This is a genomic window from Burkholderia sp. Ac-20384 (assembly GCF_017104605.1).
Classification (GTDB): domain Bacteria; phylum Pseudomonadota; class Gammaproteobacteria; order Burkholderiales; family Burkholderiaceae; genus Burkholderia; species Burkholderia lata.
The window spans coordinates 56,529-97,457 of record NZ_JAAGPE010000002.1; the positions used below are offsets into that span (position 1 = coordinate 56,529).

31 protein-coding genes and 1 pseudogene (1 of these 32 cut by a window edge) are annotated in these 40,929 nt (G+C 66.1%); 10 read left to right on the forward strand and 22 right to left on the reverse strand.

The window, feature by feature from the left end:
* The 4 genes and pseudogenes from G3O00_RS00855 to G3O00_RS00870 all read right to left on the reverse strand — a co-directional run.
* Window positions 1–524, reverse strand: the 5' portion of a protein-coding gene (locus G3O00_RS00855) for a zinc-binding dehydrogenase (protein ID WP_206141707.1). 547 nt of this gene lie to the left of the window's left edge; 524 of the gene's 1,071 nt are visible here — the first part of the coding sequence; its start codon is at window positions 522–524; its stop codon lies off the left edge, out of view.
* Window positions 525–575: 51 nt separating this feature from the next.
* The gene (locus G3O00_RS00860; protein ID WP_241024874.1) at window positions 576–2,132 is read right to left on the reverse strand and encodes an aldehyde dehydrogenase family protein; all 1,557 of its coding nucleotides are present in this window, start codon (window positions 2,130–2,132) and stop codon (window positions 576–578) included.
* Window positions 2,092–3,582, reverse strand: a complete 1,491-nt coding sequence (locus tag G3O00_RS00865) for an aldehyde dehydrogenase family protein (protein ID WP_206141709.1) — start codon at window positions 3,580–3,582, stop codon at window positions 2,092–2,094. The genes G3O00_RS00860 and G3O00_RS00865 overlap by 41 nt, the downstream gene beginning before the upstream one ends.
* Window positions 3,583–3,760: 178 nt before the next feature.
* A pseudogene (locus G3O00_RS00870) lies at window positions 3,761–4,501 on the reverse strand (SMP-30/gluconolactonase/LRE family protein); the annotation flags it as partial.
* A 412-nt stretch (window positions 4,502–4,913) separates the two neighbouring features.
* Here G3O00_RS00870 and G3O00_RS00875 point away from each other — a divergent pair.
* The 3 genes from G3O00_RS00875 to G3O00_RS00885 all read left to right on the forward strand — a co-directional run bounded on the left by G3O00_RS00875 (window position 4,914) and on the right by G3O00_RS00885 (window position 9,258).
* The gene (locus tag G3O00_RS00875; protein WP_206141710.1) at window positions 4,914–6,368 is read left to right on the forward strand and encodes an MmgE/PrpD family protein; all 1,455 of its coding nucleotides are present in this window, start codon (window positions 4,914–4,916) and stop codon (window positions 6,366–6,368) included.
* A 735-nt stretch (window positions 6,369–7,103) separates the two neighbouring features.
* A complete protein-coding gene (locus tag G3O00_RS00880) occupies window positions 7,104–8,213 on the forward strand; it encodes a porin (RefSeq protein WP_174929234.1) in 1,110 nt (369 codons plus the stop codon).
* Window positions 8,214–8,346: 133 nt separating this feature from the next.
* Window positions 8,347–9,258 carry an alpha/beta fold hydrolase gene (locus tag G3O00_RS00885; RefSeq protein ID WP_174929233.1) on the forward strand — a complete coding sequence of 304 codons (912 nt, stop codon included), beginning with the start codon at window positions 8,347–8,349 and terminating at the stop codon, window positions 9,256–9,258.
* Window positions 9,259–9,308: 50 nt separating this feature from the next.
* Here G3O00_RS00885 and G3O00_RS00890 read toward each other — a convergent pair whose 3' ends face one another.
* Together G3O00_RS00890 and G3O00_RS00895 are read right to left on the reverse strand one after the other, a co-directional pair.
* Window positions 9,309–9,926, reverse strand: a complete 618-nt coding sequence (locus tag G3O00_RS00890; RefSeq protein ID WP_174929232.1) for a TetR/AcrR family transcriptional regulator — start codon at window positions 9,924–9,926, stop codon at window positions 9,309–9,311.
* 190 nt (window positions 9,927–10,116) lie between these two features.
* A complete protein-coding gene (locus tag G3O00_RS00895; protein WP_206141711.1) occupies window positions 10,117–10,332 on the reverse strand; it encodes a hypothetical protein in 216 nt (71 codons plus the stop codon).
* A 92-nt stretch (window positions 10,333–10,424) separates the two neighbouring features.
* On the opposite strand from G3O00_RS00895, the gene G3O00_RS00900 reads away from it, so the two are divergent.
* On the forward strand, window positions 10,425–11,336 hold the full coding sequence (locus G3O00_RS00900) for an alpha/beta hydrolase (protein WP_174929230.1): 912 nt from the start codon (window positions 10,425–10,427) through the stop codon (window positions 11,334–11,336).
* A 40-nt stretch (window positions 11,337–11,376) separates the two neighbouring features.
* On the opposite strand, the gene G3O00_RS00905 is transcribed toward G3O00_RS00900, so the two are convergent.
* The 16 genes from G3O00_RS00905 to G3O00_RS00980 all read right to left on the reverse strand — a co-directional run bounded on the left by G3O00_RS00905 (window position 11,377) and on the right by G3O00_RS00980 (window position 32,411).
* Entirely contained in the window at window positions 11,377–11,790 is a 414-nt protein-coding gene (locus tag G3O00_RS00905) for an SgcJ/EcaC family oxidoreductase (protein WP_011350001.1), read from the reverse strand.
* 118 nt (window positions 11,791–11,908) lie between these two features.
* Entirely contained in the window at window positions 11,909–12,697 is a 789-nt protein-coding gene (locus G3O00_RS00910; protein ID WP_174929228.1) for an IclR family transcriptional regulator, read from the reverse strand.
* A 7-nt stretch (window positions 12,698–12,704) separates the two neighbouring features.
* Window positions 12,705–13,541, reverse strand: a complete 837-nt coding sequence (locus G3O00_RS00915; protein ID WP_241024875.1) for a helix-turn-helix domain-containing protein — start codon at window positions 13,539–13,541, stop codon at window positions 12,705–12,707.
* Between the two features lie 341 nt (window positions 13,542–13,882).
* On the reverse strand, window positions 13,883–16,603 hold the full coding sequence (locus tag G3O00_RS00920; protein ID WP_206141713.1) for a TonB-dependent receptor: 2,721 nt from the start codon (window positions 16,601–16,603) through the stop codon (window positions 13,883–13,885).
* Window positions 16,604–16,967: 364 nt separating this feature from the next.
* Window positions 16,968–18,326 (reverse strand): MFS transporter, encoded by a 1,359-nt coding sequence (locus G3O00_RS00925; RefSeq protein WP_206141714.1) that lies wholly within the window; start codon window positions 18,324–18,326, stop codon window positions 16,968–16,970.
* The gene (locus tag G3O00_RS00930) at window positions 18,319–19,029 is read right to left on the reverse strand and encodes a hypothetical protein (protein ID WP_011350007.1); all 711 of its coding nucleotides are present in this window, start codon (window positions 19,027–19,029) and stop codon (window positions 18,319–18,321) included. The genes G3O00_RS00925 and G3O00_RS00930 overlap by 8 nt, the downstream gene beginning before the upstream one ends.
* A 2-nt stretch (window positions 19,030–19,031) precedes the next feature.
* The gene (locus tag G3O00_RS00935; protein WP_346778946.1) at window positions 19,032–19,805 is read right to left on the reverse strand and encodes a 2OG-Fe(II) oxygenase; all 774 of its coding nucleotides are present in this window, start codon (window positions 19,803–19,805) and stop codon (window positions 19,032–19,034) included.
* Between the two features lie 67 nt (window positions 19,806–19,872).
* Window positions 19,873–22,257, reverse strand: a complete 2,385-nt coding sequence (locus tag G3O00_RS00940) for a TonB-dependent receptor (RefSeq protein WP_346778947.1) — start codon at window positions 22,255–22,257, stop codon at window positions 19,873–19,875.
* 679 nt (window positions 22,258–22,936) lie between these two features.
* Window positions 22,937–23,368 (reverse strand): biopolymer transporter ExbD, encoded by a 432-nt coding sequence (locus tag G3O00_RS00945; RefSeq protein ID WP_174929223.1) that lies wholly within the window; start codon window positions 23,366–23,368, stop codon window positions 22,937–22,939.
* Window positions 23,369–23,380: 12 nt separating this feature from the next.
* Window positions 23,381–23,803 carry a biopolymer transporter ExbD gene (locus G3O00_RS00950; protein ID WP_206141717.1) on the reverse strand — a complete coding sequence of 141 codons (423 nt, stop codon included), beginning with the start codon at window positions 23,801–23,803 and terminating at the stop codon, window positions 23,381–23,383.
* 12 nt (window positions 23,804–23,815) lie between these two features.
* Window positions 23,816–24,751 carry a MotA/TolQ/ExbB proton channel family protein gene (locus G3O00_RS00955; RefSeq protein ID WP_206141718.1) on the reverse strand — a complete coding sequence of 312 codons (936 nt, stop codon included), beginning with the start codon at window positions 24,749–24,751 and terminating at the stop codon, window positions 23,816–23,818.
* Between the two features lie 68 nt (window positions 24,752–24,819).
* Window positions 24,820–25,512, reverse strand: coding sequence for an energy transducer TonB (locus G3O00_RS00960; protein ID WP_206141719.1), 693 nt, complete (start codon window positions 25,510–25,512; stop codon window positions 24,820–24,822).
* Window positions 25,513–25,586: 74 nt separating this feature from the next.
* Window positions 25,587–26,627, reverse strand: coding sequence for an LLM class flavin-dependent oxidoreductase (locus G3O00_RS00965; protein WP_206141720.1), 1,041 nt, complete (start codon window positions 26,625–26,627; stop codon window positions 25,587–25,589).
* Between the two features lie 575 nt (window positions 26,628–27,202).
* On the reverse strand, window positions 27,203–30,721 hold the full coding sequence (locus G3O00_RS00970) for a pyruvate carboxylase (RefSeq protein WP_206141721.1): 3,519 nt from the start codon (window positions 30,719–30,721) through the stop codon (window positions 27,203–27,205).
* Window positions 30,722–31,035: 314 nt separating this feature from the next.
* Complete coding sequence (locus G3O00_RS00975) at window positions 31,036–31,239, reverse strand: hypothetical protein (protein ID WP_206141722.1); 204 nt, start codon at window positions 31,237–31,239, stop codon at window positions 31,036–31,038.
* A 20-nt stretch (window positions 31,240–31,259) separates the two neighbouring features.
* Window positions 31,260–32,411, reverse strand: coding sequence for an acyl-CoA dehydrogenase family protein (locus tag G3O00_RS00980; RefSeq protein ID WP_206141723.1), 1,152 nt, complete (start codon window positions 32,409–32,411; stop codon window positions 31,260–31,262).
* A gap of 241 nt (window positions 32,412–32,652) precedes the next feature.
* On the opposite strand from G3O00_RS00980, the gene G3O00_RS00985 reads away from it, so the two are divergent.
* The 6 genes from G3O00_RS00985 (at window position 32,653) to G3O00_RS01010 (ending at window position 40,413) form a co-directional block, all read left to right on the forward strand.
* Window positions 32,653–33,528, forward strand: a complete 876-nt coding sequence (locus tag G3O00_RS00985; RefSeq protein WP_174929218.1) for a MaoC/PaaZ C-terminal domain-containing protein — start codon at window positions 32,653–32,655, stop codon at window positions 33,526–33,528.
* 24 nt (window positions 33,529–33,552) lie between these two features.
* Window positions 33,553–34,302 (forward strand): 3-oxoacyl-ACP reductase FabG, encoded by a 750-nt coding sequence (gene fabG, locus G3O00_RS00990; RefSeq protein ID WP_059599745.1) that lies wholly within the window; start codon window positions 33,553–33,555, stop codon window positions 34,300–34,302.
* Between the two features lie 92 nt (window positions 34,303–34,394).
* Entirely contained in the window at window positions 34,395–35,600 is a 1,206-nt protein-coding gene (locus G3O00_RS00995) for an acetyl-CoA C-acetyltransferase (protein WP_011350019.1), read from the forward strand.
* 15 nt (window positions 35,601–35,615) lie between these two features.
* Complete coding sequence (locus tag G3O00_RS01000; RefSeq protein WP_206141724.1) at window positions 35,616–37,568, forward strand: AMP-binding protein; 1,953 nt, start codon at window positions 35,616–35,618, stop codon at window positions 37,566–37,568.
* A 137-nt stretch (window positions 37,569–37,705) separates the two neighbouring features.
* Entirely contained in the window at window positions 37,706–38,887 is a 1,182-nt protein-coding gene (locus G3O00_RS01005) for a CoA transferase (protein ID WP_011350021.1), read from the forward strand.
* Between the two features lie 542 nt (window positions 38,888–39,429).
* Complete coding sequence (locus tag G3O00_RS01010; RefSeq protein ID WP_206141725.1) at window positions 39,430–40,413, forward strand: LysR family transcriptional regulator; 984 nt, start codon at window positions 39,430–39,432, stop codon at window positions 40,411–40,413.
* Window positions 40,414–40,929: the final 516 nt, after the last annotated feature.

Below are 40,929 nucleotides of genomic sequence, written 5' to 3' on the forward strand. Positions count from 1 at the left end.
CGCAGCAATGCGCCCCAGGCCGTCCCCGTGCCGCACGAAATGGCCGCGCCGGCGGCGAACGACACTTCGTCGGGCAGGTGGACCAGCGACGTTGCCGGCACCTTCATGTAGTGCGCGTGGCCGCCGTGCTTGATCACGCCGTGAATGTCCGCGCCGTGGCTGCACATTTGCGTCCAGCCGGTGCGGCAGTGGTCGCAATGCAGGCAGCCTTCGTAGTGGAACACCGCGACGCGATCGCCCACCTTGAACGCTCGCGGATCGACGCCCGCGCCCACCGCGACGATCTGGCCGCAAGGCTCGTGGCCGCCGATGACCGGCGTGTCTTCCGACATGCCGCGCGACGCGAGATCCTTGAAGCCCAGCGAGCGGATCACGTCGGCCGGCTTGTTGCGATAGAAATGCAGGTCGCTGCCGCACATGCCGGAGGCCTTCATCTCGATCACCGCTTCGCCGGGGCCGGGCACCGGATCCTCGAAATCCAGAATCTCCAGCTTCCGTTCGCCTCTGAACACGACGCCTTTCATGTCCTTGTCTCCTGATTGTTGTGCAACGGGGTCGAGCGCATGCGTGCCGGCTCAGCCCAGGTTGAAGTAGGTCGCCTTCGGGTACAGGAAGCTCTCGACGTGCTCCTTCCCGCCCTTCCATCCGTAGCCGCTCATCTTCGTGCCGCCGAAGCCCACGGCCGGATCGATCACGCCGTAGCAATTGACCCAGACCGTGCCCGAGCGAATGCCTTGCGAGACCTTGTGCGCGGTCGACAGGTTGCTCGTCCACACGCCGCCGGCCAGGCCGTACGGCGTGTCGTTTGCCAGCTGCAGCGCCTCGTCCATCGTGTCGAACGGGATCACCGACGCCACCGGCCCGAAGATTTCCTCCCGCGCGATGGTCATGTCGTTGCGCACGTTGGCGAACACCGTCGGCTCGACGAAATAGCCGCGCGCCAGCTCGCCGCCCGGGCGCTGGCCGCCGTGCACGAGCGTCGCTTCCTTGCCGCCGATGTCGACGTAGTGCATCACGCGCTCGAGCTGGCGCTGCGAAATCAGCGGGCCGATCTGCGTATCGGGCGACAGGCCGTCGCCGATCCGGATCGTCTTCGCGAACGCGGCAATGCGCTGCACGAATTCGTCGTGGATCGCGCGCTGCACGAAGATCCGCGTGCCGGCCACGCATACCTGGCCGGTATTGGTGAACACGCCCATCGCCGCGCCCGGCACGGCCTTGTCGAGATCGGCATCGGCGAACACGATGTCGGGCGACTTGCCGCCGAGTTCGAGCTGCAGGCGCTTCAGGTTGCCGGCCGACGCGCGCACGATCGCCTGCGCGGTGCCCACCGAGCCCGTGAAGGCCACCCGGTCGACGTCCGGATGCTCGGCCAGCGCCTGGCCGACGTCCTTGCCGTAGCCCGTCACCACGTTGATCACGCCGTCGGGCACGCCGGCTTCCATCATCAGTTCGGACACGCGCAGCGACGACAGCGACGCATCCTCGGCCGGCTTGAGCACGGCCGTGCAACCGGTGGCCAGCGCGGGGCCGTAGATCCACCACAGCCCCATCAGCGGGCCGTTCCACGGGATGATCCCGCCGACCACGCCCACCGGCATCAGGTGCTTGAGCGCGGTGAAGCCGGGCGCGATCGACATCGGCGCGGCCTGCACCGTGCCGGCGCCGGTTTGCGACGCGTAGAACTGCAGCAGTTGCGACAGCCATTCCTTGTAGCCGCGCGTGCGCGCCAGCGGTGCGCCCATGTCGAGCGTCTCGATCAGCGCGAGCTCGTCGAAGTGGTCGAGAATGACGTCGTGCACGCGCAGCAGCAGCTTGCGCCGCTCATGGGGCGTGAAGCGGCTCCACGGCCCCTCGAACGCGCGACGCGCAGCCGCGACGGCCCGCTCCACGTCCTGCGTGCCGCCCTTCGCGATGTGGCACAGCACCTCGCCGGTGGCCGGATTGATCGCCTCGATATGCTCGCCGCCGGCCGGTTCGACCCATTGGCCGCCGATCAGCAGTTTCTTGTTGCCCTCGATGAAGCCTGGAATGTTTACGCTCACTGGCGTCTCCTTCGATTTCGTTCTGTTCTGAATGGATGGGTGAAAATCACATGCGCAGCATGATCGACTTGGTCTGCGTGTACGCATCGATCGATTCCTGACCGAACTCGCGCCCCCAGCCCGACTGCTTGTATCCGCCGAAGGCCATCGCCGGATCGGATTCGCCGAACGTGTTGATCCACAGGCGCCCGGCCTTCAGTGCGCGCACCACCTTGTGCGCCCGCGCGACGTCGCGCGTCCACACCGCGGCCGACAGCCCGTAGGTCGTGTCGTTGGCCTGCAGCACCGCGTCGTCCTCGTCCTTGAACGGGATGATCGACAGCACCGGGCCGAAGATCTCTTCCTGCGCGATCCGCATGCCGTTGCGCACGTTGTCGAACACCGTCGGCTCGACGAAGTAGCCGGCGCCGCGCCACGGGTCGCCGCCCAGCCGCAGCGTCGCGCCGCCCTCCTGGCCCAAGCCGATGTACGACCACACGCGATCGCGCTGCTTCGCCGAAATGAGCGGGCCGAGCTTCGTATCGGATGCGAACGGATCGCCCGCCTTCCACGTCGCAGCGATTTGCGCGACGCGCTCGGCCACCTGCTCGTGAATGCCCTCCTGCACGAACAGGCGCGTGCCGGCCGAGCACACCTGGCCGGAGTTGCCGCAGAAGGTCTTCACGGCGGCCTGCACGGCCTTCTCGATGTCGGCGTCGGCAAATATGACGTTGGGCGCCTTTCCGCCGAGCTCCAGCGTCACTTTCTTGAGGTTCAGCGTCGCGTCGCGCGTGATCTGCTTGCCGACCGGCGTCGAGCCCGTGAACGCGATCTTGTCGACGCCCGGGTGCTGCGCCAGCGCGGCGCCCGCGGTCGGACCGTAGCCCGGCAGCACGTTGATGACGCCCGGCGGCAGGTCGGTTTCCTGGATCAGCTCGGCGAGACGGATCGACGTGAGGCAGGCCAGCTCGGCCGGCTTGAGGATGACCGTGTTGCCGCAGCACAGCGCGTTCGCGAACTTGATCGCGGCCATCAGGATCGGCACGTTCCACGGGATGATCTGGCCGCATACGCCGAGCGGTTCGCGCAGCGTGTAGATCAGCGTGCTGCCGTCCGACGGGATCGTCGTGCCGAGCACCTTCGAACACCAGCCCGCGTAGTAGCGGACGATGTCGATGGTCGCCGTCACCGCGGCCTGCGCGAACCACAGCGGCATGCCGTTGTCGAGCGATTCGATCGCAGCCAGTTCGTCGACATGCTGCTCGATCGCATCGGCGATCTTCAGCAGCGCGCGGGTACGCGCATGCGGCGACAACCCGCCCCACGACGGCGCGTCGAATGCGCGGCGCGCGGCGATCACGGCGGCATCCACATCGGCGCTGTCGGCCTCGGCCACGCGGCACAGCACCTGTTCGGTCGCCGGGTTGATCGTCTCGAACGTGTTGCCCGACGCGGCATCGACCCAGCGCCCGCCGATGAGCAGGCGCTTCGGGCCACGGTTGATCCACGCAAGCGCTTGTGTGCGCGCGGCTTGCGCGGCCTCGGTGACTGTCGTCATGAATGCTCCGGATGAGTGAGGTCGCATGTGAGGCCAGCGGCACGTCGACCCGCGTCGACAGCACCGCGCTCAGCGGCTTGGCACGACGCACTTGCGGATCGAAATCGGCGGGCGTGACGCACATGAACAACGTGCGGCCGTCTTCACCGCCCAGCGAGCAGGCGTAGCAGTTGCGGTCGCCGGTCTGGATCTCGTCGAGAATCCTGCCGCCCGGCGCCACGCGCAGCGCGCGCGTCTTCGTGAAATCCGCGATCCAGATCGCGCCCTCCGCATCAGCCGGCGAGATGCCGTCCGGCGCCACGACGATTTCCGCCATCGACCGGATCACGTCCTCGTCCTGCGGCACCGGGCCGAACGTCGCCCAGTCGCGCCGCGCGGACAGCGCGCCGTCGGCCCGGATGTCGAACGCCGACATGCGGTTGCCCCACGACTCGGCCACCACCAGCGTGCGGCCGTCGACGATCGTCGCGCCATTCGCGAAATGGAGCGGCTCGCTCACCATCGTGACCGTGCCGTCCGGATCGACGCGCGCGAGCCGCCCCGGCCGGCGCGGCGCACGCTTCATCACGTCGAAGCCCAGGTTTCCGACCCACGCGCGGCCCTGCGCATCCACGACCATGTCGTTGGGTTCGAACTCGAGGTGCGGGGCAAGGTCGGCGTGACGCACGACCGAACCGTCGTGCTCACGTCGCAGCAATGCGCGGTCGTGCATCGACACGACGAGCAGGCGCCCGTCCGGCAGCCAGCCGATACCCGACGGGCATTCCGGCACGTGCATTTCCTCGCACACGTTGCTGCCGTCCTCCCGCATCGAGTACACGCACTCGGTGTAGAGGTCGCTGAACCAGAAACGGCCGTCGTGCCAGCGCGCGGCTTCGGTATGCGTCATGCCGTCGAGAAGCAGGGTGAGTTGTCTCATTTACCGTTTGTTAGTTAGATTGAGAAAGCGGCCGGATCGATATCGGTGGGTGCAGCCGCTTGCGACTACAAAAGCCGGGCCAACGGGACATCGACGGCGCTCATGGCTCGCGCCTCGCGCCCGTCGGAGGAAGTCATCCGTGTTGAAGCACAACGCGCGGAGCAATGCGAGCACGCGTCGCCGTATTGCGTTACCTAACAAACAGTAGTTATTCTATTTTCCCGGACCGGATTTCACATCAGGGAATCCCCGTAGCCCGCACGTTGCACTGCACGAAATTTTCGAAGGATGGAACGCTTCGAACACGGGCATTGCGAACGGCGACGCACGCGCGACTAAATGATCTGGGCAAACGCACGACGCCCTGCGATCGCATCGCGCCTCACCGCTTCTCCCACTGGACTACCGCACCATGCCTGACACCCTCATCCAGCAGCTCGCGGACTTCACCGCCGGCACCCGTTACGATCAGCTCCCTGCTCCCGTCGTCGATGCGTGCAAGCGCATCCTGCTCGACTCGATCGGCTGCGCGGTCGCCGCCGTCGACGAACCGAAGGGGCGCATCGGCATCGACTATGCGCGACTGACGGGCGGCCACGGCGACGCGACCATCATCGGCACCGGCGAGCGCGTGTCGATGTTCGGCGCGGCCTTCGCGAACGGCGAACTCATCAACGCGCTCGACATGGATGCCGTGGTGCCGCCCGGCCACGTCACGCCGTACGTGCTGCCCGGCGCGCTCGCGGTTGCCGAGACGTCGCATGCGAGCGGCCAGGCGCTGATCGAGGCGATCGCGCTGTCGCACGAAATGTCGTACCGCATCGGCAAGGCGATGGATTACCTGCGCGATACGCGGGACGGCAAGGTCGCGCCGCCGCCCGTGTACGGCTACAGCAGCACCGTGTTCGGGGCGACCGCCGCGATCGTCAGGCTGAAGGCGCTACCGCCCGGCGTGCTGCCAAACGCGCTCGGCATCGCCGGCAGCATTGCGCCGGTGAATTCGCAGGTCGCGTGGTTTCAGCACGCACCGAGCTCGACGATCAAGTACCTGCTTGCGGGCGCGCTCACGCAGGCGGCGATGACGGCCGCGCACATGGCCGAACTCGGCCATCGCGGCGACACGCAGATCCTCGACGATCGCGAATATGGCTTCCCGCGCTTCATCGGCACACAACGCTGGGAGCCGCAGCACATCACCGACGCGCTGGGTACTGACTGGCGCTTTCCGTCCGAACAGGCGTTCAAGCCCTACCCGCATTGCCGCATTCTTCACGCGCTGCTCGACGGCCTCACTGAAATCGTCGAAACGAACGACATCGCGCCGCACGAAATCACCGGCATCAAGGCCTGGGTCGAAGGTTTCGTCGAGCAGCCCGTGTGGCTCAACCGGAACATCGAACACGTGCACGACGCGCAGTTCAGCATCGCGCACGGCCTCGCGCTCGGCGCGCATCGCCCGCCGCCCGGCAAGGCCTGGCAGGACCCGTCGCTCGTCTTCGGGCCGTCCGTGATGGCGCTGATGGACAAGGTCACGCACGAAGTGCATCCGAACTACGTCGAATTGCTGTCCGGCCACGCCGCCAGCCGGCCGGCGAAGCTCGAAGTGTCCGCGCGCGGCCAGACGTTCGTCGACGAGCGGCGTTACCCGAAGGGCAGCCCGTCGCCGGACCCGGCAAGCCGGATGACCGACGACGAACTGATCGCGAAATTCCGTCGCAATGTCGAGGACGTATTGCCTGCCGGCCGGATCGACGACGTAATCGAGGCGGTCTTTACGCTCGAGCGCGCGGACGACGTCGCGTCGATCATGCGCCTGCTCGGCCCCGATCCCGCCCGTGCCGGCTCGCGGGCACGAACGGCCGGCTGAGCATGCCGACTTTGCCGTTTCGGCACGGCTGAACATCACGCATCGTGTCGCGGCGACGTACCGCGGCACGAACACACATTCATCAAGGAGACAATTCGCAGAAGCATCGAATCCGGACTCGAAACTCGCAGTGTGCCCTTCGCATCGGACGCTTCGATGCAGGCATCGCCTCGTCCGGATTGATCGATGTTTTTCGCTCGTCGCTGACGCAACACGCCGCCTCCTCCTTCATCAACACCGCACACACGGTGCGGTCGTGCCCGAACTCGTCCGTACGATCCGCGCATGAAATATCCGGCAACACATTTCCCGCCCGGATTCACGTCGCTGGTCCGATCACAAAAAAAATCCGTCAGAACGTGCCGTTCCGTTCGACGAAATGTGACAACTCGCCATCTCCGCCGGCTGCAGGCGAACGACATCGATCAAATCCCCGCCACCATCATCGATGCCGGAGAAAATTACTACGCATGCCGAATGATCGTCCATATTTTTCCGTCCCGATCGTACATTGAAGTACGGAACGTACCGATTCACGCAGTCGGGCAGGCGCGAATCCGATGCGGGTTAGACCCAATGGAGATTCAATCCTCCGACATTCACTCTACCGAACGTTAGATTGAACGTGACGTGATCCCGGCCACCGCCGCCGGAGGATTTCGACACGATTCGCTGCCGCACCGAGTTCACCATCAGCGATTCCTTTCAAGACCATTATTAGATTCGGATAACGAAATGAATGTTCGCCCCCTGCCCGGCTGTATCAAGAAGAAAACGATCCTCGTACTCGGCATCGCGATGCTGCCGGCCTGGACCTGGGCGCAAAGCAGCGTCACGCTCTACGGCACGCTGGATACGGGCTTCCTGTACACCAGCAAGACGCGCAATGCGGCGACCGGCGGCAACAGCGGCAAGCAATTCGGGCTGATCAACGGCGGGCTGGAACCGTCCAATTTCGGCCTGCTCGGGCAGGAAGACCTCGGTGGCGGGATGAAGGTGACCTTCAAGCTGGAAAACGGCTTCAGCGTGGCCAACGGCGGCAACGACAACAGCAACGGCAACTTCTTCGGGCGGCAGGCGTGGCTCGCGCTCAGCGGCCGCTACGGCGAACTGAAGGCCGGCGTGCAGTATTCGCCGTTCGTGCTCGCGATCTACGAATCCGATCCGCGCAACGCCGGGCAGTTCGGCACCGCGTTCTCGGTCTATGCCGACCAGACGTTCGTAGGCACGTTCAATCCCAACGCGATCACCTATACGAGCCCGCAGATCGCCGGCTTTTCCGCGCGCGCGATGTACGCGCCAGGCGGCGTCGCCGGCGACATTCGCGCGGGGCAGCAGTATTCGGTCGCCCTGCGCTACGCGTATCGCGGCCTCTTCATCAACGCGGCGATGTACGACTCGAGCTCGGGGAACAGCACGGCGACGCTCACCGCGTTCCAGCAGCCGTTCTTCGGGCGCATGATCGGCGCGGGCTACACCTTCGGCCCGGTCACCGTGAAGGGGTCGTTCACCAGCTTCAAGGTGCCCACGACGATCGCCGGCGGCGCCGTGAACGGCGGCACCAACAACATATGGAATCTCGGCTTCGATTACTACCCGGTTCCGCAGCTCGATATCAACTCGGGCGTGTGGTACATCCGCGACCCGCACAACTCGGACAACCGCTCGATCATGGGCGCACTGACGACCCGCTATTTCCTGTCGAAAGCGACGTCGCTGTACTGGGAGATCGGCGCGGCCAACAACCGCGGCACCGAGAAAACCGGGCTGTCGATCGACAACGCGCTGTACGGCACGCGGGGCACGACCATCGGCACCATCGTCGGGATCAACAAGAAGTTCTGATCAGGCGCAATTCGACCGGAGTACGGAACGTTTCATCGATCCCGATTGACCCGGCTGCATGCCGACGCGACCTTATGCCCATACGGGTCGATTTCAGCGCGGCGCGGCAGCGCGACGCGGGAAACAACGGATCATGAATACTTCGATGAAGACGGGAACACGCGCGGCTTGCCTGACCGGCACGCCACGGACGTGGCAGACCAGGGACGGGATTCAACTGGCGGGCAGTGCATGGGGCGACCCCACCGGCACGCCCGTCATCCTGCTTCACGGCAGCGGGCAGACGCGCCACGCGTGGGCGGGCATGGCTCGTTCACTCGGTGAGGCGGGCTTTCATGCGATCGCGTTCGATGCGCGGGGCCACGGGGATTCGAGCTGGTCGCCGACCGCCAACTATAGCCAGGGCGCGATGATCCGCGATCTCGAGCGCGTGGTCGCCACGCTCGACGGCCGGCGGCCGATCCTGGTCGGCGCCGGGCTGGGCGGCGGCACGGCCCTGCTCGCCGTCGGCGAAGGGTATCTCGACGCGCAGGCACTCGTGCTCGTCAACATCACACCGCACATCGAGCCCGACGGCGCGTCACGCCTGCATTCGTTCATGCGACAGCCCGCGGAAGGGTTCGGTTCGCCCGACGAAGCGGCCGACGCGATCCGCCGCTATCGTTCGTTGCCGGCGCATGCGCTGTCGCACGAAAGCGTAACCCGCAGCCTGCGCTACGACGACGGCAAATACCGGTGGCATTGGGATCCGCTCTTTCTCGCGTGGCCGCGCGACCTGACGCGCCGCCATGCACGCTTTTCGGCGAGCGCCCGCCGCCTGAAGCTGCCGACCCTGCTCGTGCGCGGCGAAGCGTCGGAGATCGTCAGCCAGAACGGCGCGCGCGAATTCCTGAAGCTGTGCCCGCACGCCGACTATGCGGATGTGCAGGATGCCGGCCATACAGTTGCCGGCGAACACTACGACCTGTTCGCCCATGCCGTGCTGCGCTTTCTCGCCCGCCAGGCGACGCACAATCCGGCGATGCCGCTGCACGCGGCCGCCTGACGCGGCGGCCGCACGGTGGCGCAGAGCCGGCCGCCAGCGGTAGTGCGAGGTCAGGAGGCGGCGAGTTCCGTCTTGCGGCTGCCGCGCCGCGTTTTCGCGGCAGGGGCCTTCGCGGCCGGCCGGACGCCTTCGAAGAACATCGTGACGAGCTGATCCGCGACGTGGTCGAGCGACCCTTTCTTCGGATCGAACCAGGTCTGGACCGAGTTGATGCAGCCGAGCACGAAGACACGGCACAGCGCGTCGTCGACGTCTTCGCGCAGCCACCCTTCGGCGCGCAGGTCGTCGAACACCGCGGTCCAGAGCTGCTGATGCCGCTCGCGCCGCTTGACCTGGCGCTCCCGCACCTTGTCCGGAAGCTGGGTCAGGAGCCGGCTGTGCGCCAGCGCATAGTCACCGAACTTGATCAGCGCGCTCATCTGCCCGATCAGCGCCGCCTTGAAGCGCGCGTCGGCCGTCGCACCGGGCGGCAGTGCCGCGAAGTGCTCGTTGATGTGCTGCACGATGCTCTCCGCACCGTGCTCCATCACGACGTCGACCAGCTCTTCCTTCGACGAGAAGTGATAGTAGATGCTGGCCGCCTCGATCCCCGCCTGATCCGCGATGAAACGCATCGTCGTCGCCGCATAGCCCTGCGTCGCAAAGGAACGCGCGGCGAGCCGCAACAAGGTTTCCCGCGTATCCGCGCTGGGATTTACATTTTTCTTACGCACGTTCGTGTATCAGCCGTCTGTTATCAAGCATCAAGATGAATGAGGAAGCCGGGTGCCGCATCTGCGGAGCCGGGCCCGGCGGCAGCACGCGCCATGTCCTCGCGATACTGCCTGATCCTCTTGCCCACCGCCATCCGGTACAAAACTAATGTTCGAGAGGGTAGCCCAATTTCACCAGGCGGGCCAGCGCATCGGGTTGCCGTCGGCAGGCGTGCCGGGCGCGCGTCATCATCGTCACGATTGCCTGAATCTCCTGGTTGAAGCGAAACCGCTCGACGTCGCGCGCACCGTCACCCTCGACACGCGCGCCGAGCGGCGTGCCGCGCGCGGCGTCACTGTACGGAACGGCGCGCGTGCGCACGTTGACACTCGCGTCCGCACCGGCGAAGTTTGAAGCATCGTCGGGCTGCCCGATCCGCCCGCCCTTCCCCTTCAGCCGACCTCGTCACGCCCATGCATCCATCGACCACCCCGTTTACCCCCGCCCCGACGAATTCCGGCAGCCGGCTTCCCGGCACGCCCGACCCGATGCACCGGTGGGAAGGTGCGGACGGCGTGCGGCTCGCCGGCGATACGTGGGGGCACCCGGACGCGCCGCCGGTCGTGCTGCTGCACGGCGGCGGCCAGACGCGTCATGCATGGGGCGGCACCGGCGAACGGCTGGCCGACGCCGGCTACTTCGCGCTCGCCTACGACGCGCGCGGACACGGAGACTCCGACTGGAGCGCCGACGGCGACTACGACCAGGATGCATTCGTCCGCGATCTGCGCCAGATCGTCGCCACGCTCGGCGGGCGCCGCCCCGCGCTGATCGGCGCATCGCTGGGCGGTGGCACGAGCCTCGTCGCGATCGGCGAGCATCAGGTCGACGCGCGCGCGCTGATCCTCGTCGACATCGTGCCGTACACCGAGCCGACCGGCGTCGCACGCATCCGCACTTTCATGGCGCAGAACGCCGACGGGTTCGGCTCGCTCGACGAAGTCGCCGATGCGATCGGCCGCTACCGCTCGAACCGCACGCGCCCGGGCAATCCGGCCGGCCTGTCGAAGAACGTCCGGCTCGGCGACGACGGCCGCTATCACTGGCATTGGGACCCGCAGTTCCTGGCCCGCACGATCGACCTGCCGTCGCGTCACGCCCGCTTCTCGGCCTGCGCACGCAACCTGACGCTGCCCACGCTGCTGGTGCGCGGCGGCAGTTCGGACGTGGTCAGCGAAACAGGCGTGCGCGAATTTCTCGAACTCTGCCCGCACGCGGAATACGTGAACGTCGCCGCCGCGGGCCACATGGTCGCCGGCGATCGCAACGACGTGTTCGGCGAGGCCGCCGAGGCGTTCCTGATGCATCACGTCAACGCCGCGTAAGCCCCGGCCGATGCGGCACGCGCCACATCGGCCATGCGCGTCAGATCGGCGGCGTCTCCGGCGATGCCGAAAAATGATGCTGGCGGATCTTCCATTCGCCCGCCTGCGACGCGATCACGAGCGTCGTGCGCAGCCGCGAGCGCGACGTATTGCCGTCGCCGAGCACGAACGCGAATTCGCCGTAGCCTTGCGCGAGAAAACAGTCGTCGCCGAACCGGATGAAGTGCTGCTCGACCAAGTCCAGCGTCGCCGACCGGATCACGCCGACGTACGACGCGAAATACGCGTGAATCGCGTCAGGCCCGGTCGAGTGCCCGGGCCGGCCGCCGAAGAACAATGCGTCGGCCGTATAGACGCCGGCCAGCGCGTCCGGATTCCAGTCTTGCGCAGCCGCGTTCCACGCAGCCTGCACGATCGCCAGCGCGGGGCCGGGAACGTCGTTCACTCCAACCATCGTCCACTTCTCCTTGTTTCGGAACCGCCGAATACGTCAAAGTAACTATCATTAGTTAGATGATTGCGTGCCATCGCGCATGCCGCCGGTGCGCGACCTCATCCTCATGACATGCGCATCAAGGCTCGCAGTCGATATCGCTCAGGATCACGGACAGCGTTTCCGCCGCCGTCTTCAGTTCGGGCGCGACGCGCTGGCGGATCGCCGCCATGTCCGGCTCCAGTTCCACCGCGCCGCAATTCAGCGCCATCAACGTGCGGGTCCGGCCGACCACGATCGGCACCGCGACGCCATACGCGTTGCGCTGATATTCGCCCACCGACATGCAGACACCCGTCTGCCGCAGATCGTCGAACGCCGCCTCGAGGTTCTCGCGCACCGTGCTTGCATCGTCGCCGGCCGCTTCGAGCAGCGCGGCGATCAGCGGCTCGCGCATCGCGTCCGGCAGCGCGTACAGATACGCGCGCCCGACCGCGGTCGACGCCATCGGCAACAGCGACCCGACGCCCAGGCGCAGCGTGGCGATCCGGGCGCTCGCGCGCCACGCGATGTAGACCATGTCGAGCCGATGCGGGACGGCCAGCGCAACCGACAGGTTCAGCTTGTCGGCAAGCTTCTGCATGACCGGCGTGACCAGACGCGTGACGGGATTCGCTTCGAGATACGCGTGGCCGATGCTCAATGCACCGGCGCTGAGTTCGAACTGGCGCCCGCCGCCCACCCGGCGCAGATAGCCGATCGAGATCAGCGTCGTCGTCAGGCGGGACACTGTGGCTTTCGGCAGCCCGGTGCGCCGCACCAGTTCCGCATTGGACAACGGCGCGCGGGCCGCGCGGAACGCGTGGAGCACTTCGAGCCCGCGTTCGACGGTCAGCGTGACGCCCTGTTGCTTGTCGGTGGTATTCATGTTCGATTCAGTCGATCACGACTGCCTGCTCCTGCAAGTGCTGCGCGGCGGCGACCAGCCGCGGCCCGAGTTCCCGCTCGACCCGCGCGCGCCCCAGCCGCGCGCTGCGGCCGATACAGGCCAGCACGAGCGGCGTGTGATCCTGGACGACCAGCGGCACGGCGAGAATCGTGAGATCCGGCTCCCATTCGCCGAGCGACATGCAATAGCCGACGTTGTGCACCTGCGAAATACCTTCGCTGATGCGGCGGCGCAGATTGGGCCAGTCGCGCCCCGTCTTGCGTTCGATGTTGCCGAGCAGGTAGAAGCGCTCGAGCTCCGGCAACGCCGCGAGCAACGCCCAGCCCATCGGCGACGACGCGATGCGCAGCCGCGTGCCTGCGTGCAGCTTGAGATCGACCGAGGCGGGCTTGCCCGCGCAGGTTTCGAGCACGATCACGTCGAGACGGTCGCGCGTGCCGAGCATCACGTAGGTTTCGTTCGCGTTCGCGAACGCCTGCATTTCGAGGCGGGCCAGCAGTTGAACGTTGGAATGCGCGATCGCCGCGTAGCCGAGCGACAGCACGGGGGCCGCCAGCCGGTACTTGCGGCGTTGCGGCGAATAGTGAAGGTAGCCGAGCGCGACGAGCGAGCGCACCATCCGCGACACCGTCGGCGCCGGAATGCCCGTTTCGCTCACGAGCTCCTGGTTGCCGAGCCACGGCGCGTGCGGCGAAAACGCGGCCAGGATCGCGAGGCTGCGCGCGAGCGGCACGACCATCGCGCGGGACGCGTGCCCGCCGTCCTGGCTCTCACCGTCTCCGATCGACGCGTCGCGCCAATTCGCATCTTCCTGCGCTGACATGCGCGGCGCTGCCCGGGTTGCCTGCGGCGACATCGATTGCTCCGTTTGTCTCGATTCGGCTCTGAAAGCGGCCATGAACTGCGTGGACCGGTGGCTCGCAACGTGCGGCTATCCGATGTCATGCATTACACGAGTCAACGGGAATCGAGTCAAAGTGTAGCGACGATATGTTCCGTACTTTGGAATAACGGCCCGATACGTGAACGATCGGGCTGGTCGAATACCGGACGGTACGTGCCCGACCATTGCGAGACCCAATGCACGCCCCGGATCAATCAAAGTACGGAACATCAAGCCGCACGACGACATTTGAACGGGGGCGCGACCGTCGTCGGTAGCGCTCAGAACCGATACGTCGCGCCCACCTGCGCGAATCGCCCGACGTACGTATAGAGCGAGGCATCGTAGCCGGTTGGCCCTGCCATCCATACCGGATCGAACGGCGGCTTTCGATTGAAGAGGTTGTCGATCCCCGCGTACAGCGTCCAATGCTTGAATCCCGTATAGCCGACCATCAGGTTGAACTGGCTGTACGACGCCACGCCATCCGCCATGCCGGGGTACGTGCCCGGCGCAAGAATCGACTGCGCGTACGGGCCGACATAGAGCCAGCTCAGGGTCGCGTTCCACCGGTGATAATTCCAGCTCAGATCGGTGTTCCCTTTCCAGCGCGGGGAACTGCCGCCGAACGGCTGGTGAAGCGCGCCGTTGTTGCCGGCGAAATCCCTTTCCACGCCGCCAACCGGCATCTTGAAGTGCCACACATAGGCCCAGTCGCCGGACAGCGTAAAGGTGCCGATCGTCGTCGCGACCGTCTGGCGGAATGTGGCTTCGAAGCCGTCGGTGTCGAGCGACGACAGGTTGCGATAGGGCAGCGTGACATACGCGATGCTGCCGTTGGCGTTGCGGACCACCTGCGACGGATCGTTCTGGTTGACCACGACCTGCACGTCGTCCGTGCCGATCACGTTGTCGATGTGAATCTTGTACCAGTCGAACCCGATATCGGTCGTGCGCGTCGGCGAAAACTGGAAGCCGATGTTGGTGTTTTTCGTGCGCTCCGGCTGCAGGCTGCGATTGCCCGCGCGAATTTCCTCGACGATGTTGTACGAACCCGGATTGTTCGGGTCCCGCGCATCCACCACGCCCTGCGAGCCGAAGGTTCGCGACGACGTGTTCTCGATCAGTGTGGGGGCCCGGAAGCCGCGATTGTACGAACCGTACACCGTGAATTCCCGCACCGGCTGAAAGCGCAGCGCGAACCGCGGCGAAAATGCCCCGCCGAAGTCGCTGTAGTGATCGTAGCGGCCCGACTGGCTGAACGTCAGCGTCTTCAGCAGCGGAACGTCGATCTGGTAATAGACCGCCGAGATGTTGCGCTCGCCATTGACGGACTGGATCGACGGCGACGTCAACTGGCCGCTCGCCCAGCCCGCCCCCGTGCCGATGTACTGGCTCTGATGCATGAACTGTGCGCCCAGCCCCAAGCCCACATTGGCCGTCGGCAGCGCGAACAGGTTCGGGCTCGACAGCGTCGCATCCAGCACATCGAGCTTCGTGATCGCCTGATTCGACGTGCTCTGGTAAAGGCCGTTCAGTCCGTTCGGCGTTGCGGACGGATTGGAGAAATCGAATCCGCCGTTCTGAATGATGTTCGTCAGCGCGCTGGCGCTCATCTGGTTCGAATAGTTCTGCGAGACCGTGTCCTGCGAATGGGCATACGACGCGCTCCAGTCCCAGTCGCCGGCAGACGGCAACGCGAACGTGCCTTTCACGCCCGTCGCGGCGCGCCAGTAATTCGAACTGACATGCACGGATTGCGACGCCGGAAACGCATAGCGCAACTGCGTCGGCACGCCGAACGGGTTGAATGGATTGCCGGCCGGCACGACGTTCGAGACCAGCGAAACGCTGCCCGTCGCCGGATCGTAGGTCTGCGTACTGGTCGTCAGGCGGCCGACGCCCCGGTTCGCGACCGTCGTATTGTTGCTCTCCCACAGATCGGCGAACGCCTGCGTCGCATCGTCGATCCTGAACTCGCCATGCAGCTTTGCGCTCAGGCGCTCGGTCCACGGCACGAGCGACGACGCGCCCGCCGTGTTGCGCTGGCAGATCGTGCCGCCCGCACCGAACGACTGCGAATTCGCGTTACCGGGTACGACATGGCCGCCATACGCACACGGATCGAGCGGCACGTTGCCGTTCGCCCTCGCCCAGTACGAAGTCGACTGGTTGGCCAGGCCGCCCGGGTAGTTCGAGAAATTCTGGTTCTCCGTCATGTCCCGGTCGGACGCGAGCACGCCGTTGTTCTTGTAGTAGCTGAGCGCCGCCGTCACGTTGAAGCGATCCGCGTGGAGGTCGCCGAAGCCGCCCAGCAGGCCGAACCGGGTCGTGCCCGCGCCTCCGCCGCCGTTCGTCGCGCCGCCATAGGCGCCGGAAAGCTCCAGCCCTTGGTAGTTCTTCTTCGTAATGATGTTCACGACACCGGCGACGGCGTCCGAGCCGTACTGCGACACCGCGCCCGTCTTGACGATCTCGATCCTGTCGATGATGTTGAGCGGCAGCGTGTTCAGGTCGAAGAACTGATCGGTGCCGTTGGCCGCGTAAGCGTAGGGTGCGACGCGCTGGCCATCGACGAGCACCAGCGTGTATTTTTCGCTCAGCCCGCGCAACGCGATGCCGGCTCCGCCGACCGCGAAGTTGGACGTCGCCGCCGAGCCGTCCCCCCAGCTACTCGATGAATTGGCCGTCACGCTGCGCAGATAGTCGGCGACCGTCGTCTGGCCGCTGTTCACGATATCCTTCGCCGTGATCGTCTGGACCTGGTTGAAACCGACCTTGTCGGCGCTGCGGATCAACGATCCCGTCACTTCGAAACGCTTGACCGTCAGCGCGTCGTGCGCGCCCGATGCCGGCAACGCCGGTGCGGCCGGCACGGCCACCGCCGACGCCGGTGCGTCGGGCGCCGGCAGGTTCTGCGCCCAGGCGGGCGCTTCAGGTATCGCAATGGAGGCGCACCACGCCCCTGCGGCAGTCAGCAGCATCACCACGCTTCGCTTCATCTTCTTGTTCTCGCGCTCATTCGCCGGCAGTGCCGGTAGGTATTGTGGAACGGACTCTATTTAGATATCCGAATTGATAAGAACGATGCGAATCGTCCTGACTCGAGATTCCGCCGGCCACGTTGCGGGCGCCTTGCCCAATGCCAGGCAATGCGGGTGACATGGGCGCTGCATCCGCAGCGCCGGTCGCATCAGGTCGAAGCCGTTCGGAAAGCCCGCATGCGCAGGCATGCGTGATCGCTCGATCCGGGTCGCGCACCTGTCGAGCAACGGGACGGGTGTCCGGCAACCGCCCGGACACCCGCCCGCATTGGATCCGGGCCTGCTCGCGTGGTCACTCGCGAGCCGCGTGCCCGACGGCCGGTCAGTCGATGACTACCGCGACCGACTCGCGCGACAGGAGGTGGTACAGCGCACCGGCAGCGAGGATGATGGCCGCGAGCGCCAGCATCAGCGTCTGGTAGCCCTGCCGGAAATCGTCGACGTGCCGCATCAGGAAAATGGCGAACGCAATGCCGCTCGCGCCACCCACGTTGTGCACCGTCCACGACGTCCCCATCGCCACGGCTGCCTTTTCGCGAGGGAGCGCGCCCAGCGCCACCAGGGTCGAGGGCCCGAGTATCGCGCCCCATCCGATACCGAACAGCAGCAGCGGAACGATGAACCAGCTTGCATCGGGCTGTCGCGCGGCGACCGACAGCAGGATCGACGCGACGACGAACAGCGCCAGGCCGGTCACGATCACCCGCGACGGGCCGAGCCGTTCGCTGCGGCCACCGATCCAGGACGACGCGATGGAGAACGTGATGGTCGCCGGCAGCAGGAACAGCCCGATGGTGATGTCGCTCTTGTGGAGCTGGGTCGAAAAGAAGATCGGCAGCGTGAGCAGCACGATGCAGTAGAAGAACGCGAGAAAGAACGTCGCGAGCAGCGCGGACAGGAACCTCGGTTCGCGGAAGAAATGAAACTCGACGATCGGATCGCGTGTGCGCAACTCGTGCCAGACGAACAGCGCCAGGGCCACGAGCGACACCGGCAGCAGCCCGAGCGTGAACCGGCCACCGTCGATCGACAGATAGCTGACGAGCGTGGTCAGGCCGACGACCAGCAACAGGCATCCCGTCACGTCGATGCGCTTGCGCGCCTGCGCCTTGAACTCCGGTATCGCCCATGCACAGAGTGCCAGGCTGATCACGATGAACGGAATGTTGATCAGGAACGCGTCGTGCCAGTCGAGTGCGCCGGCGAACAGGCCGCCGATGATCGGGCCGAGCGCGAGCCCGACGCCGTTGGCGCCGAACAGGATCCCCAGCGCCTTGCCCTGCTCGCTCTCGTCGAACGTATAGCTGACGATCGCCCCCGATACCGTGTAGAGGATCGCGCAACCGATGCCCTGCAGGAAGCGGAACGCCACCAGCAGCCAGAACTGATGCGCGAGGCCCGCGAACAACGACGCCGCGCCGAAGATCACGAGGCCGATGATCAGCAGCTTCTTGCGGCCCAGGTTGTCTGCGAGTGTCGCCACCGGCACCATGAATGCGGATAGCGCGACCATGAAGATGGACGTGATCCATTGCGTCGTCTGGATCGGGATCGAAAAATCGCGGCCGATCGCCGGAAGGATCGTGTTGACGACCGTGAGATCGATACATCCCAGGAAGCTCGCGATACAGATGCCGGTCAGCCCGACGTATTTCCGTACCTTGCTCGATGAATTACTCATGCGCCAGTGCCTCGGTGTCTTCTTCTGAATTCGACTGCGACTTTTTCTTGAACTTGACCGCCAGCCAGTTGGCGCGGGTATCGCTTCCCTGCTGCACGAAAATCTCGCGGGTCTTGCTCATCGCGGCGGTCATCTGCTTCGGGTAGATGATGAAATCGACGCCGTCCTGCGCCCACATCGGCATGATGATCGGGCATTCCTCGAGAATGTAGAAGAGCGAGCGATAGAATGCGGCCTCGTGTTCAGGCGTGCCTTGCACGAGCCCGTTTCTCTCGGCAAACACGCCGATGGTGTCATTGATCGCGTGCCGGTATTCGTGATTCGAGTAGTACTCGTTCGTGATCAGATGGTAATACTGCGAGTAGTCGTCGCGGCGCAGCAGGTCATCCCATCGCAGGATCTCGCGCCGCATCGACAGTTTCGCGAGGGTGTCGCTGTGGTCCCGGAGCCACGCGTCGCCGCGGTCGCGGCTTTTCTGATAGTTGCTGTGCGCGGAGCCGGTCACGTAGTTGTGGCGCTGCAACGTATCGGCCACGCCGATCACGCATTGCCCGAATCCCGCCACGTTGATCTTGTCGACCGTCGCCGCCAGTTTTTCGCCTTCGTGATATTCCTTGCCGACACTGATCAGCAGCAGTGCCGTTTTGCCGACGTACTCGTGCGCCTGAAATTTTCCTTGTGCCTGCAATGAAACCTTGTACATGGTCAGCTCCAGTAAACTAAGGGTTCGGTTACGGATCGGATGCCGACGAAGGCACTCAACGTGACTCGGTCGGTGCCCCGGACAGGGCGAACCGCGTGAATGAAACGCGGATTCAGGAAGATCAGGTCGCCCGCCTCCGGCTTGATCACGAGGTCGGGCGCACCCACCTGCTCGCGGCCGATCCCGTAGTGGCGATCGCCCTTGAGCGTGTCGTATTCGCGAGAATCGGGCGCGATGCGCCAGAGTTCCAGCTCGCCGCCGTGCGGAGGCACCTGCAGATAGAGGTTGGCCGACAGTTGATACTGCAGCGTCCAACCGGTGCCGGCCGGCAGCGTCCATTCCAGGTTGTCGATGTGCGGCTCGAGATCCACGCCGGGTGTCAGGTAACGGCACACGCCGACGAAGCACTTGCGCCCGTCGACGCTCAGCAGCCTCGCCCCTTCGGGCCACGCGTCGTCGAGCAAGGTGCGGAACCGGTCGACCGGCGACGCCAGCTCGCCGAACAGCGTGCGAACGCGCTCGATATTGGCGCGTGCATGCCGGTGGTAGGCCTGCCTGACCTCGTCGGATCGCACCTCCGCGTACGCGATGCCGAGCCGGGTAAATTCGACGGCATGGCCAAGCGCCCCCCGTTCGGGATGGGAAAACAGTCCCGCCTCCGCTCGCCGGATGACCGCCGGCGGCGTGAACGCACGAATGCGTATCGCGAGCGCAGTGCCTTTGCACAAATCGAGAATGTGATCGGCGGACAGCGACGCTTCGTCGACGTCGATCACTGCATGGTCAACCTCTGCCGGTCGGTTCATGGCGTGATGGTTTGAAGGAGTGAAGGAGCCGCGCGCATCAGAGCAGGTAACGGGCGCGCAGGTAATAGAACCCGCCGTTGATGCCGATCGGCGATGACACGATGTCGTACTGCGTGCCGAGGAACTGGTTCTCCGCCGGCAGCTTGCTCGGGTACACGTTGAACAGGTTGTTCGCGCCCACCGCGATTTCGAACTTGCGCGTCATCGCATAACGGAGCTCGACGTCGGTGACGTACCTCGCCGCGTTCGTGAAATGGGCGAAGCGCGTCGTCGAATAGGCATTCGGGCCGCTCCAGTAGCTCTCTTCGCCGGAGGTCGTGCCGTAACGCGTTTCATGCAGGCTGAGTGCCCATTTGTCACGGTGCCAGGTGCCGCCGACGATGATCTTGTTCTTCGGCGTCGACGACGTGATGTAGCCGACCTGCTGCGCGTTGAGCAGCGTGTTGCCGTTGGTGTCGCGGCCCACGCTCGTCACGCTCGTCGTGTTGAAGTTGATGCCGAGATCCCAGTCGACGGAACCCCACCTCGCGAAGTTGCTGTGATACGTGGCCAGGATGTCGACGCCGCGCGTGCGCGTGTTCACGCCGTTCGTGAAATAGTTCGCCGTCACGGACGGCAAGCCCGCCGGCAACGTGATGCCGGCCTGCGTCAGTGCATCGATCGCGGACTGTCCGCTATAGGTGCCGCCCTGCACGATCCGGTCGCGGATGTTGATCTGGTACGCATCGATCGTCACGTTCAGGTTCGGCAGCGGGTTGAGCACGAGCCCGATATCGAAGTTGGTCGACTTCTCCGGTTTGAGCGGCGTCGCGCCGAGGTTGCGTGCGGCCTGCGAGTTCGGTGCCAGCTGCCCGTATGCGGAAAGCGGCGAGATGTTCAGGTTCGTGAAGTATTGCTGCGCGAGCGACGGCGCACGAAAGCCGGTGCCGACGCTGCCGCGCACCGCGATGCGCGGCGTGATGTCGTAGCGCGTCGAGACCTTGCCGTTGGCGGTACTGCCGACATCGTTGTAATGCTCGAAGCGCCCCGCGAGATCCACCTGCCAGTTCGGCGCAGGCCGGGTCGCGAGATCGATGTAGGTGCCGAGCACCTCGCGCGATTTCGACAGCGCACTGAGCGGCGACAGGCCCGGCAATGCCTGGCTACCCGCGCCATAGGTCGATGCCGGATCGCCCTCGCCGACCGTATAGCTTTCGTGGCGATGCTCGACGCCGACCGACACGTTGAGCGGCGCGGGCAGCAACGGCAGGTGGAATGCGCGCGTCAGGTCCAGGTTGTTGGTCCACTGCGTGCTCGTGAAGGTCGACAGGCGAAAGCCGGTCGGCGTCGATCCGGTCGCGGTGAACAGGCTCGTGTTCGCCGAATTGACCATCCCGATGCCGATGTTGTCGCGGCCGTAGGTCGAGCTGATATCCCATGCCCAGCCGAGCAGCCGGTCGCCCTTCACGCCCGCGGTCAACGAGAAGTCGTTTTCGTTGAGCGTTTCCTGCGGGGTGAAGCCGTTCGGATAGAGGGTCGGCAGCACCGACGGCAACCGGTAGTTCTGGTAGCTGCTGCCGTTCCGGTGCGCATACGTGCCGAAGCCGTACAGCTTCGCGCCGCCTTCGAGCAGGTAGCCTGCGTTGAATGCGACCGACTCCCGCGTGCTGGCCGGCGACCCGAGAATCAGGTTGTCGTTCTGGCCGGTTCGCGGATCGGCGCCGGTTCGCACCGTATGATTCTGCCGGTTGTATTCAGCGCTCAGGTCGAGATAACCCGCATCGCCGAGCCGCAGCCCGATGTTGGCCGCATTGTTCTGCGCGAGACCGTCGCCTTGATAGGTCTGGCCGGTGGTGTTTGACAGCTCACCGCCCTTGTAGTCCGACTTGAGGATGACGTTGATCACGCCGGCAATCGCATCCGAGCCGTATTGCGCGGATGCGCCGTCGCGGAGAATCTCGACGTGATCGATCGCCGCGACCGGAATCAGGTCGACGTCGACCCCGGTCGAGCCTTGCTGCGGCCCGCGGTTCAGCGACACATTCGCGGTCGAATGGCGGCGCTTGCCGTTCACGAGCACGAGCACGTAATCGGGGCTCAGCCCGTGCAATGTCAGCGCGCTGGTCAGGTTGCCCGCATCGCCGCGCATCGCCTGGCGCGCGATCGATGGCGAGAGCTGGACGAGCGCGTCGCGCAGGTTGCCCTGCCCGGTGCGCCGCAGCGCGTCGCCGCCGATCACTTCCACCGGGGCAGCGGCATCGCGCACTTTCCGTGCGCTTTCACGCGTACCGGTCGTGACGACGACGTCCTGGACGGTCACGACGACGTCCTGGGCACCGCCGGCGGGCGTCGGGTTTGGCGTACTGCCCTGCGCCCACGCGGCGCCGCCGGCGGTAATCCAATAGGCGGCCAGCGCCAGCGAGCGGCGACGGGGATACGTCACGCGCGCATTGTCGTTTCTCTGATAAACCACTGCAAGGCCCTCATTTCAGCGAGCCGCAAGGTGTCATTTCATTCTCGCGTCACGCTTCTCGTTTGTTTTGATTTCAGTGCGTGACGCATCATCCTCCCGGTGAAACATTTTGTTAAATAACAAATGCATATTTTCATTTACCAATTTAAATGCCCGACACCGGCCTTGCATGTGATTACGCAATGGCTTCGATAATGTCGCGATTGTGTGCCGAAGAGAAATGACGTCAGTCAGACCGACGCTCGTATGAAATGGCTGAATTGAATAATTGAAGCGAATATGCGCATATTTGTGAAATGTCGATTTCGCTCGACGTGCTGCGCATTGCCTGTCTGAATCACTGCGGCGGAAACGATCGCGGCAATACCGACATCATTGCGATGGCGGAATGGTTGCAGGCTCGAGGCCTTGGGCGGCGTCGAGTCGTTTCTGTCGATGGGGCGCGCGCCGGGTGTTCAATCGGGAGCGATGGCGAGACCGCTGCCGCATCGAGATCCCCTCCTCCGGATCTCGATGAGCGAGCATCTCGATCGCCTCGCGATCACGATTCCGCTATCCCGCGTGGAAGCCAGCGTGTCCGGCTGAAACGGCAGTCTCGTGCGACCCGGCGGGATACGATTCCATCCGTCGAGTTTTTATTTCGGATCGTTCACTGCATGTATTGCTCGTTGCCGATCAGGCCGATCTTCGTCGCGCCTTCGCGCTGTGCCGACGCCAGCACCTCGGCCACCGCGCGGTAAGGCGCCGCCTGGTCCGGCCGCAGCCGGATCTCGTCCTGGTCGGCTTCGGCCGCGATTTCGCGGAACTTCGCCCCCAGCCCGGCCGGCCCGTTCACGCGCGAACCGTTCCAGTTGACCGATCCGTCCGCGCCGATGTCGATCTGCACCACCTGGGGCGGATGCGGCGGGGGCGGCGGGTTCCCCACCGGCAGGTTCATCTTCACCGAGTGCATCTGGATCGGGATCGTGATGATCAACATGATCAGCAGCACCAGCATGACGTCGATCAACGGCGTGGTGTTGATGTCCACCATCACGTCCGGATCGTCGTTGCTCCGTCCGGCGCCCACGTTCATACCCATCGTTCGAACTCCCTAGCCCCCGCGTGCGGGCGGCTCCGTGATGAAGGCGATCTTGACGACCCCGGCCCGCTCGCATGCGGTGACGACCTGGCCGATGTACCGATACGGCGTCGCCTGATCGCCGCGTACGTGCACGTCCGGTTGCGGCGTCTGTGCCGAAATCTCCTTCAGGCGCGACACCAGCGCCTGAAGGTTCACATGCTCGGTTCCCCAGAAGAGATCGCCCTGCCGGTTCACGGCGATCTCGATGCTTTTCGGTTGGGTCTGCAGCGGCTGTATCCGCTCCGCCGGCAACTGCACCTGGATCGTGTGCGTCACCACCGGGATCGTGATCAGGAAGATGATCAGCAACACCAGCATCACGTCCACGAGCGGCGTCGTGTTGATCGCCGAGATCACCTCGTCGTTATCGTCACCGCCAACGCTGATGGCCATGGCCGACTCCGCTCAGGATTGAACGGCCAGCGCCTGCGGCGACGGTGCCGCCGCCGGCGCGATGCGGCCCGCGGCCCGTCTGCCGCCCGCGAGCAATACCGTATGCAGTTGCGCGCCGAAGTTGCGCACACGTTCCATCACGGACTTGTTGCGGCGCACGAGGAAGTTGTAGCCGAGCACGGCCGGCACGGCCACCGCCAGACCGATCGCGGTCATGATCAGCGCTTCGCCCACCGGCCCCGCGACCTTGTCGATCGACGCCTGGCCCGCGATGCCGATCGCCGTCAGCGCGTGATAGATGCCCCACACCGTCCCGAACAGCCCGACGAACGGCGCGGTGGACCCCACCGTGCCCAGAAACGCGAGGCCGTCTTGCAAGCGGTTCGAGACGTTGGTGATCGAACGCTCGATGTTCAGCTCGATCCAGGTGTTGCGGTCGACCGAATCGAGCAGCGCCGAGTCGTGGTGCTCTCCCGCTTCGATCGCGTTCTCGGCGATGAAGCGAAACGGCGACGCATCGTCGAGCTGGGCCGTGCCTTCGGCCAGCGTCGGCGCATTCCAGACCTGTTCGTCGGCCGACTTCGCCCGGCTGTTCGCCCGCGCCTGCTCGATGAACTTGGTGACCATCACGTACCAGCTGCCGAGCGACATGACCACGAGCAGCGCCAGCACGAAGCGGGCCACGAAGTCGCCGTTTGCCCACAGGGCCCCCAGGCCGTACGGGTTCTCGACGGTTGCCGACGTCGCGGGTTCGGGTGGCGGCACCGGGCGTTCCGATCCATTCGAAGCAGCCGGCGCCGCCGCGATCGGCGATGCACCGGATGCGACTCGGACCGATGTCGCCGTCGTCTCCTGTGCCAGCACCGATGGCGGGGCGACCAGCGCGCCGCCCACGCCGGCGGCAATCAACAGACCTGCCGCCAGTGCGGCCCGAAAATGCTTTTTCATAAGGACTCCATAGACATGATCGATCGATTCGGAAAGCAGGCGGCGTCCGCCGCCCTGCCTGTCCCGCCTCAGTTCAGGTTGAAGGAAAACGGTACCCGCACACGCACGGATTGCCCCTGGGCGATACAGTTGAAGCGCTTGACCGCATTCAGCGCGGCACGATTGAGTATCGGATCCGCCGGCTGCGCGACCCGCAGGTTCGTGACGCGGCCGTCCGGGTCGACCGTGAATTCGACGGTCACGTCACCCGTGATGTTGTTGTCCTGCGCCTCCGGCGGATAGGCGATCGACGCGCGAACCTCGTCCGAATTCGGGCAGACCACACCAATCTCGCGGTTCACCGGCTTGGCAACCGGTACGGGTGCGGGTGCGGGCGGGGCTTCATGGACGGGTGCGGTCGGGGCCGGCGCGTCCTGATGCGTGATGGTGGCGGGCGGCGGGGCCTGCACGCGCACCTCGGGCGGCGGCACGAACGGCGGCGGCGGCGCGGTCACCCGCGGCTTCGACACGACCTTTTCGACCGGCTTCGGCGGCGGGGGCGGCGGCGGCTTCACCGGGACGATGATGCGGGCCTCGATCGGCTGCTGGACGATCTCGACGACCCGGGTCGCCAGGCCGTTCACGAGCGCCCATATCAGGACGAGATGCAGCGCGATGGCGATCGCGATGCCGCCGAAGCGGCGCACGGGGTGGGTCTGTCTTTTGCCGAACTCGCGCGGACGGCCGATTGCCGCGAGTCGGGAGGGAGAGGCGGTCGTCATGTTCAGTCCAGGGTCAATGAGATCAGGCGTCCGGCGCGGGTTTCGCGTCCGCCGGTCCGCAGGTGCACCGCCGGTCAGGCCGCAACCGGTTCGCGCTGATCGGCGGGACGCCAGCCGAGTGCCGGAGCGATCCGCGTCATGACATCGTCGAGAATCTGCAGATAATTCTCGAACGGCAGGTCGTAGGGCAGTTCAACGCGCAGTTCCCGCACCTGCTCGACCACCGGATCGGCCAGCAGCCGCTCCAGGATTTCGTCCGAGGTGCCGACGAGATCCGGCGCGTACAGCGTGCGTCGCTCGCCCTGCGGTGCCAGCGTGCGAGCATGACGCGCGTCGGCGAACGCGCGATAGCGTTCGCGCTCTTTCGCGCTCGCACCGTCGGTCGGGACGATCACGCGCCCCAGCGAGATACGCGGTGCGTGGGCCTCATGCCAATGGTCGCGATACAGCGCCAGTTGCCGCAACTGGGCGTCGATATGGCTGTCGGTGCCCTCGCCTGCGGTCACGTTGGCGATCAGCAGGTTGAAGCCGTTCCGGGCGGCCCATTCGGCCGACCGCCTGGACCCTCCGCCGTACCAGAGCCGCCCCGTCAGACCGGGCGCAAAGGGGCTCACGCGTGGCCGGACCCGGCCGGCGGCCGATTCCACGAAGGTGTCTTCGTCGCCGAGCCAGTCGCCGGCGAGATTGCGGCGCAGCCGGGCCAGGCGCGCATGCGAGAAGTCGACCCGCTCCGGATCGGTGTCGAACAGGCGTTCGCCCAGCAGCGCGCCGTGAATCGGCGCACCCGCGCTGAGTCCGACCTGGAGCCGTCCGCGCGAGAGCACGTCGACGGTGGCGAGGTCCTCGGCCAGCCGGAACGGATTCTCGTATCCCATCTGGATGACCGCCGCGCCCAGGCCGATCCGGGTCGTGCGCTGGCTCGCCGCCGCAAGAAACGTGGTGGCCGACGAGACGGCGCGCTCGAGATGGCGTTGCCGTATCCAGGCCCCGTCGTAGCCGAGCGCCTCGCCGGCATGAAACAGCTCGAGCGTCCGCTCGAATCCCGCCGCCGCATCTTCGCCGGCGTAATTTCCCGTTGCCAGGAAGGCAATCTGATCAATGCGTACGTTGCTCACTTTCGTATCCTTCGCAATCGGTCGAAAATCGAAAGGCAATGAGACATCGGGCTCGGCCTCGCGAATGGCCGAGCACATCGGATTCAAGCTGTCGTGAGGAAGCGTGGAAGGGACAGACAACTTCACACGAGTCTTCGATTATGGAGAACGTGCGACTGCCGCGTTGCGGTCATTTCTTCTATGGATATGACGCGCGCATCGAGACAGATAGCGCGCGCATCAATAATGGAATTCGCGATTGCTGCGGGACGATTCGATGCGCATCCGATCACGGAAAGGAAGCGACAGTACGGAAACCCGCGACGGACGGGTTCGACGTGGCGGGCAGGTCGATTGCCGCTTTCAACTTCATCGCCTGCTCGAGAAATGATGTGCTGCTGCGCAAGCGTGGTAACGGCTCCACGCGGGAGCCGTTACCACCTGGCTTGAGAGAAAGGAACCGATCACGACTCACGGCACCTGTCGCTGCGTGCCGGCACCGCGCCCCTGCCTGTCAGGTATGCGTCAACGCGCCGTGCTGCGTCGCAGGCACGCTTGCACGGGATCAGCCGCGGTCGTGATGTCGCCAGCCAACTTCAGTCCCCTCCCTTCAACTCGATCAACAGATCCTTCGCCGCAACCCGGTCGCCGGGCTTCACGTGCACGGCCGCGATTTCGCAATCGCGCTCCGCCGCGATGTGCGTTTCCATCTTCATCGCCTCGAGCGCGATCAGCGTCGTGCCGGCCGTCACGCGCTGCCCCGGCTGCACCGCCACCGTCACCACCGAGCCCGGCATCGGCGCGGCCACGTGCAGCGCATTGCCCGGCTCGGCGCGCTGCAGCCCGTGACGCTCCTTGCCCGCCTGCACCACCGTCTTCTGCTCGACGAGCGCCGTGCGTGACTGCCCGTTCAGCTCGAACTGCACCTTCACGATGCCGTCCTGCGCGTCCGCGTGCTGGCCTTGCAGCGACACGAGCAGCGTCTTGCCCGGCGAGATGTCGATCGCCACCTCCTCCTGCGGCTGCAGCCCGTACAGGAACGCGGGCGTCGGCACCACGGACGTGTCGCTGTACGCGCGAACGTGCGCGTAGTAGTCGATCGTCTGCTTCGGATACATCAGGTACGACGCCAGTTGCCGATCGTCGAGCGACTGCTCGCAGGCGGCCTCGGCCTGCCCGCGCGCCGCGTCGAGATCGACCGGCGGAATCTGGTCGCCCGGGCGATACGGCGCCGGCGGCTCGCCCTTGAGCACCTTGCGCGACAGCGCCGCCGGGAAGCCGTCCGGCGGGAAGCCCAGCTCGCCCTTGAACAGCGACACGACCGACTCGGGGAATGCGATGTCCTTGTCGGGATTGCGCACGTCGTCCACGGCAAGATCGTTCGCGACCATCATCAGCGCCAGGTCGCCGACCACCTTCGACGTCGGCGTGACCTTCACGATGTCGCCGAACAGCCGGTTCACGTCCGCATACGCACGCGACACCTCGGTCCAGCGATGATCGATGCCGAGCGAGCGCGCCTGCTCGCGCAGGTTCGTGTACTGGCCGCCGGGCATCTCGTGGCGATAGACGTCGGCCGTGCCCGCGCGGATCTCCGACTCGAACGGCGCGTAGTAGCGGCGCACGCCTTCCCAGTACATCGATGCTTCGTGCAGGCGATCGGCATTGAGGCCGGGGTCGCGCACGCTACCGGCCAGCGCCGCCGCGATGCTCGACAGGTTCGGCTGCGACGTGAGCCCGCTCATCGCGTCGAGCGCGCCGTCCACCGCATCGCAGCCCGCTTCGACGGCCGCGAGCACCGACGCCGCGGCGATGCCGCTCGTGTCGTGCGTGTGGAAATGCACGGGCAGCCCGGTTTCCTCCTTCAGCGCCTTCACGAGCGTCGCGACGGCCTGCGGACGGCAGATGCCGGCCATGTCCTTGATGCCGAGCACGTGCACGCCAGCCTTCTGCAGTTCGCGCGCGATGCCGACGTAGTACTTGAGGTCGTACTTCGCGCGCGACGTGTCGAACAGGTCGCCGGTGTAGCAGATCGCGCCTTCACACAGCATCCCGCTCTCGCCCACCGCGTCGATCGCCACGCGCATGTTGCGCACCCAGTTCAGCGAATCGAATACGCGGAACACGTCGACGCCCGCGCTCGCGGCCTGCTGCACGAAGAAGCGCACGACGTTGTCCGCGTAGTTCGTATAGCCGACCGCGTTCGAGCCGCGCAGCAGCATCTGGAACAGGATGTTCGGCACGCGTTCGCGCAGCAGCGCGAGCCGCTCCCACGGGTCTTCCTTCAGGAACCGCAGCGCGACGTCGAAGGTCGCGCCGCCCCAGCATTCGAGCGAGAACAGCTGCGACAGCTCGCGTGCGTAGAACGGCGCGATCGGCAGCATGTCGGCCGTGCGCATGCGCGTCGCGAACAGCGACTGGTGCGCATCGCGCATCGTCGTGTCGGTCAGCAGCACCTGCTTCTGGTCGAGCATCCACTGCGAGAACTTCTCCGGCCCAAGCTCGCGCAGACGATCGCGCGTGCCGGCCGGGATCGCCGCCGTCGTATCGATCTTCGGTAGCACCGGCTTCTGCAGCGGCAGCGCCGGCAGCGTGCGGCCGCTCATCTCCGCGTTGCCGTTCACGTTCAGCTCGCCGAGATAGCGCAGCAGCTTCGTCGCGCGGTCGCCGCGCTTCGCGAATTCAAGCAGTTCAGGGGTCCTGTCGATGAAGCGCGTCGTCACCTCGCCCGCGATGAAGGCCGGATGGTTGATCACGTTCTCGAGGAACTGCAGGTTCGACGTGACGCCGCGAATCCGGAACTCGCGCAGCGCGCGATCCATCCGGTGAATCGATTCGGCCGCCGTCGGTGCCCACGTCGTCACCTTCACGAGCAGCGAGTCGTAGTACGGCGTGATCACCGCGCCGCCGTAGGCCGTGCCCGCATCGAGCCGCACGCCGAAGCCGGCCGCGCTGCGATAGGCGGTGAGCCGCCCGTAATCGGGCAGGAAGTCGTTCTCCGGATCCTCGGTCGTGATCCGGCATTGCAGCGCGTTGCCGTTCAGCGGAATCGCGTGTTGCTCCGGCACGCCGGCCGCGCGTTCGACAAGCGTGCCGGCGCCATCAACGACATCGTCGGAAAGACCGATCCGCCCGCCTTCCGTGATGCGGATCTGCGCCTTCACGATGTCGATCCCGGTGATCATCTCGGTCACCGTGTGTTCGACCTGGATACGCGGGTTCACCTCGATGAAGTAGAACTGGCCGGTGTCGGCATCCATCAGGAACTCGACGGTGCCCGCATGCGTATAGCCAACGGCGCGCATCAGGCGCAGCGCGGATTCACACAGCGCGTGCCGGCCATCGTGATCGAGATACGGCGCCGGTGCGCGTTCGACTACCTTCTGGTTGCGCCGCTGCACCGTGCAGTCGCGCTCGTACAAATGCACGACGGTGCCGTGCGTATCGCCGAGTACCTGCACCTCGACGTGGCGCGCATTGCGCACGAGCTTCTCGACATACACCTCGTCGTTGCCGAACGCGGCCAGCGCCTCACGTCGCGCGATGGGCAACAACGTTTCCAGGTCGCGCTCGTTCTCTAGCACGCGCATCCCGCGCCCGCCGCCGCCCCAGCTCGCCTTCAGCATCAGCGGATAGCCGACTTCTTCAGCCAGCGCCTTGCAGGCGGCGAGATCGTCGGGTAGCGGCGCGGTCGCGGGCATCACCGGCACGCCGGCGGCGATCGCCGCGTTGCGCGCGGCGACCTTGTTGCCGAGCGTGCGCATCACGTCGGGCGACGGGCCGATCCAGCGGATGCCCGCATCGATCACGGCCTGCGCGAATTCGGGGTTCTCGGACAGGAAGCCGTAGCCGGGGTGGATCGCATCGACATTGGCTTGCCGTGCGACGCGCAGGATGTCGTCGATGTCGAGATACGCAGCCAGCGGCTTCTTGCCTTCGCCGATCAGGTAGCTCTCGTCCGCCTTGAAACGATGCAGCGCCAGGCGGTCTTCCTTCGAATAGATCGCCACCGTGCGGATGTTCAGCTCGGCGGCGGCACGCATCACGCGAATCGAGATTTCCGAGCGGTTCGCGATCAGGATGGACTGGATGGGGGTTGGAGTCACGGCAGCCATGAATCGTTGAAGGTTGAATGAAACCTGTCGACGCGATCCATCCGCCGCCAGATCAAGTTGCCGGTCGGTGCGCGGAGCGCGCCGGCGTTCGCTTTGCATCGGGCCCGCTTGCGGCCACCTGCATTGTTGCCACACTTTCCGGCAGCCGCAATCGGCATCGCGACGGCGAATGGTATTCAGACGACCGGTCGCGAGCCGGCACGCGGGCGCGCAGGACCGCCGGCCGGCGCTCGGCCGGAGTGCGGCAAATCGAGCGACGAACCGGGCGGCGAAACGTAGGGTGAATAAAGGGCCCGAAGCGCGCCCGATGCGGATCAGTCGCGATGATCGAACAGCGGCGCGTGATCCATCCAGTCGTAGTGGGCACTGCCGGTCGCCCAGGCCCAGTTCACGTCCACGCGCCGCGTGCCCTGCGCACCCGACGCCAGCGGCGCTTGTCGTGCGTCGACCGCATGGCCGTCCGGTGCGACGGATGCACCGCACCGCCGCGAGCCGGTGCCCGTTCCGAAGCCGCTCACCGCATCAGCTCCCCGGCGCATCATTGCGCGTCGCGGATCATGTTGCGGGCGATCACCAGTTGCTGGATCTGGGTCGTGCCTTCGTAGATGCGGAACAGGCGCACGTCGCGATAGAAGCGCTCGATGCCGTATTCGGCCATGTACCCCGCGCCGCCGAAAATCTGCACCGCGCGATCGGCCACGCGCCCGCACATCTCGGACGCGAACAGCTTCGCGCACGACGCCTCGGTGCTCACCGGCAGCTTCGCGTCGCGCCGGCGCGCGGCGTCCACCACCATGCAGCGCGCCGCATAGATTTCGGCCTTGCTGTCGGCGAGCATCGCCTGCACGAGCTGGAAATCGGCGATGGGCTTGCCGAACTGCTTGCGCTCCATCGCATACGACAACGCCATCGACAGCATGCGCTCGGCCACGGCCACGCAGACGGCCGCGATGTGGATGCGCCCCTTGTCGAGCACCTTCATCGCCGTCTTGAAACCCTGGCCCTCTTTCCCGCCGATCAGGTTGGCGGCCGGCACGCGCACGTTGTCGAAGATCACGTCGCAGGTATGCGCGCCCTTCTGCCCCATTTTCTTGTCGCGCTTGCCGAAGCTGATGCCCGGCGTCTTCGCATCGACGATGAATGCCGAGATGCCGCTCGAGCCCTTGTCCTCCGGGTTGGTGCGCGCCATCAACGTGAAGATGCCGGCATGCGGTGCGTTCGTGATGAAGCGCTTGGTGCCGTTGACCACGTAGTCGTCGCCGTCCCGGATGGCCGTGGTGCGCAGCGACGCCGCGTCGGAGCCGGACTCCGGCTCGGTCAGCGCGAACGACGCGATCAGCTCGCCGGTCGCGAGGCGCGGCAGGTAGCGTTCCTGCTGCTCGGGCGTGCCGTCGAACAGGATGCCCTGCGAGCCGATGCCCACGGTCGTGCCCAGCAGCGAGCGAAACACCGGCGAGGCCTGGCACAGCTCGAACACCGCGAGCACCTCTTCCTCCATCGTCAGCTCCAGCCCGCCGAAGCGTTCGGGAATGGTGAGGCCGAACAGGCCCATCGCCTTCATGTCGGCGACGATGTCCTCGGGAATTTCATCGGTTTCGGCTACCTGCTCCTCGTTGGGTACGAGACGCTCGCGCACGAAGCGGGCAATGGAGTCGAGCAGGCCGTTGAGCGTTTCTTGATCGCGAATCATGTCGGTACGCCTGAAAAAGGTGGAGAAAACGTCGAAATGCTGCGCCGAGCGCCGGCCCGAAACAATCACGTCGCCGAAAACGTTCCGTAGATTGAAATCGCGCTGGCTAGGCGGGGACTGGAACCGGCGACCCGGGCGGCCGGGCATCTGCCAAGGTACGGAACAAACTCCACGGATGCGTTGACCGGTGATCGGCACGGTTCCATCGTAGGGACTCGAATCAACTGCCACGCCATTCGCCATGCCGCTCCAGCCCGATCACCTGCTGTCCCGCCGCTTTCCGCCCATCGAGCATGCGTACTCGCTGCGCGATACCCAGCTTTATGCGCTCGGCCTCGGGCTCGGCGCCGACCCGCTCGACGCCGGGCAATTGCGCTACGTCTACGAAGGCAAGGAAGGCGAGTCGCTGCGCGCGCTGCCGACGATGGCGAACGTGCTCGCGTACCCGGGGTTCTGGGCGCGCGAACCGGACACGGGCATCACCTGGCAAAAGCTCCTGCATGCCGAACAGGAAATCCGGATTCACGCGCCGCTGCCGCCGAGCGGCCGCATCACGGGCACGACGCGCATCACCGGCCTGTGGGACAAGGGGGAAAACAAGGGCGCGTTCCTGCAGCAGACGCGCGACATCGCCGATGCCGACACCGGCCGCCTGCTTGCGACCGTGGTGCAGCTGAGCCTGTTGCGCGGCGACGGCGGCTTCGGCGACGGCGGCAGCACCGACCCGCTGCCGACACCGCACGCGATGCCCGACGGCACGCCCGACCACGTGTGCGAACTGACCACGCCCGCGCAGCTGGCGCTGATCTATCGCCTGAGCGGCGACCTGAATCCGCTGCACGCCGATCCCGTAGTGGCGTCCGCGGCGGGTTTTCCGCGGCCGATCCTGCACGGCATGGCGCTGATGGGCGTGGCCGCGCATGCGGTGCTGCGCACGGTGCTCGACTACGACAACACGCGCTTCGCGGGCATGCGCGTGCGCTTCACCGCGCCGGCGTGGCCCGGCGACACGTTGCGCACCGAGATGTGGGTGCGCGACAAGACGGTTTCGCTGCGCGTCACGGCTGTGGAGCGCAACGTGGTGGTATTGACCAACGCGCGGGTCGACCTGCGCTGAATCGCAATTCTTCAGGAGACACACATGGATCTGGGTTTGACCGGCAAAGTCGCCATCGTCACCGGCTCGGCACGCGGCCTGGGCGCCGCCACGGCACGCCGGCTCGCGCAGGAAGGCGCGAGCGTCGTCATCACCGACATCAACGCGGAACTGGCGCAGGCCACCGCGAAGGCGCTGCAGGACGAAGGGCTGGCCGCGCACTGCATCGTGGGCGACATCACCAAGGAAGCCGACGTGCAGCGCCTCGTCGATGAAACCGTCGCGCATTTCGGCGGCGTGCACATCCTGGTGAACAACGCCGGCGCGCCGCGCGACAAGTACCTGGTGAAGATGAGCGCGGACGACTGGGATTTCGTGATGAACGTGATGCTCAAGGGCGCGTTCCTGGCCGCGCGGGCCGTCATGCCGCACTTCATCGAGCAGGGCTGGGGCCGCCTGATCAACATCAGCTCGCGCGCGCACCTGGGCAACCCGACGCAGGCCAACTACTCGGCCGCGAAGGCCGGCCTGATCGGCATGGCCAAGGCGCTGTCGATGGAGGAAGGCCGCTACGGGATCACCGCGAACTGCGTGGCGCCCGGCTTCATGGAAACGGAAATGGTGCAGGCGCTGCCGACCTACGAAACGATCAAGGAGCGCGCGGTGGCGGCGCAGCCGATCAAGCGCGTCGGCCGTCCGGACGACATCGCCGACGCGGTGGCGTTCCTGGCCAGCGAGCGCGCCGGCTTCATCAGCGGCGAAGTGCTGCACGTCACGGGCGGACGCTACGGCTGATCGCGCGACGGCAGACCACGAACCCGAGCGGCCAGCGCGTGACAGACGCGCGATGGCGGCGGAACATTCATGACATTCAAGAGGCAACCCAGATGAAACGAGCAGCCATCGTCTCCCCGCTGCGCACCCCCGTCGGTGCGTTCGGCGGCGCGTTGAAGGGCATCCCCGTCGAGGAACTCGGCGCCACCGTCGCGCGTGCCGTCGTGGAGCGCACCGGGCTGGACCCTGCGCGCATCGACGACGTCGTGTTCGCGCAAAGCTACGCAAGCGGCGAGACGCCGTGCACCGGGCGCTGGGTCGCGCTGCAGGCCGGCTTCCCGATCGAAGTAGCCGGCATGCAGCTCGACCGCCGCTGCGGCGGCGGCGTGCAGGCGCTGGCCACCGCGGCGATGATGGTGCAGACCGGCGCGGCCGACGTGGTGATGGCCGGCGGCGTCGAAAGCATGAGCAACGTCGAGTTCTATACCACCGACATGCGCTGGGGCAAGCGCGCGGGCTCGGTCACGATGCACGACCGGCTCGACCGCGGCCGCGAGCGCTCGCAGCCGGAAAGCCGCTTCGGCCGCATCAGCGGCATGATCGAGACGGCCGAGACGCTGGCACGCGAATACGACATCACGCGCGAAGCGTCCGACCGCTTCGCCGCCCGCAGCCACCAGCGTGCCGCCGCGGCGCAGCAGGCGGGCTATTTCGACGCGGAGATCGTCCCCGTCGCCGTGCCGCAGCGCAAAGGCGATGCGCTGATCGTCAAACAGGACGAAGGCGTGCGCGGCGAAACCACGCTGGAAAGCCTCGCGAAGCTGCGCACGATCATGAAGGACGGCGTCGTCACGGCCGGCAACGCGTGCCAGCAGAACGACGCAGCAGCCGCATGCCTGATCGTCGCCGAGGACAAGCTCGACGAGCTGGGCCTCACGCCGATCGGCTGGCTGGTCGGCTGGGCGGCCGCCGGGTGCGACCCGGCACGCATGGGCATCGGCCCCGTGCCAGCCGTGCAGAAGGTGCTGGCGCGCACCGGCCTCACGTTCGACCAGATGGACCTGATCGAGCTGAACGAAGCGTTCGCGTGCCAGGCGCTGGCCTGCGTGAAGGGCTGGGGCAGCTCGATGGCGGCGCTGGAAGACAAGCTCAACGTGAACGGCTCGGGCATTTCGCTGGGCCACCCGGTGGGCGCGACGGGCGGGCGCATCATGACCACGCTGCTGCATGAAATGCAGCGCCGCCAGGCCCGCTACGGCCTGGAAACGATGTGCATCGGCGGCGGCCAGGGCATCGCGATGATCGTCGAACGCGCATAAGGCAGGAGACCAACCATGAGCCACCCTGAATCCGGCCAGACCTGGCAACCGGGCCAGCGCGAGCTGCAGAACGCCGGCATCGTGAAGCTGATGCGCGCGCTGGACGTGCCGTCGTATGACGAACTGATGCGCGTATCGATCGCCGAGCCCGAACGCTACTGGGACACCGTGATGCGCGAATGCGCGATCGCGTGGGACGTGCCGCCGACCGGCTATGTCGACCTGTCGCGCGGCGCGCAGTTTCCGAGCTGGTTCCCCGGCGGCAAGCTCAACTGGGTCAACACGATCTACGCGTGGGCACGTCATCCCGCCACGGCGCAGCAAAAAGCCGTGGTGGCCGAACGCGAGGACGGCAGCGTCAGCACGCTGACCTTCGCGGAACTGGAGCAGCGCGTGCAGGATTTCGCCGCGGGGCTCGCGCGTCACGGCGTCAAGCAGGGCGACCGCATCGGCCTGCTGATGGAAAACGGCGTCGAGGCCACCGTCTCGCTGCTGGCCATCGTGCACCTCGGCGCGCTGGTCGTGCCGCTGTTCAGCGGCTTCGGCGTCGACGCGATCGTGGCCCGCCTGTCCGCCGCCGAAGCGCGGATGGTGATTGCCTCCACCGGCTTCTCGCGCCGCACCAAGCGCGTGGACGTGCAAGGCGCGCTGCGCGACGCATGGCGCCAGTTGCCGCTGCTCGAACACGTGATCTGGAAGCGCGGCGAAGGCGACACCGCGCAGGACGCACGCGACCTCGACTGGCAGGAAACCGCGGCCGCCGCACCCGGGCAACGCAGCGCCGCCGTGTCGGTCACGCCGGACACGCCGTTCATGGTGATCTACACGTCGGGCACCACGGGCAAGCCCAAGGGCGTCGTGCATACGCACGGCAGCTTCCCGATCAAGATCGCACACGATTCGCTGATCCACTTCGACGTGCAACCGGGCGACGTCTATTGCTGGCCGTCGGACATGGGCTGGATCGCCGGCACGCTGGTGCTCGGCTGCGCGCTGCTGCGCGGCGCGACGCTGGTGTGCTACGACGGCGCGCCCGACTACCCCGACTGGTCGCGCATGTCGCGCGTGGTCGAACGCCACCGCGTCACGCACTTCGGCTCGGCGCCCACGCTGATCCGCGGGATGGCGAGCCACGAGGCACTGGCGCTCGCGGGCGACCGCTCCACGGTGCGGCTGCTGATCACGGCCGGCGAAGGCATCGCGCCCGAGCATTTCAACTGGTTCCTGCAACGCTTCGGCGACGGCACGGCGCCCGTCATCAACTACACGGGCGGCACCGAGGCATCGGGCGCGCTGCTCGCGAGCGTGCCGATCCGGCCGATTCCGCCGAGCGGCTTCAACACCGTGTCGCCTGGCGTGGCCGCCGACGTCGTGAACGCCGACGGCCAGAGCGTGACCGGCGAAGTCGGCGAGCTGGCGATCCGCGCGCCGTTCGTCGGCATGACGCATTCGTTCTGGCGCGACGACGAGCGCTACCTGGAAACCTACTGGCAGACCATTCCGGGCATCTGGGTGCATGGCGATCTCGCGCTGCGCACGCCCGACGGCAACTACTTCATGATGGGCCGCTCGGACGACACGCTGAAGGTCGCCGGCAAGCGGCTCGGGCCGGCCGAGGTCGAGGAAGTCGTGCTGGAGCTGCACGACGTGGCCGAAGCAGCCGCGATCGGCGTGGCGGATGCCGACAAGGGCCAGAAACTGGTGGTCTTCATCGTGCCCAAGCCCGGCACGGCTGTCGCGGTTGCCGAACTGGAAACGCTCGTGTCCGGTCACGTCGACAAGCGGCTGGGCCGCCCGTTCCGGCCCGGCCGCGTGCACGTGGTCGCGCAACTGCCGAAGACGCGCAGCTCCAAGATCATGCGGCGCGTGATCCGCAGCGTGTATTGCGGGCAGCCGCCGGGCGACCTGTCGTCGCTGGACAATCCCGCCGCGCTCGACGAAGTGCGCGCGGCCTCGACCGTCTCCTGACCCGCGCGACGTCCGGCCCCGGGCCGCCCCGCACCGGATCGAGCCATGCGATGCGTGCACTCGCATGAAGCGCAACCGGCATGGCCGCCTGACCGATCCCCGATCGGCCAGGCGGCCGACTTAACCGCAAACGAAACATGAAAGTACTCGAAGGCATCAAGGTCCTCGATTTCGGCCGCTTCATCGCCGGGCCGTTCTGCTCGGCGCTGCTCGCCGACTACGGCGCCGACGTCATCCGCATCGACCGCGTCGGCGGCGGCGAGGATCGCTTCATCGTGCCCGTCACCGAACACGGCGAAGGCGCGCTGTTCCTGCAGGTCAACCGCAACAAGCGCTCGATGACGCTCGATCTCGACAGCCCGGAGGGGCGCGAGATCGTGCGCAAGCTCGTCGCCGATGCCGACGTGGTGATCGCCAACATGCCGCCGCGCACGCTCAAGAGCCTGGGCCTCGATTACGCCAGCCTGTGCGCGATCAAGCCCGACGTGATCCTGGTCGCGTCCAATGCGTTCGGCAACAGCGAGGCGGTGCGCGACCGCGTGGGCTTCGACGGCGTGGGCCAGGCGCTGAGCGGCGCCGTGCACATCGCGGGCACGCCCGACCGGCCGCAGAAGGCGATGGTGCCGGTAGTCGACTTCGCGACCGCGTTTTCCTGCGCGCTCGGCGTCATGCTGGCGCTCTACGAACGCCAGCGCAGCGGCATGGGCCAGGAAGTCAGCGCATCGCTGCTGTGTACGGGCCTGAACATGGCCAGCGGCGCGCTGATCGAGGAAGCGCTGCTCGGCCTCGATCGTCACGCGACACTGAACCGCGCGTCCGGCTATGCGCCGTCCGACATCTTCAAGGCCGCCGACGGCTGGTTCATCACGCAGGTCATCGGCCGCCCGATGTTCAAGCGGTGGACCCAGCTCGTGGGCCGGCCGGAACTGCTCGACGATCCGCGCTTCGCGGACGATACGCTGCGCGGCGAGCACGGCGAATTCCTGAGCGACATCATGAGCGCATGGTGCGCGGACAAGACGCTGGCCGACGCGCTGGCCGATCTCGAGAAGGCGCGCATCCCGGCCAGCCCGGTCAACTCGCCGCGCCAGGCGCTGGAGGACGAAACCGTCAAGGCCGCCGACGTGATCCGCTGGATGGACTACCCCGGTGCGCCGAAGCAGGTGCCGATCTTCGCGACGCCGGTGACGCTGTCGCGCACGCCGCCGGAAATCCATACGCGGCCGCCGCTGACCGGTGAGCACACGGATGAAATCCTGGCGGGGATTGGTCTCGATGCGGGGACGGTTGCCGATTTGAGGGCGCGGAAGATCGTTTGAGCTTGGCGGCGCGTGGCGGCCCGCGCCCCTGGTGTTGGTGTTGACGTTGCGTGCGCGCTGGACGTTACGCGCCGGCTCGCTGCCGGACTGGCTGTGATGAAGAGCCGTCCGGCGTGCGTGCCTTTGCCGGTTTTCTTGCTGCTTTTGTCCCCTGCTTCTTCGCTCTGCTTACCGTCGCCGCATTCTCTAGCCGCATTCTCTAGCCGCATTCTCTAGCCGCATTCTCTAGCCGCATTCTCTAGCCGCATTCTCTAGCCGCATTCTCTAGCCGCATTCTCTAGCCGCATTCTCTAGCCGCATTCTCTCGCCGCATACTCCCGCCGCATCACGCTGCTTTCACCCGCAGCTTCCCCCACTTCCCGCTCCGTATCGCGCCACGGCCCGGCGGCAAGAGACCGTTCCTCGCAATCACCAAGTCGATCCCGGCCGTCTCGCACGACCGTCACCGGCCGCCACCGCTGCACGCCCGCTACCCGATCGATTTAGCCGCCCGACAAGTACAATCAGCGCTACCGTCGTAAGACAAACTTGACAATCGAACCATGGACCCGTCCCAGCTCCCTTCCCTCGCATGGTTCGTGCATATCGCCCACCATCTCAGCTTCACCCGCGCCGCCGCCGAGATGGGCGTGTCGCGCGCGGCGCTGTCGCAGAACCTGAAGGCGCTCGAGCAGCAGTTGAACGTGAAGCTGCTGTACCGGACGACGCGCGACATGTCGCTCACCGAGGACGGGCAACGGCTGTACGACACGCTGCGGCCGGCGTTCGGCTCGATCGAGCAGGCGATCAGCAGCCTGCATGAAGTCCGGCACGCGCCGTCGGGGCTGCTGCGCGTCAACACGTCCCGGGTCGCCGCCAGAACGCTGATCGAGCCGTACCTCGGCGAATTCATGGCGCGCTATCCGCTGCTTCGGGTGGAACTCGTGATGAACGACGGGATGTCGAACATCATCGCCGACGGCTGCGATGCGGGGATCCGTCTCGGCGAAAGCCTGGCTGAGCACATGGTCGCCGTGCCGATCACGCCGATGATCGAAATGGTGGTGGCCGGCTCGCCCGACTATCTCGCGCGTCACGGCAAGCCGGCCACGCCTGCCGACCTGATCGCGCACAACTGCCTGTGCTATCGCCAGACGACGAGCGGCGCCATCTATCGATGGGAATTCACGTCGACCGACATCGAGGGGCACGCCTTCGAGGTCGAGCCGAAAGGCAGCGTGGTGACGAACGACGACGACGGCATGATTCGCGTCGCGCTGCAGGGCGTCGGCCTGATCCAGCACCAGGACATCGCACTCCGCGAGCATCTGGCCGCCGGCACGCTGGTGCGCGTACTCGACGCGTGGTGCAAGCCGTTTCCCGGCTACTACCTGTACACGCCGTCGCGCGAACAGATGCCCGCGAAAGTGCGCGCACTGATGGATTTCCTCGTCGAGAAACGCGAACGCCTTGCCGTCGATCTGGGCAAGCGTGCGCCGCATCCGGCCGCGCCGAAGCGTCGCAAGGCGCCGACGCGGCGCGCGTGAGCGACTGAGCGACTGAGCGACTGAGCGACTGACAGTCGCGACGCAACGCGCTCGCCCCCGTTCAGCGCCGCAGAGCGTCGGGCCGTCGACCACATTCATCCGTTCGGCTCGATTCAGCGTGACGACGCGCACGCCGGGCTGTGAATCATCGATCACGCGCGCGTACGTCATCGGTTGGCGCCGTGAGATGTCCTCCGATACTGGCGTGCGCGCGCCAAGCACGTGCAAATCGACGCCGCCCGACACGCGTCCGGCGCGCTACCGTACGACGCCGCTGCGTTGTTCATGCAGCCTCCTTGCTGGATGGACCGACCTGCAACAGTCACCGGCCTACGCCCGCGCCTGCCTCTGCCTCTGCCTCTGCCTCTGCCTCTGCCTCTGCCTCTGCCTCTGCCTGCCGACAACCGAGGACGCTCGCGCATGACGATCCCCTTCAAGAAGCTGATCCTGCGCGGCGTCGCGCTCGCCGTCGTCGCGGCGATCGGCTACACCGGCTACATGCTGTCCCGGCTCGCC

What these genes read in the sequence shown, in the direction of transcription:
- G3O00_RS00860 (WP_241024874.1), bottom strand. Translation starts at nt 2,132, where the DNA reads ATGCGTACACGCAGACCAAGTCGATCATGCTGCGCATGTGATTTTCAC.
- G3O00_RS00865 (WP_206141709.1), bottom strand. Translation starts at nt 3,582, where the DNA reads ATGACGACAGTCACCGAGGCCGCGCAAGCCGCGCGCACACAAGCGCTT.
- G3O00_RS00875 (WP_206141710.1), top strand. Translation starts at nt 4,914, where the DNA reads ATGCCTGACACCCTCATCCAGCAGCTCGCGGACTTCACCGCCGGCACC.
- G3O00_RS00880 (WP_174929234.1), top strand. Translation starts at nt 7,104, where the DNA reads ATGAATGTTCGCCCCCTGCCCGGCTGTATCAAGAAGAAAACGATCCTC.
- G3O00_RS00885 (WP_174929233.1), top strand. Translation starts at nt 8,347, where the DNA reads ATGAATACTTCGATGAAGACGGGAACACGCGCGGCTTGCCTGACCGGC.
- G3O00_RS00900 (WP_174929230.1), top strand. Translation starts at nt 10,425, where the DNA reads ATGCATCCATCGACCACCCCGTTTACCCCCGCCCCGACGAATTCCGGC.
- G3O00_RS00905 (WP_011350001.1), bottom strand. Translation starts at nt 11,790, where the DNA reads ATGGTTGGAGTGAACGACGTTCCCGGCCCCGCGCTGGCGATCGTGCAG.
- G3O00_RS00910 (WP_174929228.1), bottom strand. Translation starts at nt 12,697, where the DNA reads ATGAATACCACCGACAAGCAACAGGGCGTCACGCTGACCGTCGAACGC.
- G3O00_RS00915 (WP_241024875.1), bottom strand. Translation starts at nt 13,541, where the DNA reads ATGTCAGCGCAGGAAGATGCGAATTGGCGCGACGCGTCGATCGGAGAC.
- G3O00_RS00920 (WP_206141713.1), bottom strand. Translation starts at nt 16,603, where the DNA reads ATGAAGCGAAGCGTGGTGATGCTGCTGACTGCCGCAGGGGCGTGGTGC.
- G3O00_RS00925 (WP_206141714.1), bottom strand. Translation starts at nt 18,326, where the DNA reads ATGAGTAATTCATCGAGCAAGGTACGGAAATACGTCGGGCTGACCGGC.
- G3O00_RS00930 (WP_011350007.1), bottom strand. Translation starts at nt 19,029, where the DNA reads ATGTACAAGGTTTCATTGCAGGCACAAGGAAAATTTCAGGCGCACGAG.
- G3O00_RS00945 (WP_174929223.1), bottom strand. Translation starts at nt 23,368, where the DNA reads ATGGGTATGAACGTGGGCGCCGGACGGAGCAACGACGATCCGGACGTG.
- G3O00_RS00950 (WP_206141717.1), bottom strand. Translation starts at nt 23,803, where the DNA reads ATGGCCATCAGCGTTGGCGGTGACGATAACGACGAGGTGATCTCGGCG.
- G3O00_RS00955 (WP_206141718.1), bottom strand. Translation starts at nt 24,751, where the DNA reads ATGAAAAAGCATTTTCGGGCCGCACTGGCGGCAGGTCTGTTGATTGCC.
- G3O00_RS00960 (WP_206141719.1), bottom strand. Translation starts at nt 25,512, where the DNA reads ATGACGACCGCCTCTCCCTCCCGACTCGCGGCAATCGGCCGTCCGCGC.
- G3O00_RS00970 (WP_206141721.1), bottom strand. Translation starts at nt 30,721, where the DNA reads ATGGCTGCCGTGACTCCAACCCCCATCCAGTCCATCCTGATCGCGAAC.
- G3O00_RS00980 (WP_206141723.1), bottom strand. Translation starts at nt 32,411, where the DNA reads ATGATTCGCGATCAAGAAACGCTCAACGGCCTGCTCGACTCCATTGCC.
- G3O00_RS00985 (WP_174929218.1), top strand. Translation starts at nt 32,653, where the DNA reads ATGCCGCTCCAGCCCGATCACCTGCTGTCCCGCCGCTTTCCGCCCATC.
- fabG (WP_059599745.1), top strand. Translation starts at nt 33,553, where the DNA reads ATGGATCTGGGTTTGACCGGCAAAGTCGCCATCGTCACCGGCTCGGCA.
- G3O00_RS00995 (WP_011350019.1), top strand. Translation starts at nt 34,395, where the DNA reads ATGAAACGAGCAGCCATCGTCTCCCCGCTGCGCACCCCCGTCGGTGCG.
- G3O00_RS01000 (WP_206141724.1), top strand. Translation starts at nt 35,616, where the DNA reads ATGAGCCACCCTGAATCCGGCCAGACCTGGCAACCGGGCCAGCGCGAG.
- G3O00_RS01005 (WP_011350021.1), top strand. Translation starts at nt 37,706, where the DNA reads ATGAAAGTACTCGAAGGCATCAAGGTCCTCGATTTCGGCCGCTTCATC.
- G3O00_RS01010 (WP_206141725.1), top strand. Translation starts at nt 39,430, where the DNA reads ATGGACCCGTCCCAGCTCCCTTCCCTCGCATGGTTCGTGCATATCGCC.